The organism is Gimesia aquarii (genome assembly GCF_007748195.1).
Taxonomy (GTDB): domain Bacteria; phylum Planctomycetota; class Planctomycetia; order Planctomycetales; family Planctomycetaceae; genus Gimesia; species Gimesia aquarii.
In genome coordinates, this window is sequence record NZ_CP037920.1 from 1968187 (window position 1) to 2025857 (window position 57671).

The following is a 57671-nucleotide window of genomic DNA, read 5'->3' on the forward strand; positions in this document are numbered from 1 at the left end:
ATGAGCACTTTTTCAAAACCTGTCGTTGGAATCATTTGTAATTTTATTGCGAACTAATTGTTCATCGAATGTGTCTTGGGAGGGGTATTTCCTGCGGTTTGTGATATGCTGCAAACTTAAATTCCTGGCTTCGGTAAATCTTCTCTGCAATCCCTCCGATTGTATTCGGGCTTCTTTTAACCATTGATTGGATCAGTGTAATGGGAGACCCTTCCCTCAATACTCAAGATTCGCTCGTGCGGCCAGGAAGTCTGCGCGAACTGGCTAATGTTGCCGTTCCCCTGGTTTTGAGTTGCGGTTCACTTTCCATTATGCATGTGGTAGACCGGATTTTCTTAACATGGTGGTCTACTGACGCTGTGGCTGCAGCATTGCCTGCAGGGATGATTCAATGGACGGCTATGTCGATTGCGATGGGTAAAGCAACGTATGTAAATACGTTTGTTGCTCAGTATGAAGGAGCAGGTCAGAAGCAGCGCGTTTCGGAATCTGTCTGGCAGGGACTGTATATGGCTCTGATCTGGGGGGGAATTTTATTACTGGGAATCCCATTTGCTGGAACGTTCTTCCATTGGATTGGTCATGTCGGAGCCGTTCAGAAGTTGGAAGTTGATTATTTTTCCATCTTGTGTCTGGCTTCAGGTCCTGCATTAGTTTCAACAGTCCTTTCCTGTTTTTATACGGGGCGCAGCAAGACCATGGTTGTGATGTGGGTGAATCTTGCCAGTGTATCAGTCAACATCGTTCTGGATTACTGGTTGATTTTTGGTGCAGGTCCGATTCCCGAGATGGGAATCAAGGGGGCTGCCATTGCTACTGTTTTAGCAAATGTTTGCACGGTTATTTTTTACGCGGTAATCATCTTTGTAAATCATGAAGCAAAAGAATATGGGTTATTTAATAATTGTCGCTGGAATCAAGACTTATTTAAACGATTGATTCGCTATGGATTTCCGAATGGGATGCTTTACTTTGTCGATGTCGTTGGTTTCACATTATTCATCGTATTAGTTGGTCGAATTGGAAAGACCGAACTGGCAGCCACCACTATTGCCTTTAATCTCAACTCCTTAGCGTTTATCCCCATGATGGGGGTTGGGACAGCCGTAATGACGTTAGTGGGGACGAGAATTGGGGAACGCAGGCCTCAATTGGCGGTGACCACGACATGGAAAGCCTATGCGGTTTCCGCGGCATATATGTTGCTTTTCGCAGTCATCTATGTCGGGTTACCCGAGTTACTACTAAGACCTTACGAACCGAAAGTGATCACGGCTGAGTTTTTGGAAGTCAAGAAGATGGTGATTGTCTTGTTACGATTTGCCGCTTTGTTTTCATTTTTTGATGCAATGGCTGTGATTTTTGGTTCCGCAATTCGAGGAGCCGGAGATACCCGATTCTGCTTGTATTATTCACTTGTGACCGGCTGGGGAATCATGGTCATCCCTACATTTATCATCTGGATGTATTCAGACGAAAAATTATTTTACAGTTGGGCTGCTTGTACTTCTTATATAGGCGTATTGGGGCTGGGATATCTAATTCGATTTCAAGCAGGACACTGGAAGAAGATGCGGGTAATCGAAGATCACTTTGCGGACCCCATTTCTGAAGATAAAGAACGTCCGGCTCAAGAAGCATTAACTTGAATGTCTAATGGTCTGGTCATCAATAGGCTTAGATTAGCGGCGGAGATTCCATTTCTCCGTCGCATATTTTTCTACGACCAACTGATTGATCTTGTCTAACGGGAGTTCAGGTTCCGGTGCAGTGGCATTCCAGGTTTCAATGAAAGCCTCTTTCAGTTCTGACAGGCTGTGGGGATAGTTTATAACGAACTCAAGGTGATCGCGCCCAGATCGATACTCTGGTTCCCGTTCTGGGCTGATCAGGTAGCGGGGAATACGATCAAGATCAAAGTCATAGAGAATCGTACCATGATGTAAAAGCGTGGTAGTCAACCAGCGTTGAGAATTGCCAGAAAACTTTTGCCCTTGAACAGTTAAATCACTGATACCCTGAATTTCAATTTTGGATTCCGGTTTTCGCTTGTTTAACGAAACACAAATCTGTTCTAAGATTTCTCTAGTCGTCGCTTCAATGCCGATGAGATGCTGGTTAGCTGTGATTCGTAGAAACAAAGAATAGATAAAACACCCTGGACCGAGTAAAACAGTACCACCACCGGTACAGCGTCTGAGAATGGGAATTTGGTCCTGTCGACAGGCAGCCAGATTCACATTGGCAGCAACCTGGTTAGAACTACCCAATACAACCGTGTATTGATCAACCTCCCAGATTCTGAGACAGCCAGCGGAGTCCTGTTCGTTGATTTGATAGAGTAGACTTTCATCCAACGCCAGATTTTCTGCAGGAGTTGGTAAGATTGTCTCAGAATAGTGGCAGTTTAACGGAAGCATATCAGAAGTTTAAGGTGCGTCCATCAACGGCCAACGCAGCTTCTTTTACTGCCTCTGCTAATGTGGGGTGGGCATGGCAGCAGCGTGCGATGTCTTCACTACTGGCTCCAAACTCCATTGCCACTGCACATTCAGCGATCAAATCTCCAGCGCGAGGGCCGATGATGTGGACCCCGAGAACACGATCTGTTTGTTTGTCAGCCAGCATTTTGACTCGACCTTCTGTTTGTCCCATTGCTCGTGCGCGGCCGTTGGCGATAAACGGAAAAGAACCTTTTCGATATTCAACTCCCTCTTCCTTGAGTTGATCTTCTGTTTTTCCCACTGCAGCAATTTCTGGATTCGTATACGCGACGCTCGGGATCGTGTTGTAATTGACGTGCCCAAAGCCCGTCACCAGATGTTCGGCAAAGGCGACACCTTCATCTTCGGCTTTATGTGCCAGCATCGCGCCGCCAATCACATCACCAATGGCAAAGATCCCTTTTACAGAAGTTTCATAGTGTTCATAAACGGGAATGAATCCGCGTTTGTCTACTTCAACGCCGACATTTTCCAGACCCAGTTGATCTGTATTGGGACGTCTACCCACAGCGACCAGAACGCGATCACAGCGAACCGGTTTACTATCAGCAATTTCTACATCGCAGGTCTTTCGATTTGTTTTTACACCAGTCACACGGCAGCCTAGTTGGAATTCCAGTCCCTGTTTCTCAAAGATTTTTTGTGCTTCGTTAGCAATTTCGCTGTCGGTTGTTGGTAGAATTCGATCCAGATATTCCAGAATCGTGACTTTGGATCCCAATCGACTCCAGACTGCACCGAGTTCCAAACCGATCACTCCACCTCCGATGACGACGAGATGCTTGGGAACTTGCTCGTATTTCAGAGCTTCAGTGCTTGTTCCTACACGATCGCCGTCTAATGTGATACCAGGTAGTGTGGAGGGTTGGCTGCCTGTGGCGATCAGAATGTACTTTGAATCGAGTTCGTTCACTGTTTTGCCATCATCTACTTTCACTTTTCCAGGAGCGATGAGAGTAGCATGACCTGTATAACGCGTAATTTTGTTTTTCTTGAAGAGAGAGCCAATGCCTCCTGCCATTGTTTTAACAATGCGGTCTTTTTGTCCCAGCATTTTCGCGAGGTCGAGTTCTAACGAACCCACGTTGATACCACGGTCTTTGAAACTGTGTTCGGCTTCTTTGTAAAGTTCGCTGGATTCCAGAAGCGCTTTACTGGGAATACAGCCGACACGCAAGCAGGTACCTCCCAGCATACTTTCCTTTTCGATACAAGCAACATTCAAACCAAGCTGGGCAGCACGAATTGCAGCAATATAACCACCGGGACCAGTACCGATTACAACCAGATCGTGGTTCATGTTCAAATTTTCCTGGTGTCGCAGGAAACCTTTCAATGCCTTTGAAATGAGCGAGTGATTTTTAGACTTCCATCAACATTCGTGTTGGCTCTTCCAAAGCTTCCTTGATTCGCTTAAGAAAGACAACTGCTTCTCTGCCATCAACGACACGGTGATCGTAAGTCAGTGCGATATACATCATCGGGCGAATCACGACCTGGCCATCGATTGCAACCGGACGCTCCTGAATGCCATGCATTCCTAAAACACCACTCTGGGGTGGGTTGACTATGGGAGTTGAAAGCAAAGAACCATAGACGCCTCCATTGGTGATAGTGAATGTCCCACCCTGGAGTTCGTCGAGGCTGATTTTATTGTTGCGTGCACGTTGGCCGAAGTCACTGATCTTGAGTTCGATTTCAGCGAAGCTGAGTCGTTCCGCATTTCGCAGGATCGGGACTACCAGACCTTTACCACCACCGACGGCTATTCCGATGTCATAATAATTCCGGAAGACGAGATCCGTTCCCCGGATTTCTGCGTTGACTTGGGGAAATAAATTCAAAGCGTCGACAACGGCTTTAACAAAGAATGACATGAAGCCGAGCTTGACATCGTATTTTTTCAAAAACATTTCTTTGTACTGTGACCGCAATTCCATCACAGCTGACATATCCACTTCATTGAACGTGGTTAACAAAGCAGCATTCGATTGAGCTTCCACAAGCCGTTCCGCAATTTTTTTACGGATAGGACTCATGGGAACAAATTCTTCTTCGCGGAAGGTGCCATTCTCAGAAGCAGAAGAACCTTGGAAATTGAGTGCATCTTCCTTCAGGATGCGACCGCCGGGACCAGTACCTGTGAGGTCAGATGGTTTCAGCCCTTTTTCAGCCATGACCCTGGCCGCAGCTGGCATAACGCGTTCTTCGGAACTTGTGGTGGCTTCATTGCTTGTTGAGGGAGCAGAGACGGATTCTGACTTTGCGGGAGTTTTGGCAGGTTCGGGCTCGTCGACTCCTGCCGGGCGTTCGGCTTCTTCAAGATAACCGATGACTTCACCTACGGACGCAGTTTCTCCCGGTTTTTTCAGGATTTCGACTATGTTACCATCAAGGGGAGCTGGAACATCAAAGGTCGCCTTATCGGTCTCTAGCTCGACAATTTCACTATCCTGCGCGACCCATTTTCCCTCTTCGGCATGCCAGGCGCCTATCTGAACTTCGGTGATGGACTCACCTACGGAGGGAACTTTAATTTCAATAGACATCGGACACAATTCTCCAACCGAGTCATCGGGAAAACGTATTATTCTAGACTTTCGCCAGACGTTTTTCTACTTTTCGAGCAGCAAAAGGGATTATGACTTCTAGGTAATGTCAGCACAATTCCCGTGTGTATCGAAGATGATAAACAGAAAAAATATTTTGATTTTGAAACTGAAGACAGACAAAATTCGGCCTGGACAGCTCGCTAAATAAAAAGAACGCTGGCCTATTTATCGGCTTTTCAGCCAGACCAGCGCTCAGATAATTTTACCTGCGGTATTAACCGAAACAGACGTAACAAGTCTTATCAGTTGTATTGCTTGAATCAGGAAGATTTGCCTGGAAAACGATGCCCTTTGGCCTTCGTATCGATACGGTAAAGCGAAGTGCGTGCGGTAATGAACAGGCTTGAGTTATCTTTCCCTCCGAATGTGACATTTGCGGGTTTTTCAGGAACTTCAATGATTCCCAGCAGTTTTCCTTCTGGTGAGAAAACCTGCAGGCCCAGGCCTGAAGTAATATAGAGGTTTCCCTTCGTATCAATTGTAAGGCCATCTCCCCCTCTACCCGGTTCTTTGTATCCTTCCTGCTGCTGCAAAGTGCAGAAAACGCGCCCTTTGCCGATCTTTCCAGGTGCAGTGACGGGATAGGCCCACATTTCCTTCTGCATACTGGGAATGACATAGAGCGTTTTTTCGTCAGGAGACAGAATCACGCCGTTGGGAGCCTTGAGATTGTCAACGAGGCGTGTCACTTTTCCGTCAGCGGCTCGATAATAAACAGCGGTTTTTCCCTGAGGAAGAGGTTCCGGGGCCCGGTAGTGCGGATCAGTAAAATAAATCCCACCTGTACGGTCAACCACGAGGTCGTTTGGCGCGTTAAATCGATTGCCTTGGTATTCCGTAGCCAGAGGTGTCACCTTTTTGTTTTTCAGATTAATACTTACAAGACGCCCATCCATTTCACACGCCAGCAGATTATTGGCACCATCCAGCATCAGACCATTGCAATGATTTGAAGGTTCCAGAAAAACGGAGAGCTTTCCTTTTGAATTGACCTTATAGATTTTGTTATCGGGAATATCAGTGAAGTAGAGATTTCCTTTCAAATCAAATGCGGGTCCCTCTGTAAATTTAAAATCGGTAAAGAGTTTCACCGGTTTACCCACAGGGCCGATGCCTGGAATCTTTGAGTCTTGTTCTGCTAAGGCATGAATTGACATCAGTAACAGAGTTACTGAAACGATAGTCCAGTTAAATAAGTTTCGCATCAAAGGCTCCTTGGATAACGAGGCCAGTCTAAAGGGGGAACACAATTATCCTCTATTAGAGCCTGCTTACCCTATAAAATTCAACCATCTAAAGAATCGGAATGCGTTATCAGTAGAAATCAGGTCTCGCATGCAGGAAACTGGCTGATGAGAGATAAAGACACGAATTGCCTTTACAAATGAATAAATAAGTGACAGAAGAAAGTTAATCTAGATGGATGCCGTCCGGCTGCTCAAACAACTCATTTCCATCCCCAGCGTGAATCCCATGGGGCGCGCGGTAAAGGGTGATATCTATTTCGAAGGTAAACTGACTCAGTTTTTATGTGACTATTTTGCTGAATTGGGAGTGGAATATGAATCGATTGAAGTCGTTCCCGGTCGAAATAATGTCATTGCACGTACCAGTCTGAAGCCGGGGCGACCAACGATTCTAATGGACGTACATCAGGATACCGTTCCCGCAGAGGCGATGATTGTTCCCGCTTTTGAAGGTACCGAGAAAGAGGGACGCATCTATGGACGGGGCGCCTGTGACGTCAAAGGTGGTATGGCAGCGATGTTGATGGCATTTACGCGTCTGGTAAAAGAGAATCCACCTGATGCAGCTAATGTGATTCTAACCTGCACTTGTGATGAAGAGGCAACAGTGCAAGGAATCAATCATCTTGTAAAACTTTGGGAGAAACCTTCTGGTCTCAGTCAGATATTGACAGAGCCGCCTGATTTAGGATTAGTCGCTGAGCCGACAATGTTGGATATTGTCGTGGCTCATCGGGGTGCGACGCGCTGGAAAATCAAAACCACAGGGAAAGCCTGTCACAGTTCTCAGCCTAAGGATGGGATCAATGCCATCTACCGAATGGCTGATGTTTTGCAAGCACTACAGGAACATGCCGAAGAATTATTGCAAAGAGAAGCCCACCCTTTATGCGGTCCGCCGACATTGAGTGTCGGCGTGATTGAAGGCGGGGAGAGTGTCAACATTGTGCCTGACAGTTGCACGATAGAAATTGATCGCCGTGTGATTCCGGGTGAAGATGGTATTGATGTAATGAATCAGGTAGAAACATTTCTCAAACAGAAACTGCCGTTCGAATTTGAAATGCAGCCTCCCTGGATTACCGGTGTTTCTCTTTCTGATCATAATAATGGCGAATGGAGCAACCAGTTACTCTCTGTCATCGATTCGGTAGAATCTGGTCATAAGAAAGTAGGCGTTCCCTATGGCACACATGCCGCGCGCGTCAATCAGGGAGGGGTACCCGCGATGGTGTTCGGCCCCGGTTCCATTGCGCAGGCACACACAGTTGATGAGTGGGTTGAAATCGACCAGCTATTGAAGGCCGAAGAAGTTTATTTTCAATTCTGTGCGAACGCAGGCCGTATTGAATAATAAGATGAGCAAGTCGAGGCAGTCTTTTCTGCATATCAAGCCCGTGTAGGGTGCGAGCCCGCACCCTACTCTTCCCGCTTGTTGCGATTGGAACGAATTGCAGCAAGCTCACTCTTTTTTGTAATCTCAAAAAAATTATCTTGACAGTCAATACCTAGAGCGGCTATATATTAGATGTGTAGTTGTCCTATGTATTGGAGTAAATACGATGAATCCTCAATTATTTGCAGGCACCTTGGAGATGCTCATTCTGGAATTGGTTTCCGAAGGGCCCACGTATGGTTATGAAATTACGCAGCAGGTAACCAATCGATCGTCGAATGAATTTGAGTTGAAAGAGGGGAGTCTTTATCCCGCATTGCATAAAATGCAACGTAAAAAGCTCCTGAAATCCTTTTGGAAAGAGGTCGATGGTCGACGGCGTAAATATTATGAGTTGACCGTACAAGGGCAAAAAGTCCTTAATGAGAAACGCCAGGAATGGAAGCAGTTTTCTTCCGCCGTTGATCGAATTTTAGGAGCACAAAGTGGTTTGGCCTGAAGTCAGTATCGAAGATTTTCCTCCTAGACGCGACGATGAACCCGCGTCATTAAGGCAGGATATACTTGATGAGCTGACCGATCACTTTGTTTGTGCTTTCAATCGCGAGTTATTAAAGAATTCGGACGAGCGTTTAGCTCAAAAACGTGTAATCAAAAAGTTTGGTGACCCTGTTAAAATCGCTCGCCAACTCTGGTTTGATGCAATGAAGGAGAGAATTATGTCTCAACGAATTATGACCGGAATTTCAGCTGTAATGGCCGTTTGCAGTATCGCTGTGGTTGGTATTGCCTGGATATTAATGCGAGACAGTCAGTTGGTAAATCGTCAGATGCTGGACCAATTGGCGGTGATAGCCGACAGACCTCAGGCTGATTCCACAGTTGTCAAAAGTTTGCAGAGTACCAATGAAGCTATCGTACGCGAGTTAAAAGTCCTGGCGGATTCGCAACGACCATCACGACCAGTAAACGAATTGGGTATGTCAGGAATGATGGGAGCGATGGGTGTGGGCGAAGGTGAAATGATGGGAGGTGGTTTTGGTATGGAATCAAAGCCGGCTGAACCCTCCAATATTAACCAGCAAATTTTGAAACAATTGGAGCAACTGAACCAAAAACAAAATAATCAAGAGAGTTCTGCTTCTGAAGGAATGAATCAAATATCGTTTCAACTGGTTCAGGATAACAAAGACAAAAAACCAGCCGTTGGCTTTAAAGGTATTTTGACAAAAAATGGTAATCAAATGGAATCGTTTTCTTTAGAGTCAGTAAGTACTAAAACCGGTAAGCTTGATTTTGGTAAACTTCCGTGGGGACAGTATTATTTTTATCTAAATGCTCCTTGGGGTGAAGTATGCCATGTACCGAGCATTACAGTAATTCCAGGAAGGGACTATACCCAGACGATTGTTTGCCCTGTAGCATCACCTCTAGAAGTACCTGTCCAGTTTAAAGTCAATTGGTCAACAAAACAAAATTCGGAAGATTGGTATTTACTGTGTGACTTTCGTGAATTAGTACATGTTGGTTATGGTCATGTATTAAGAGAAACAGCAAACGGTTTTTCATTCAACAGTACGCGTAAACTCGGTGATGATCTTTGGACGACTATTCAGAACCAACAACAGCAACCAAAAGGCGTTTATCTAATTAGTAGTGATGATCAGGTGAGTCTATGCCCCTTAGATCGAAAGGGGTATTATGAAAATATTGGTCCAGATTCTCTAGCTGAGAAAACTTCGATCAACATATTACAGGGGCAATATACTTTACCTCTGATATATTTGATTCCGAAAAAATATTTGAATAAGCTTTCTTCTTTAAATAAGTCAGCATCATACGATGTATTCAATTCGGTAAGAAAAGAAATAGTTAGATACGATCCATACCATAGTGAATCTCGAGGGATGAAATCTGGAACCTTTGGAGTTCTTAATACAGCGATCTTGATTCCTTCTCTCAATATAACGGATCCTATGCTGAATGACTCGTTTGGTAATTCTAAGAATGTGGCTGGAATTCAACTGCCACGTCGATTGGAATTTACTGCATCGAAGGATCAAACCAATCTCTGGGAAATCGAGCTACCTGATTTGAGTTCTCTTACTTCGAAAATTGATTCATCCAAAAATGTTCGATAATTGGAGCACACTGTTCTTTTATGATGAATCAATATTAAGGAACGCAAAGTGGTTTGGCCTGAGATTAGTATCGAGAATTTTCCTCCCGAGCGCGACGATGAGCCCTCCTCGCTCAGGCAGGATATTCTCGATGAACTGACCGATCACTTTGCCTGCGCCTTGAACAGAGAATTATTAAAGAACTCGGACCAGCAATTAGCACGAGAGCGTGTAATAAAACAGTTTGGTGATCCAGTTAAAATTGCGCACCAACTTTGGTTGGATGCTATGAAGGAGAAAATCATGTCCCAACGAATTATGACTGGTGTCTCTGTCGTGATGGCGGTTTGTTGTCTTGCTGTTGTGAGTATTTCCTGGATGCTATTCCAGGAGAGTCAGAGAATGAATCAGGAGTTACTCTCTCAAGTGGCAGCGATGGTTGATCGACCTGTGCCAGCCGCGACGACGACGATGGATCCGCAATTTCTAAAGCAGATGGAAATACTGTTAGAGAAGCAAGCGACTCAGGCAAATTCTGGTTCGGAAGAGATGAATTCGATTTTGTTTCAACTGGTTGCGGAAAGCAAAGAGGGAACACCATCCGCTGGTTTTAAAGGGTTTCTGTCGAAATATGAAGGTCAACAAATAGAATTTGCTGTCGATGCAGTCAGTGATGCAACGGGAAAACTGGATTTTGGAAAGCTCCCTTGGGGCAAGTATTATATGTCATTGCATGCCCCTTGGGGAGAAATTGTTGATTTATTTCAGATAACAACAATCCCCGGGCGAAAGTTTGAACAAACCCTCGTCTGTCCTGCAAAGGCACCAGAGGATGTTGCGGTGCAATTTCAAGTCAACTGGCAGAACAAGCCAGCGGGGGAAGAATTTTATCTGTTGTGTGATTTTCGATCTCAATCGTTCAACCGATCCAAGAAAGTGAAAGAGTATAGCTTGAGTTCATTCCGAGAATTAGGAGATCGTTCTTGGGTCTATTTACACGATCTAAGCCTAGAGTCCAGGGAGAATGTGTATTTGATTGAAGTTAAAAATAACCGAGCGACTCCCTGTACTCTTAATGCAGACGGGAGTATTGAAAAGATCAATTTGGAAAAATTGGTCTGGTCACCGACCGTTGAAATTTTGGAAGGCCAGTATTTGGCACCAGCGATATATTTGATACAGAAGAACGAACTCAGTCAATTAGCCGAGATCAATTCTATGGAGTCGATAAAAGTTATACGGTTTAAACAGAACGGTTTTGAGATACCGGAAGCCAGGTATGGGTTACCATTTGCTGGATTGATTGTTTCGCCATTTAAGAGACTCGAAATAGAACCATCAATGGTGGTGGACAAGACCCCTACAGAACTGAAGCAGATACATGGACTTCTTAAATATCCTGTCACTAAGACCTATTCTGCAACAAAGAAGAATCAACCCAATGTCTGGAAAATTGATATTCCAGATCTGTATCCAATTACTCAGGAATCTGGTTCATCGAATAGTGCCCTGTAACTGGAAAGAGTTTTGTTCCCGACTTGCCGATTTGCTGGCAGCTAACTTCGTAGACGAATTTTTCTTTGAGTTCGTTGACTTTCAGGCGAACCGTTTTCTGATCATCGGAAACAGTCACCTTTTCCACTTTAACTTTATAGCGGCCACTGTCGGGGCTGGCGTAACTGCCGCTCCAGACGCGTGTGTAGCCGGCGATGGTGTAGGCTTCTTTATTGGCTGCTTTCTTCACATCGATGGGTTTGAAAAACTCGAGTTCAAAGCCATCGGGAGTGGCTCTTAATTCTTTGATACCGTTCGGGAATTTTCCGTTTGGTGTCAACTTGGTGATTGAGCCGGTATTCTGGCCACCGAGCCAACCGCTGTCGTGGATGCTGCCGACATAGATATCCCCAGTTGGGCTAACGGCAACTGACATGGGACCGGTGAAATTTTTCTCATCGGGAGGTACGTCGGCCCGCGTGAAGTAATATGTAGCTCCTTGAACGGTATCCCCCACTTTCTGTGTCGTGAAACGAATCAGTAAACGGTGATTGTATTCACAGCCCAGACCATGATCGAAAAGAGCCGGATTGGGGAACTGTTTCGGAATACACGTCAAGCCGTTAACGCTGCGCGTCCAGGGATGGGGCACTTGAATCGCGGCTCTTGTCTCTTTCAGATTCTGCTTAGTGCGTAAATCAGATTGACTGGGCACGCCATAGGCTTTACCAGACATCAGGAAATTAATTTCGTTAAAGGTATTTTGCACTCCCTGTTGATCGGAAACGAAAATTTCGTCTTTGGAGTTGATGCCGAGGCCGATGGGATAGCGGAAGGCGTGTCCCAATGGTTCAATCTTACCATTATAACTGATCTTAAGAATTTTACCTCGCCAACGAATCTGGTCATCGGGGCGTTGCATTTGTGAATAGTCGCTACCTAAGCCAATATAGAGGTTACCTTGACTGTCGCGTATGCACCCCGTGGCCCAATCGTGATAATTATCGTTTAGCCCCCAACCGGTGGCGATGACCGAACGTCTGTCAGCGCGACCATCTCCGTTGGTATCAGAAAGCCGTAACACCTCGGGTTTGTGCGAGACTATTAAATCGGTTCCATCGGTAACAATCCCGAAAGGGGCAGAGAGTCCTTCTTCAAACAGTATCATTTGATCTTCCACGCCATCCCCGTCGGTGTCTTTTGCGAGAAAGACGTCACCTTTCAGGGAGGTGAAAGCGAGTGTGCCATCATCGAGCCAGGCGAAAGCAGTCGGCATGATGGATCGGTCCAAGGGGAGACGAACGCCATCAAAGCCGGGGGCACTGGTGACTTTTTCGAGTGCAATTTTAGGCTTGGGTTTTGTTTTGACTTGCAGCGCATCTGCCTTGAGATTGCAAAGGTAGTCTAGTGTCAATGATTCGTGTCCCGCAGAGTCGCGATTCATTTTAACATATTCGTGTGAATTATTGTCGCTGATATGCATCCACTTGGCTTGTGGGTTTTTCACTACCGAAATTTGTGGATTGCCAATGCTTTTTGAAAATCGGATACGTCCCACATAGAGTTCGTATCCCTCAGGAAGATGACTGGCTTTGATGGTTCGTTGCCAACCCGATTGATTTTGTTGTTCAGGAAGTGTTTTATAAGTATCTGAAACTTCAACAGTTGTTTTTTGATCGTTTACTTTGAAGGTGAGCTCATAATTGAGAGTTATCTGGTTTCCATCAGAGTGATAGCTGCGTAATGCCCCTGCCAGGCCATTTTGCAGATGCGGGTAAATGACCGACATTGGTTCTTTGCCTGATTTCACTAAGGCAAAGTCGTTGCCTCGTTCATAGCCGGAGACAATGGGGGAACCCGCCATGTCCCAATACCAGCTTTTGCCTTCGGTGCGTTGACGCGCTAAATCTCCTAGTGTCCATTGAACCAGCGAAAAACGATCCAGATCGATCAGCAGGTTATGACCGTTATCAAAACCGATGGCAAACGCGCGGGCCACATACCCGCCGCCGGTTTCTTTGGGATTAGTAAAGACATCACGTACGATGCGCGCCGGTTCGCCTGCCGCTACAGTGAGGAACTGTTCGACAACGGAGGGGTTGGTAGGAACCTTGAATTGGGGATCATTTAGACCCAGCCAAATGGCGTCCAACTGACGGTTGATATCGCCCCCCAGTACTTTGGGAACGCTCTTTTTCAAGGCTGGCATCTCCATGCCGGGAACAATTCGCAGGGGATTATGTACCCAACGCAGGAAGTATTCTTTCCGCATCCGTTTTCCCAGCATCAGCAAGTCGGAACCACGCGTGCCTAACGCAACGTTGCGTGGTTTGTAATCGCCGAGTACATGACAGGAGATACAACTGAAACCTTTGGCGCCGGTAATGGTCTGGCCGGCGATGAGTAGTTGTGCCCGATTCTGGTCAGAAGAGTCGATCATAAAATCAGGTTGTCGTGGTCCGTCATCAGGGACACGGTCATGCGAAACGAGATAATCCAGAAGTGCTTCTTTGTCTGCTTTTGTGTGTTGAAAACGCGGCATGCGTACGTGCAGCCAGGGCATGCGGATCGTTTTTTGTTCGCCACTGACGGCCTCCGAAAGTGCCTCTCGTTTGAGTTTATCTCCTACCGCTGTCAGAGCAGGAGGGATCATTGCTTCACTCTGTCCGGCAAGTGCGGGATCGAATTTTGCCATTTGTCCCGCAATTTGGGTAATGCCTTCATGCTTGTCGCGTTCGTGACAGTAAATACAATTCCGTTGTTCCAGAACGTAACGACCGCGGTCGAATTCATTCTCCGAGGCCAGTTTTCCATAGCTCGATTTGAGGTAAGCCTCAACAGCGTCTCGGTCAATTGTACGATAGGCGGGGCGTCCTTTGGCCAGATCTGGAGTTTCAGCCAGACAGGAGTTCTCCCAATTCTGAACTGGTTTTGAGAGATCCACAACGGTCTGTGTAGGTTTATCGATGCCAGGGATCGTATGGCAGGCAGCACAGCGAGCTTGAGCGATCAGTTTTTTTCCATCGGCAATCAGTTTCTTTTTGGTAGTTTGCTTTTTGCCGACGGGAATTTTTGTCTGTTTCAGTTCAGAAAGCGCGTATGCCAATTGGCGTCGTTCTATTGAACTCAGCTTGATTACCGGCATGCGATGATCTTTGTTTAATTTCTGAGGATCCGACAGCCAGGTATAGAAAAATTTTGTGTTGCGCTTCTCACCAACGCTACTCAGGTCACCACCGCTAAAGGGTTGTTGGTTGCCTTTTCCATCAATCGTATGGCAGGCCAGACAACCGACCGAACGCATCAGAATTTCTCCGGAACGCCGTTCCTCATCGCGGGTCGGAACTTTTTTTGTCTTTTTGTCTTTTTTGGGACTGGGGATTTTTTGAAGCTTTGCCGTTTTTGAATGGGCGGAAAGATAGGCGGCAACTGTTTCTGCTTCCTGTTGGTTAAATCCAAAGAATGGCATTTTCGCATGTGCGGAAACAGAATCGTCATTCTGGATTTTTCGAATCAACCATTCCGGATTCAGTGCCGTTGCGACAGATGTCAGATCGGGTGCAGCGGGGCTGGTTAACTGGTGGTCCCGTTGATGGCAGCGATTACAGCGATGGGCATCGAAATGAGTGCGACCACGGGAAATTTGCGCGACCTCTGGATTTCCCTCTTCCCGATAGAGAAGATTTGCCTGGATCGGTTCCAGTCCAAACAGGTTCGAAGACCAGAATAATTGGACACGCGCCTGAGGAGAAATCTTTTGATAAGTGACTTGTAGCTCAAACTCACCAAAGTTCTGATCGTATTTAGGGCCGACGATCCAGTCGGGAGTGTCACGTTTGCCTTCCAGAACTGTTTCGCCGTCAATTTCAACTTTGATTTCGCCTTCAAGGTAAGCGGAAATCTGATACTTACCTGGCTGCTTTACCAGAATCAGACTGGTCCATTCTGCAGAAAACTTGTCTGCAGAAAGTTGAGGCAAAGGTGCTTGCTTGCCCCAGTTAAAGGCGATATCGGAGTCGATCCGTTGAATACGTTTCTCTCCCACCTGATAGGTTGCCAAAAGCCCCGGTGGATAATCGTCTTCTTCGGGATCGATTTCTTCAGCTGCCAGATTCTTCCCCGTAACCATGAGACAGAGACAAAGAAGCAGAAATCCGGTCAGCTGTAGAGGAACACTCAGCCTGGAGGCATGGTTGGGGTAGTCGATCATAGTGAGGCAGGATTCAGTGTTGAAAGGAGGTTTGTTAACAATCCGAAATTATTCCATTGCGAAAAAAAATCAGCCATTCGTTATTGTTCGAATGGCTTTTCGTCTTTGGCGTTGGCGCCAAAAGCAGCGCGGAGTTCGTTTGCTACTGATGCGACTGTTTTGTTTGGTCCTGTCAACTTGAGAAAGTAATATGCTTTCCCTTCGACAGCCAGAATCACACCGAGCATACGTGAGTCGGGAACTGGAGTTGTTTTTCTTAAAAATGGAGGTCCAATTGATTTGTTATAGGTGCCCGAAAGATCGGCGAATACATATTTACCGAGTTTTGATTCGCCCTGAGTCACTTTCACTTTGCGATCTTCGTTTGCAGCGAACTGTCCTACCCAGCGATTGACATTTGCAGCCATTCCGCCACCCGTACCACCAAAAGAGGAAACAACCAACTCGGCTGGTTCTTTATCACCTTTTACTGCTGGAATTGTAAATTGCGCCAAGCGAAGCTTATTGGAGGGGGGAGCACTTTTCCAGTTGGAGGGAATTTTGAGCGTGATGTCTTTGATTTTGACATCATTAGCTTTTTCAGACTTCTCTTCAGCACGCGCTGTGCAGGCATAAATTGCCAGGGAAAGCCCCAGGACGGAAAACAGCACTCTTCTGAATGTACTAGGCGAGATCATAAATATCCTCGGATTGAAATAAGGAGTTTGAGCGTTTGACTATAGGTAATTGTCCCGCATTTCACACGGTTTTTCAACTCGTTGGTTCAAGAAATGGAATTTGGTATCAAATATTGAAAAAGTTAATTATGTTGTACATGCATGTTGATAAAAGGCAACACAAAGAAGAATGATTTTGAAGGTATTTCGAGGCAGGATTTTGTGAGAGAAGAACTTTAATCGGCAGAAACACAACGGTTTTTAGCCCAATTGCGCAGTTCTGCAATGCGTTCTTTCATCAAAATGGCTAAAGGTTTCGTTTTCTGAATTTCGGTAGCGATATGTCGATCTTCGAGCTCCGCATTGTCAGAGAATGCAGCAAATAAACCAGACATGACTGCTTGTTCAAGTTCAGAGCCGGTAAATTCATTCGCCATCGCTGCCAGAGAGCGGATGTCGAATTGATCAGGATCCCGGTTTCGGCGTTTGAGATGGATACTCAGAATCTGTTCACGAGAGGCAGTGTTCGGGAGATCTACAAAAAAGACCTCATCGAAGCGTCCTTTGCGCATCAGTTCCGGAGGCAATGCCGAGATATCATTGGCCGTCGCGATAATAAATATCGGATGGCGATGATCCTGCATCCAGGCAAGCAGGGTGCCAAACATCCGCTTGGATAATCCGCCATCCGCTGAAGAGGATGCCGCCGAGGCAAACGCTTTTTCGATTTCGTCGATCCATAAAATGACGGGCGCCATCGATTCTGCCTGCGACAAGGCCTGACGCAACTGGCTTTCACTTTCGCCAATAAATTTTTGGTAGAGCATTCCGGGATCTAATCGAAGCAAGGGCATACTCCAGTCAGAGGCAACCATTTTTGCACACAGGCTTTTTCCGGAACCGGGAACACCCAGCATGAGCACTCCCCGAGGAGGTTCGATTCCATATTCTTGTGCTTTTCTGGAATATCCTCCCCGACGAAGTTTCAACCAGTCTTTTAATTTATTGAGGCCGCCGACCTGATCAGATTTCACATCGACGGCGATAGATTCCAGGCAGCCTGTCGAACCTAAAAGAGTTCGTTTTGCTTCAATGACATGTGGTAAGTCGTTGGCGTTTAAATCATTGTCCTGCAAAATCGCGGAACTGATGACTCGCTCGACTTCACTGCAACTGAGCCCTCGCATGGTTAGCACCAGTTGTTCCATGTCTCGCCGAGTGAGTGTGGCGGTGATTTCTGCTTGACTCTCTTTTCTGATTTTATTGTAGGTCTGTTTTATGACGGTAGATAATTCATCTGTGGTTGGCCATCCCAATTCATAGCGTACGGTAAACCGTTTGATTTCATCAGGCAGCGGGAATGCATCTACGAGGATCAATGTGGTTTTGCTATTCTGGCAGGTTTCCATAAGATCGCGCAGCATGCGATTCACAATATTGTCTCGACAATAGGCACCGAGATCTTTAAAAACGAAAATCTGATTCTCAGCATTCATTTGGATATAAGCGAGAGTCTGTTCCGGTTTGCCAGGAGGGACTGACGCAGATTTTAGAAGAGAATCTTCAACTTGGCACAGACCATTTGTTGCAGACCATTCATAAAGTGGCTTTTTTAAATCCGTTGCGACATTTTGAATCGCTTTCAACGCCCGCTGTTCATCGAGTGTTTCAATAGAAATAAATGGATTTCCCGAACGAATCATGAGTTCTAATGAATTTGACATCTATTTTACTTCCTATGAAGTAGGAATATTTGCAAACGATAACGGGAATCTGAAGCGTGAAGATTAAAGATTGCTTCTATTTTTTTAACAACTTTTGAAATTGTTTCCAAGTTTTGGTGTTGGCGACATCTTTTTTGGATAAACCTGCACGACGCGCCTGATACACGCCGTACTGCATCACATCCAGGCCTTTCACACTATGAGCATCTGTATTAATGACGATCGGAATACCCAGTTCTTTGGCTTTGGCGGCATGAATGTCATCAATATCCAGACGCATGGGATGTGCGTTGATCTCCAGCATCGTACCATGGTCGGCACACGCCTTGAGGATTTCACTATAATTGAGGTCAGCTCCGGGGCGTTTCCCGATTAATCGGCCTGATAAATGTCCGAGAATGGAGACGTGAGGATTTTGAATGGCATTCAGCAGCCGTTGATTGATTTGCTTCTGAGGCTGTTTCAGACCGTAGTGTAAAACGGCAATAACCCAGTCTGCTTTACTCAAAACGTCATCGGGTAAGTCCATACTGCCATCTTCCAGAATGTCACATTCAATGCCTTTAAGAACTTGTATTCCAGATATTTTTGATTGCACTTTCTCAATGGCTTTCCAGTGAGCGCGTAAGCGTTTTGCATCTAATCCATTCGCCATGGTAACACGTTTGGAGTGATCTGTAATGGCGATGTATTGATAGCCTTTTGCTTTGGCACCTTCAGCCATTTCGAGAATTGAAGCGGTTCCATCTGTGGCCGTTGTATGCATGTGTAAGTCGCCACGAATCTGTTTTAACTCTATCAACTCTGGTAGTTTGTTTTCCTCAATGGCTGTGAATTCCATTCGATTTTCGCGAATTTCGGGAGGAATCCAGGGGAGATCGAGTGTTTGGTAAACGTCTTCTTCGGTTTTACCGGAAACGAGCTTGTCCTTGCGAAAGAGACCGTATTCGTTGAGCTTGAGCCCTCGTTCCTGGGAGCGGCGTCTGAGCACGATATTATGTTCTTTGGAGCCGGTAAAATAGAGGAGTGCTGCCCCATACGATTCTTCGGGTACAACACGCAAATCCATCTCCAAACCGGAATTTAACCGGACACGTTGTTTGGTTTCTCCACGCGCCAGGACGGTGTTGACTAAAGGATGGTTTGCCAACGCATCCATCACAGTCTCCGGGGCGTTAGACGTGATTAGAATATCCAGATCACCGACTGTTTCCTTGCGCCTCCGACAACTTCCTGCTTCTGAGATTTGCTGGACGGAATCCAGGGTTTGCAGGTCGTGTATGATTTCATCTGACTGCGCTTTGGCATCTGCGAGTCGGACTCGATTTCCTGCCTGGTTCAGATGTTCGAGTCCTTCGAGGATAATTTGTGCCGTTTTTTTTCCGAATCCTTTTTGCTCAGCAATAACTCCCTGTTCTGCAGCCGCTTTGAGATCATCGAGCGAGTGAATTGAGAGTTCAGAAAAGAGAAAAGCGACTTTTTTAGGTCCGATGCCGGGAATATTTAACATACGAACTACATCTGCGGGAATTTCTTCCTTCAATGTTTCTAATTGAGGCAACGTTCCCGATTCTACAATTGTTTCAATTTTTTCTGCGAGGTCTTTGCCAATTCCCGGTAAGGACTGCAATTCCTTCGGAGTGTTTTTAGCGATGTCTTCGATGGATTCAGGGAGTCCTGAGATCGTGCGGGCCGCATTGCGATACGCGCGCAGGCGAAATGGATTCGCCCCTTGGATCTCCAGCAAATCCGCAAGTTCCTCAAATTGGCGTGCAATTTCTGAGTTTTGCATATTTTCTGTCCGCGTTATTAGCCTTAACAACTGAAATAAAATGATTTGTCTTCACTTATTAACAATAACGCGATCGGCGCATAAAAAAAGTGCAAGGCAGGGATGCACTTGCACTTTGTTGATTCTCTATTCCCTCAGTGGTTATTTACTAGCAACCTTTGTGGAATCTGTGATAGCAAACCAACCAGAATTTGTCGGAATACTCTGTTTGGTGATTTGAGGAGCAGAAAAATGAGCACGAATTGTCAATCGTTCCGCTCTGGGAGCCGATTTCCAAGTGATCTTCTGGTCTAGATTCAAAGGTCGTACTCTCAACTGAGGAAACTTGGTTTCCTGCTCTGCCTTGGGAGCTTTTTCAGCAGGTTCCTTTGTGGGAGCTGCTTTCTTTTTAGGAATGGTCGTCTTTGGAATCTTTCCATCCGGAGTGGGTTTGAATGCGTTTGTCTTATCAGACTCATTCCCGAAGAAATCATCCTGTTTTTTTTCTGTTCCGAATTCGGGCAATTTTGTGCCTCCGCCTGGCATCGGAGTCTCAGATCCCCCCCGCTTTAAAGGAACTTCAAATACATCCTTTGATTCGCTTTTGGGCATCGGAGTATCCATGGGGCTCCGTTCATAGCGTCGAGCCCCAAACCCGGAATCTTCTACATTCGATTTGGATTCGCCGGGAGGCATGGGTTCATCCGCAAACGTTTTGGGAGTCGTGCTTTCAATTTCACGCGGTTCCGGAACTTTTTTACCGGAAGCAGGATCTGGTGTGGGTGTGTTGGCTCTAGCAGGATTATAAGAGACGCCACATTGGCCAGTACTACAGTTGGATCCACAAGCTCCGGTTGCACAGCCTCCTATCCCACAGGGAGAGCAACAACCTGGGCCGTAAGCGGCGCCCGCAAATCCATAGGAATTACCCCCGCCAAAATTTCTGTAGCTGACACCGACAACTTGAGGATTGTTAATCAGATACCAGCGATAAGCGGCACGTGACTGGCGTCTGGCTTGTCCGCGAGTGCCATAATACGACACATAACCGGGAGTCCCGCAGCAGTTTCCAGGACTCATCATTCCGTAACCGCCGTAGTTGGCTGAATAGGTTCGAGGAGCATAACCGGCGCCATAGTACATGGGACCATTTCGACTTGGTCCAAAGAGGGCATTGTAAGTCCAGGGAATTACCCCCGCGTCAGATTCTGCCAGCGAGACCAAGCCAATCGTCAGAATACATCCGACTGTGAGGCAAACTTTCTTCAGATTCATGTTTTTTAGTAGACTCATCATTCATTCGACCTTATTAAAATCGAGCTATACAATTGCACGACCAGGGGCAGTAAGCCATGCCGAAAGAAGACGTAGTCCATCACGCCAATTTCACCATATTTCCAATCATGTCGAAACATAAAGCGACTAATCCATTAGTAATCATTTTGTACCCTGACAGTCCTACCAATGTCAATGATTGGGATTATTGGTTGGGTCGGATAAACTAAGTTTTTGAGGGACAATTCATAATCATTCTCGATTGTTTCTAATTTCTCTAAAGTCCGAAGTTTGTTGATGGCTCGTGATTTGAAGGACATACGCATTTTTCCTCCGATTCAGACAAATATCAGGTATCAATAAATTGATATAAGTTGATTTGATATCAAGACTTAATTTATCGAAACCCATTCGAGTTCAAATGGAAATTTTCGCTGACAGCCCCCAAATTGCTCCCCAGATCAGTTTGAAGGAGATCGGGTGAGTTCCTCTACCCTGAAATTCAATAAAATGCTAAGTTACGCGGTCTGAAGCCCGCAGAGTGTTCACTGAATTCGATCTTAACCGATTCAAAATTTCTCTGCGATTTTTATCTTCATGGAGGAAGATAACCACGTCCGATGAGAGATCGTCCTGAAAACATGCTCGCATGCAACATATTCAGCTCGACGAGTCTGATACGGACTTTTTGTGCGCTGGGGCTGATTTGTGGGATTTGTAGTGGGTGTGCAAGTTGGACTCAGAAAATGGCTGTCAGAGATTCTGAATCACAGGATCTCGTTGAACAGGTTCGTGAGGCAACGGAAAGCGGACAACAGGAACAGGCTGCTGAACTGCTCAAGCAGGCGGTGGCTTCAAACCCTAATCACGCAGGAGTACGCCGCCAACTTTCGGAATTCTTAATTACGAATGGCTTTTCGGAAGAAGCAATCCAACAGTTAGAAAAAACGACCATTCTCTCTCCCGACGATCCGAGACCTTATATTGATTTGGCTTATTTACTGCATCAAAAGAAACAATATACTGATGCGCTCAAAAACCTGGAATTCGGTTTGAACCTTGATCCCACGAATATTCGTGCCTTATTACTCAAAGGTGAGTTAGAAGAATTAGCGGGGCTGAATGCGGCTGCTGAAGAAACATATCATAGGATCTTGCAGGCAGAACCCTATAATATTGTTTCTCGATTAAAATTGGCAGCACTTGAGATCAAACAGGGGGAATCCAACCGCGCTACTCCGATATTGCGTCCCATTTGCCATAATACAGCAGCCACAATCCATCAGAGATCAGAGGCTCAATGGTTGCTGGGAGTGGCCTACGGTGCGGAACAGCGTTGGAATGATTCAGTAGCATCACTTGAACGAGCAATGAAAAATCGCCCCGATGCAACCGCAGATGACTGGTATCGCCTCGCTTATGCCAGTTTACAGGCGAACGATATGGAGAAAGTTTATCCTGCCGTGACAAAGGCACTATCTTTAAATCCGCTGCATACCGAAACAAATCGGCTTTCCAGTTATTTAACTCAACAATCAAACATGATGAATATTCAACAGGCTTCCATGTACACTCCCCTCCAAAGGCCAGGTTTCATCGGACAAGCACCCCAGCCGATCCCCGTCGAAACATTACAGCCTCCCCAAGGCTGGGAGAAGGTCGGAACGCTGTCGATTTCTTCCGCAAAAATCAATAGTCGATAGTGAATGCTGGCGGTTAATGATTCACTCAATGTAACGCATTTATTATGAATCATTGTATTTGCTGATATATGGCTCAAATGTCTTGCCCGATCTAACTCGAAAGCTCCAGGAACTCGCACTGATGGAATTTATTCGTAATTCCATATATAAATTGAGGTTATTACGATCAAATTATGGTGATTTTTGAATTTTGATACTTGAAAAAAGAATTTCGTCGACTAAATGATATAGTGGCGTTTTTTTGTTACAGTATGTTCTCGTATGTGAATTTGATAAAAAACGGGATAATCTTTTGTGAAATCTGAGTTTCACCTGGGCCAAACCGACGAAAGAATGATTGAATGTTTGAATTCGTTTCCGATGTACTAAATCTCAAACAAATGGAATCTGCGGAGCAGAATAACAATCAGAGACCATCTTCCGTAGCAGGGATTAGTTCACCATCGATAAACCTACCTGATGTGGCAAATGAAACCGTTCCACTCATTGGGGGGACTCTTGAGCGTGTCGGGATGTCAGGGGTAGAATTGGTACTCAGGCTTCGTGATGCTTCAGGTGAGATATTTCGTACTCCAGCTCGTGCTGATGCAGCTGTGAGCCTCGATGATGAGAAGACCAAAGGGATCCATATGTCTCGACTATTTCTCAGTTTGAATAGTCGGCTAGCTGACCAGGAACTTTCTTTGCCTCTGGTCAATGAGATTCTGAAAGATTTTGTACAGACACATGAGGGAATGAGTTCCAACAGTTTTTTGACTCTGACCTACGAACATTCGCTGAAACGACCTGCGTTACTTTCTGATCATGCCGGCTGGCGCGCCTATCCAATTACGATACACAGTTCGTTCAAACAGAATACGTTTCAACACCAATTGCATGTTCAACTGACTTATTCCAGTGCCTGTCCCTGTTCAGCCGCCTTATCAAGGCAGTTGATTCAGCAGGCTTTTGAAGATGCGTTCGGTGACCGAAGTGAACTCTCTCATGATGAAATCTATCAATGGTTGGGAACACAGGAAGCAATTCTGGCAGTCCCACACAGCCAGAGAAGCCACGCTGATGTCACGGTGGACTTAGACAGTGGATTGGAAGATTTTCCGATTGAATCACTGATAGATTATCTCGAACGTGCCATCGCGACCCCTGTGCAAACAGCAGTCAAGCGCGAAGATGAGCAAGAATTCGCGCGGTTGAACGGAGCCAACCTGATGTTCTGTGAAGACGCAGCCCGAAAATTGAAGGCCGCTCTAGAGGAGTACAAAGGCATTAACAATTTTCGAGTCGAAATCAATCATCTCGAAAGCTTGCATCCCCATGATGCCGCTGCGGTGGCTACCAGCGATCAGACATAAACGGCTGTTTTTTAAGCCTTTATCAGGAATCGCTCAAATCCTGCAGAGATCAAAGTCCTTCTCTTTATCACCTCTTTAGGTTTTGGAAGCGACGAATTGTGTTTGCATGCGTGTTGTTTTCATTTTTATCAGAATTGAAACGATGAGGTTCTCTTTCTAACTCATCCGAGTTAGGCTAAACACATTACCGATTACATTCTGTTTTGTATTCGTCAAATGAGAGATGCGAAACGAAAACGAATTTTTAAGGGCATCGCTCCGTGCTCTTAGGATTCATGCTTTCTCACAGCAGAAATTCTTTATTTTTTAGAATTTTGTGATTTTTCCTGCCTAAACGGAGCTGCTTCTTTCTCTTAGTAAGCGCGGAGATTTACAAGCACTCTCTTAAAGTAGACAAATGTCTTTAGGTTTTATAAAAGATCGTTCTGAGGAGACACGTCTGGTAATGCAACATCGGACTGCGCTCTACAGCTATATTTTTTCCTGTGTGAGAGATCATACGGATGCTGAAGATATTCTGCATGATGTTTGTGTCATCGCGATTGAATCGTTCGAGCAACTTAAAGAGAAGGATTCTTTTTTTCCCTGGGTGCGCGAGATTGCCTTCCATCAAGTACTGTCTCACCTGAAAAAGAAGAAAAAAGAGACACCTTTCAATCCACACGTAGTTGCGGCGCTCGCAGATGCGGTCAATCAGGTGGAGCAAAAGCAGTCTCGTTTGAATTTCCGTGATGCCATGATGAAGTGTCTCGACAAGCTTCCCGCACATAGTCGAGAGTTAATCGTGATGCGGTACGACGATTCTGAAATGGGAATAGCTGGCATCGCTTCAGAATCCGGGAAAAGTGTGCACTCAATCTACTCCCGACTGAAAAGAATTAAAACGATGCTTCGTGATTGTGTTTCCAGACAACTTGCTTCGGAGGCAACACAATGATTCAGCCCAAAGATAGAGACCTGCTCGAAGCCTATCTCGCTAATGAACTTGACTGTGATGAAATAAAGTCACTCGAACTCCGACTTTGTACTGAAGAAGACCTTGCTCGTTTAATGATCGAGGTCTCCAGTGAAGAGACCGTGATTCGTGAATGGACTGAATTACAACGATCTCAGCTATGGTACAGCAAATTGGTTACTGAGACGACTGTCTCTCATTCATCTTTTTATCTCTCCAGATCTTTTTTGGTGGCGATGTTAATTCTAGCAATTACACTGACATCCTGGTTTGGCGTGCATCAGTGGGCTGATCCTCTTATCGTCTCTGACTCTAGTCAACCAGAAAACGTTGCAATTGTCGATGCACTCTCTGATGGCGAGCTAAGGACTCAAAATATTCTGTGCGTGGTGAACGATCATTTACAAACGGGACGACAATATCATCTTGATCAAGGTGTGCTTCAGCTTCAGATGGATTCGGGCGTGAATGTTGTGATAGCGGGCCCCACTACGTTCCAGTTTCTGAATTCAAATGCTCTACGCCTGTTACAGGGGACTATGACGGCTCACGTTTCTCAGAAAGCAATCGGCTTTGAAGTACAAACTCCCACGCTTGAGATTATTGATTTAGGAACCCGGTTCGGCGTGCATGTGAATAAAGAAGGAGTTTCTGAAACACACGTTTTTCAAGGGGTAGTCAACGGCTTCAGTTTGAAGCAAGGAAGCCCTCAAGGTCTGCCTCAACGATTATCTGCAGGACAATCTATCAAACGATCACCGGGTAAAGAAATTGTTTTAAGCGACACAGACAGCGATCTTCTTTTTGCAAAATGCCTCATGCAAGAGTCTCGTATTCATCAGCTTTCAGGAGACTTAAAGCTTCTGTCAAATTTACCCGTCAGTCTGAAATCTGGTGAGTTTACCAGCAATGAACACATACATGTTTTCCAGGAACGGCAAAATATCAGCTTACCGGAAGAGATCCGCTGTTTTGTTCCCATCCAAAATAATAAGGGACAATTCCAGGAAGATGTGATTCAAAAGGGAACCAAAGTAGATGTGTACTATCTCCATCATGATGCCCACCACCCAGGACATCCTGAGTTTTCTGATCAAAAAACAACATTGACCATGAAGGGGGAAGTTCACTTCAAGGGGCAAGTTCTGGGCATCCTGCAAACAGATCCCCTGCTTCTACAAACAGATCAATCTTTAGGCAATCCCGATGTACGGTATGAAAAATCTCATGTCCGTGTTGCTGAAGACGAGACCAAACTCTTGCCCGGTCGTTCCTCACTTTATCTAAATTGGATTCTGTCAAGGGCAGAGGGACTCAAGAGTATGAATGCCATGCGCGTGATTGTTGCCGCTGAAGAAAAATAACCAATCGATTGAACTGGGGTCGCTAAGTTAAGCAGTGTTCATATTCTGTCAATGAAGTATGTTTCTGAAACAAATATGATTTGAATTGATTAAAGAGAAAGATGAATGATGAGAAGTCTTATACAAAATCGAAAAGGGTTCACACTAATAGAATTACTGGTTGTGATTGCCATCATTGCCATTCTCATTGCACTCCTATTGCCCGCAGTACAACAAGCTCGTGAAGCAGCGCGACGTAGCTCTTGCAAAAATAACATGAAACAAATCGGCCTGGCATTACATAATTACCACGATACACACCGTACCTTCCCACCGTCTTATGTTGATAATCATCCTGCTGGTACTCCATTTATGAACAACGATCTTGGATGGGGCACCTTCATTCTGCCTTTCATGGATCAAGCACCACTTTATAATAACATCAGTGGCTCTGGTGCGATGGACGTTGATTGGACTACTATTCCTGCTATGACAACAGGCGCGACTGCCTATGCAAGGGTGATTCTGCCTGCCTTCATGTGCCCTTCTGATCCTATGGGCGGAGTGAACACTAAAATTGATTCCTATGGGAAATCAAACTATAAAGCCGTACGATCCGTTCTTACTTACCCTACCAGTGCACGCAGAATGCGAGACTTCACGGACGGAACAAGTAACACCTTTATTGTCGGAGAATCAGATACTAAAGACCATAATGGATCAATTTGGGTCGGAAAATCTACTAATTCAAGAAATGTCCTTTCCAATGCAAATGCCACATTTCCGATTAATGGCACCGATGTAGATGATCTCTTTAGTAGCGTTCACGTTGGTGGATGCCACTTTGTGTTTGCGGATGGACGTGTTCGGTTTCTCTCCGAGAATATGAATCAAGATACATATACGGCTCTCGGAACCTATAATGGTGGTGAGGTTCTTGGCGAGTTTTAAAGCGTCTTTTTATCATTCGCTGAATCATAGTATAATCGAGACCATCTTTTGATGAACCCCCTGGGAGTAGTAAAATGCGATTGGCTTTGTGCCTTGGTTATGTTGTCAGTTGTTTTTTCATTACCCTGCTGCCCGATAAGACAAAAGCCGAAACTGCTAAAGAGCCGCAATCGAAGATTCTTAAACTTCTTCTTAAGAAAACTCCGAAACCAAACTATGGAGCCCCGGTTCCCAAACTGATCACAGGACGTGTCAGATTACAGTCAGATCAAACAGCTATGGGAGTGAAGGGGGTTTCCATCTCGGACGGATATTCCGTCGTCAAAACGGATGTGAACGGTGCTTACGAACTCACCCCAAACCAGAGTGCCGTGTTTATCAATATCACTCGTCCTTCGGGGTATGAAATTCAAGGGGATTGGTACAAGCCTCTCGCTCCTCAAGTCGACTTCGAACTCAAACAGACAACCGACGACGAGAATGATTATATCTTCGTGCATGTAACCGACACACACGTCTCCACGAGTCCCAGATCAGTGGAAGGTTTGAGCGAATTCGTACAAGAAGTGAACGCTTTGTCTCCGAAACCACGTTTCGTCGTGAACAGTGGCGACCTCCTGAACCTCCACAAAGCGCTCGTGAGTTCCCCTGCCTCCGGGCATGCCAGTTTTCGGAATTATGTCGGCATCATGAACCATTTGACCATGCCTTATTACAATGTGGCAGGAGACCATACAGATTCATCTTATCGACTCAAAGAGTTTCCACGCGGGGACCACCGCTGTGCCAAGCCGATGTATTGGGAGTATCTCGGACCGCATTTCTTTTCGTTTGAATATGGCAAAATCCATTTTATGTCAGTGGATTATGGTTATCACCTCGGCCAGATACAGAATCTGGTAAACGGTCGAAAATTGGAATATCCTACTCTTGAAGTACAGCCAGTCCATGCAGAATGGATGAAACAAGACATGTTTCATCGGTCTCCAGGGACGTTTGTTGTCACTACATCCGAAGCCGATTTGGCTAAGCACTGTCCCGGTTTTCTTGAGATGGCACAGCAGAATGATGTCCGACTTCAGCTTGTTGGCGATGATCATGTTGTTGCTAACAAAAGGCGACCCGTTCCCTATCGAACGGGAGGCGCTTTAGCTGGCTGCTGGTGGAACCCGAAAGCGAAACAACTTTGCCCTGATCTTTCCCCACAAGGATACCTTATCTATCGCGTCAAGGGGGAGCAGATGGATTACTTCTATAAAGGACTGGGGCAACGGATCGCAATTGTCTCGCATCGTGTGGGTGCCCCTTGGACAGGACGCGTGGAACTCCAGGCGCATCTGGTTCAGCCTCAACCTAATGAAACACTGGAATATTCTGTTAATGGTACCGACTGGAAACCGATGCATAAAATCGGTCAACCGTTCTATCGTGCACTGTTTGTTGCGAATATCAACTCAACTTCACTTCCTGAAGGTCATCTCCAGTTCGATGTCAGAAGCACTGCCACCAGAGAAGTCCGTTCTAGAAAGTTCGTCGTTGCCAACAATTCAGGTCCATTGGAATCTCAAAATGACGCTTTGCTTGAGTTTTCTGTTGGTAAGGCTAATTCCAATGCAAAAAACCGCAAAGTCAACTCTGGCAAAGTGGAAGTATTATTCAACAATAAAATAGTTGGTGAGCTCACACCCAATTTGGTCAAAGATTATGTATTTCCCATTAAGGCATCGAACCTCGGAGTTGCCAACACACTATCGTTTCGTTTTTTAGAAACAGGAGACGCAATGAGTCTTGGAAGCCCTGTCCTTAAATTCCAGGGAAAAGTATTTCGAGATCCGCGAGACGAAGCGATCAGACGAGTGAGAACCGGACATTGGGGGGCCTCGTCAGCCGACTGGGGCGGGTTTCTTGCAGGGAATCCCGATTCACTCGACGAAACCCCATTTCAGCGCCAACAAAATCGCTTTTGTTTTGTTCTGAATGATACTGAATAAAGCTTGTCTCAGTGAAATCTACCTGAGAAAACGATCATTCGCCTATTTTGACAAGAGTCGTAAGTTTTTTTGTCTTCGTTCTTGCGGAGAGTCGTTCCATTCAATAACTTAATTTTATTAATGAATTTAACTTTCGTTTTAGTTCAGGAACGCTCAAATGCATCTTAAGAATTCACTCACAATTACTTGTCTCTGTCTGGTCGGGGTTTGTACTTCACTGGCAGAAGCGGGAGACAAAGTCGTCACTCCCAAAGATGGGGTCATTAAACTATTTAATGGTAAAAATCTGGATGGACTGTATGTCTGGAATCGCGGGACTGCCTATGAAGATCCTCGTAAGATCTTTACTGTGAAAGATGGCATGCTGCACATCTCAGGTGATGGCTATGGCGGACTGATCACCAAAAAAGACTATCGTGATTACCACATGGTCATTGAATTCAAATGGGGAGAGAAGACGTGGGGAAATCGGAAGGACCGCGCTCGTGACTCAGGAGTTCTCTTTCACTGTCATGGTCCTGATGGCGGATATGGCAATACCTGGATGGCTTCCATTGAAGCCCAGATCATCGAAGGGGGTGTAGGCGATATTCTGGTCTTAACGGGAAAAGATCCCAAGACAGGCGCCCCGATTCCGACTTCGTTAACTTCCACGATTACCAAAGACCGGGATGGTGAGAAAGTCTGGAAAAAAGACGGTGAAGAAATCACAATCAGTGCAGGCCGTATCAACTGGTGGGGCCGTGATCCTGACTGGGCAGACAAAAAAGGATTTCGTGGGAAGGATGATGTCGAAAGTCCCTTTGGCAAGTGGACACGTATGGATGTGATTTGTAAGGGGGGCGATATTGAATACCTGGTTAACGGTGTGGTTGTGAATGCCGGCTCGAATGCCAAACCGGATCATGGTAAATTATTGGTCCAGACCGAGATGGCAGAAATGTGGGTCAGGAAATGGGATCTGTATCCCCTGGGGAAAGCACCCAAGTACCAAAAGTAAACTTCGATTGAAGTAATCAATCCTCTGTTGTGGATTTAGCCATAACAGAGGATTTTTTAATGCGCATCGCAGCGATCTACCAGATACTACCGAATTTTCATCTCTGCCCCGAAGCAAGCGATCGGGTAGAATAGAACTCTAGGGGTGCTCTCCTGAATGTATGTGGTTTTGGTTGATCTGTCGAACTGTGTTTGATCTTCAAAGGCCGCTCAACAACTATGAGTATCATCATAAAGTGCGGGTGTGAGTCAAGCGGTCAATTCAGTTTGATACCACTTGGTACCGTGACGATACTTTCTGGCATGCTTTGAAATCGGCGCGATAACGTTTGATAAAGACAAAAAAGAGGCGATCACGAGGAACAGATGCAAAAGGTTCATACTCAAAACAGAAAAAAGCACTTGGTTTTCATAGTGATAAAGTCAGCAGGAAGATGTCTATTCAGCATATTAAAAAAATTCCCGCGCGCGACGCAGAATGCGCAGTTTCGTTACTGGCGCGTTGGTGTCAAATTCTGAATATTCACCTGATAATAAGAATAAAACCGTTGTTTTCAGAGTTCTGGTTTTCTCATGGGGATGTGAATTTTAAGGAATCTACCCTGCTATGGTGAATCGCGGTAACTAGTGAACCTTGAGCAGAGGAGGGTCATTCTTTGAGAGCGACGTGTGGATCATAGGACATTGCGAGTTCGGGGATTTCTTCCTGCATGACTGTGAACATTTCAGAGACTTCGGGCTTGAAAACATCACCGATCAGAATATCGACCAGATTCATTTTGAATTGGGGATATTGGCGAAGAAATGTTCCGAAGCTGAAGCCGGGAGCATAGAACGCATAAACCAGTTTACGGAAATTTTCGACACCGTTTCGATAGTCAGGATACCATTCACTCAGACGTTTTACTGAGAAGTCTTGAGAGTCAAAAGCATCGTTGATGGTATCAGCGACTAGTTCTCCCGACTTCAAAGCCAGAAAAACGCCGCTGGAATAAACGGGGTCGATAAACCCTAATGCATCGCCGGCGAGCATCCAACCAGGACCTGCTGGCTGAGTTGAATGATAAGAGAAATCTTTCGTCGTCATGAATTCCGTAACAGGATGCGCATCTGCCAAACGTTTTTTAATACCGACACAACGTTCTACTTCCTGATTAAAGATTTCTTCGCTAGTGCCTCGTTCTTTGGAAAACATGTATGCCATGTCGCCTGTACAACCAATACTGACAGTGTTATCAGGAAGTGGAATATACCAGAACCAGGAACGTTTTCCTTCAGTTTGTAGAATGAGAGTGGCTCCTTCATCGATGCCTTCATCGCGATGTGCATTTTTGAAATGAGCCCAGACTGTTCCCTTTTTCAAAACTGGATCTGCTACTTTCAGCTTCAAACGATTGGCAATGAATCCAGTCTGTCCACTGGAGTCAACGACCAGTTTGCAGCGAATGTCGCGTGTTTCTTCAGAGTTCAATTTCAGTTTGACACCTACGACTTGTTCTCCCTCACATATGAGGTCTAGAACTTGTGCCCCTGTATGAACGATGGCTCCTTGATTTCGCGCGTTGTCAACCAGCATTTGATCGAACTCAGCACGTACGACTTGCCAGGTTTGCGAACTTTCATGGTCTTTGTATTTGTTGAAGTAGAAGGGCATCGTTTCTGTGCCTTCTTCCGTCACAAATTGCACACTGAATTTTTTTGGGAAAGCCGATTGTTTCAGTTGATCGATCAATCCCAGCCGTTTTAGTTGCCAATAGGTTTCCGGAATCAGAGATTCACCAACATGGAATCGGGGGAAAACGGCTCGGTCAACGACTAAAGTTTTTCGTCCCTGCTCTGCTAAAAGTGCACCGACAGCGGAGCCGGCAGGACCGGCGCCAATGACGATGACATCATATTCTGCATCAAGGTCAGGCTGATCTTTACGTTTTTGATCAATCATTGAGAGCCTTCGGTATTACAAGTCAAAATCGATTAAATCGCTACTTTCTAATGGCATTTATAGCAGCGGAGCGGAAACTTCCAAGAGGTCAATTGCCGGTTGCTGGTTACAAAATATTGTGGCCAGCCGTCCATAGGTGATTCCACCCGGCTCTATTTTCATCACCTTGGCCAATCCAGGGCCAGCCGTAATCCGCAATACAGCTCCTAAATCCACATGTCGTAATACATTATGGTTGATGAGTACGCGTCCCAATGGGATCTTCCCTGCCAGTATTTCTTCTTTAACTGCTTTTGTCACATAATCAAAATTAAACCGCACAATCCCAAATTGGACGACTTCCTCGGTTCCCGTTTTTAATAATAAGATTGCTCTGCTGTAAACATTTTCATCAAGCCGTTGGTCCAGCACCCTCACATCTACGGCAGACTTGTGGTATTCCTCCATCGTGACTGTCATATGGTGGTTGTGAGCCAGTAGCGATTTATACGGATCAGGCAGTGAAGCAGAAGAAACGTGTTCAGCCTGCTCGAATAGTGGTTGTTCATTCGGAAATAATCTAACAAGTGCATCGAGTTCGTCTTGAGGGTTCACTTGAAAATGGTCTCTTTTTCAGGGGAGGAGTGGGAGAGTTTTTAATCTTTAAATAACTACGCTAAATCAATCATGTGTATCTTACCATGCGATGTTCTGGTTCGAAATATTCGGTCAGCAAGCTATCTACCTGGAGTAGCCCTTTACGAGTGAGTTGTACCTGAGTGTCATCAAAAGTGAGATAACCTGCTTTTTGCTGATTTTCTAACGCCTCGGAAAACTCTTCTGTTAGTTTGACACCAAACTTATCATTAAATGGCTGAGTCAAAACATGGCCTTCTTTGAGTTGCAGTACAAATTCACGGATCAAACGCTGATGCTCAGTAGGTTCTAAGGCACGATTGATCGGTAGCTCGCCATTCTCGACAGTTTCCAGATAGTCTTCCAGACGATCCAGGTTTTGATAATGCACGCCTTGCAGATGACCAAATGAAGAAACTCCTGTGGCAATAATATCGTTACCTCGAAATAAATTATCACGGTACACAAAGCGATCTGTTTCCGGGTTTTTCACGAGTTCATTTCCACTCGCCAGGTGATAGCCTTTCGACTTTAAGGTCTCGATGGCTTCATTCATCCAGCGACGTTTGGTAGCCCAGTCTGCAATGGGCGAAGTGATGCCCATCTCTTTGATTTCTTTGGAAATGATTGTGTTATGTGGCAGTTCCATCTGGTAGATGGTGATATTGTCTGCATCCATTTCTGATGCTTTTTCGACGGCTTGAGTCCAGTTTTCGTCTGTCTCACCCATCATTCCTGCAATCAGGTCAATATTTACCTGCGGGAAACCAACCTCTTGAATCCAATCGTACGCTTTGAAAACTTCCGGAGACAAATGAGCGCGGCCATTGGCTTCCAGTAAGGTGTCATTAAAACTTTCTACGCCAAGTGAAATACGAGTGATACCAATCTCTTTCAGCGTTTTTACTTTTTCAAGATTGAGTGTTCCCGGCTCACATTCAAAGGTGACTTCCTGTGCTGTTTCCCAGGAGAGCAGGCTGGAAAGGCGGTCCCGCAACGAAAGCAGTTGTTTTGAGCTTAAATAGGAAGGGGTACCGCCACCAAAGTAGGTGAAATCAAGCGTGCGATCCTGGACGACTTCGATTTGACTGAGCATTTCGAACTCACGTTGTAGTGCCTGTACGTAACGCTCGATTGTTTTTGCATTTTGTTTTTCGTAGACGCGGAAATAACAGAATTTACAGCGTTTGCGGCAAAAAGGAATGTGAATATAAAGCCCCATCGGAATGCTGGCATCGGGACTCTGGTGCATGACTTCATGAATTCTGGTGGTGTATTCCTGCTTCCAAAGAGAAAAAGGCGGGTAGTTCGAAACAAAGTAACTACCAATTTCTGTGGTGCCTGTCGTTTCCAGATCCATAATGCTCTCAACGTCTTATAGTTTGTTAGCCATCAATTCAGCAACGTACTGTTCCACAGTACTGATCGCTACTTTTTATTGTCACTTCTTTCCGAAACAATACAAGGCACCATTTCGGGATTCTGTTCCGATGACGAGATGTCCTGAGCCGATTGCCGGTGATGCGGTGATATCTTTACCTAAGTTTTTTTTCCAGTTTGACTTTCCTGTTTTCAGATTCAACTCATAAAGATTGCCATCAGACGATCCAATAAACACCCGGTTCCCTAAAATGACAGGTGAGCTGTCGACGCGACCTCGCGTTCCGAATTTCCAGACTGATTTTCCTGTTTTGCGTTCGACACAATGGACCTGTTTGTCCCGACCTCCGGCAACGACATACGCGTCAGTCACTGCGGCGGAAGAGTGGTAAGGGAACTCCTTCGTTTTATCCTGATAGCGCCATTCGACTTTTAACTCTTTCCAGTTGACTGAGATGATTTCGCTGGCATAAGTTCCCACATATAAGCTCTCCCCAACCAGAGCAGGTGAAGCGATTAAGTATGTTTCGAGTGGCATCTGGCTATGCTGTTTTCCCGTTTTGATATCGATCACTCGTAACTGCTCGTCACACCCGGTGACAAAAGTGAAATTGTCTACGATGGCGGGAGAGCAATTGACGTAACCATCGGTTTCAAATTTCCAGGCGAGAGATCCATCTGCCCCATTTAAACAGTAAAGAAAATTGTCGTAGCCACCGAACAGAATTTTTCCGTCTTTTGTTATATTAGCGCTACTGATAATTTCCGCATCTGTTTTGAATTGCCAGAGCCTTTTTCCCGTTAGGCGATCAATGGCGTGGAAGATGCCATCCTCATCACCCAGATAAACACCTTTTTCGGTGACAAGTGGGGATGCTTTAAATCCGGGAGCAAATTCATCGGGGTTCGGGTCATCGATCGAGCGGTACTTCCAGATTCGTTTTCCGGTTTTTAATTCGAGGCATTCCACATAGCCATTCAACCCTGCCATATAAACACGATCGTCCACAATCGCTGCTGTGGAGGCGATTCCATCTGATGAAGGGTGTTGCCAGAGAAGTTCCAATTCTGCAGGCAGGGGTGTCCTGGCAACTCCCTGTTGTAAATTACCGTTTCGGAAGGAAGGCCAGTTTCCTTTTGTGTTCTCAGATTCTGATTCAGTTAAGACGCTACTCGTTTTATTGACTGGTTTCTCTGCAGCATTAGTCTGAATTGAAGTTAAGATATTGGCAATCAATCCAGTCATGATCCCGAAGCATAAAGTGACATTTCTTGAATTGGTTAATATGCGCATTCGTACAATTCCCTTAAAGAGGACTGATCAACAGGTCGCGGGTTAAAATTACCGGTCCACTGTCTGGATGCTTCTTCAGCAAGCTGGTCAAACAAATTATGATCGACTTCGCATTCTGAGAGTGAAGTCGGTGCTCCCGCTTTCGCGATTAATGCTTGAATATGCTCGGCCAATAACCCTGCGCCGGTAGGATCCTGCGGTTCACAAAGGCCAATGTCTGCTGCGAGCAGCGAGTACTGTTCCCCCATCAATTCTGCGTTAAAACGAATCACATGTGGTAACATGATGCCTATTGCAACACCATGAATTAAATCAAAATGTGCCGATAGCGGATTAGCCAGTGCATGCGTGGCACCAAGCATGGAGTTCTCAATGGCAGCGCCGGCGAAGTGTGCTCCCAATTGCATATTCCCCCGTGCCGTCAGATCATCAGGAGTATCGAGAACTTGAGGAAAACTATTTGCCAAAAGTGACCAGGCGCGGCGGCTGAATAGTTGGGATATTTCATTACGTGGTTTCGTGACGAATGTTTCTAACGCATGACTCAATGCGTCGATTCCTGTAGCACACGTGACAGAACGGGGCATGGTCAGGGTGAGTTCAGGGTCGAGAATTGCGATTCTGCAGGCCGCTTTCTTGTCTCCACACGCCATCTTCATATGCGTTTCTGGGTGGGCGATGACAGCAAACGATTGTGCTTCGCTGCCCGTACCGGCAGTTGTTGGGACGGCGATCAGTGGAAGCATTGGTTTGGTGGCTTTTCCAACTCCCCAGTAATCTTCCATTTTCCCACCGTTGGTCAGCAGGAAATTAATTCCTTTGGCACAATCCATACTGCTACCACCACCCAGGCCAACAATCAGGTCGATCTGGTGGTTGCGGGCTACCTTTAATCCTCGTTCCACATCTTCTGTAGTCGGATTGGCATGCACATCATCGAAGATTGTAATTTGCAGATTCGCGTTCTCCAGAGAGGCAACAGCACGCGCTTCATGCCCCGCTTCAGCAAGCCCTTTATCAGTGACGAGTAGAACTCGTTGAGCCCCCAATTCAGATGAGAGTTCTCCTAATTGGTTTAACGATCCACCACCAAAGAGAATCCGTGTTCGGGGGGCATAATCAAAGGCAGAAAGTTGATTCCCCTCTGCCTGTTGTGTGTGTATTTTGGTAGGAGATTTCGAATCCATGACAACAGTGTTTTCCTTACGATTATGCTTATCAGTCCGAATGTGAATCAGCGCTGATTGAAATTCTCAATGTCTTAACTCGTTTCCCTGCTTGTTAATGAGGATCAAAGTTATTTCTTTTGTCTGGTGAGGCTTTTAAGGCAGGCTATAGCCGGTGTCCGCAACAATATTACGCTGGCAGTCCATTCCTTTACTATTTTCACTTAACACCGCAGAAGTCCTTAAGGCACTGCTAAAAAACAAGTGACCAACTTCTATTGTACAATTCTGATCGAAATGAACAGGAATTTCCAGTAGTCAGCATAGATTTATAAGAGGTTAGACTGTCTTAAGAGAAGGATAAATCTGAATTTAGGGAAATCTTAGTCTAAATACAGCCTGTTATTGTGGATATAAACTTCCACCGCACGGGGGGTCATATATCGGACACTTTTGTTTTGCTGAATGCGATTCCTGATGTCAGTCGAGGAAATTTCGAATCCCGGCATTGTCGCCCAGAGTATTTTTGACTGCACAATGTCGCCAAATTTTTGAGTGAGTTCAGACAAATCTGGTAGACTAACGTTGGGGCGATTGACCCCAATCAGAGTTGCTAATTCCAGAATCGACTCAGGTTCACGCCATGTATGTAGATCTCGAACAGAGTCAGCGCCTACGATCAAAAAGAATTCCTCATCCGGGTGAGTGGTTTTCAGTTGGCGTAGCGTTTCAATGGTGTAACTGGGGCCTTCTCGATGAAGCTCCAGGTCTTTGACAACGAAATTCGCATGTCCTGCGATCGCGAAATCGAGCATTTCCCGTCTTTGTTTTCCGGTGGATATTCCTGTGCTCTCTTTGTGAGGCGGGCTTCCCGCTGGAACAAACCAGATTTCATCCAGGTCACATTGTTCTCTGCATTGTTCGGCAAGCAAGAGGTGGGCAATGTGTACAGGATCGAAAGTACCACCAAAAATTCCTATTCGCATGTGACAATCGCTTCTATCAGTTATCTCTACCGTTTTTGATAAGATCCAAAAAAGTCAGTGGTGAAAGAATCTTTTTATTTTTATCGAATTCTCGATAGTCGAGTTTGATTGTTGAGTTAACCACTCCAAAGAGTTACAAATCGAGATAATCATTTTCCTTAGTATATCCTGCTGGCTCTATGAGTAAACCAAAGCAACAAAGTCTATTCGAAGAAGACGAACTTCCGGAAAATCCCATGCCCTGGGAACGGGAATCTGCGCAGGATCTCTATCTCGCACAAATTGTATTGAACCGGCCTGTGGACCGTGTTTTTCATTATCTTGTTCCTGAAAGTATGCGATCAGTTCTACGTGCGGGGTATCGAGTACGAGTTCCCTTTGGTCGAGGGAACCAGTTCGTGGCCGCTTATTGTGTTGGTGTGGGGCCTGCAGATGAAAATCAACCCAGTATCCGCTTGAAGGCGGTTGAAGCCATTTTGGACAACCGTCCGTTGTTTAATGCCAAAATGCTGAAGCTTACGCGCTGGATTGCAGATCGCTATCTATGCAGTTGGGGGCAGGTTTTAGAGTGCGTCGTTCCTGCTGGAGTCAAGAATCAGGCAGGAACCCGTTTGGTGACTGTTTTTGAGTTGGTCACGGCTGTACCACGCGCAGAAAATGAGGTTGCCGAAGTAATCAGCAAACTTCCTGCCAAACAACATGCTGTTTTTAATGTTCTGAAATCGGCTAATAAACCTTTGACTCTGGACGAGTTGACTCAGGCGGCAAACTGTGGTTCGGGGCCCGTTCAATCACTCAAAAAGAAGTCACTCATCAGAAGCCTTCAAAAACGTGTCTCTCAATTCAGTAATGGTGATGAAGCGGCATATGCCGGCATTAAAAAAGAAGATGATTTACAACTCAACGTTGACCAACGGCGAGCTCTGGATCAACTTCTCTCAGCAATCAGAGGGAAAGAAGGTAGCACTTTCGTATTGCATGGTGTGACAGGAAGCGGCAAGACGGAAGTGTATATTCAGGCGATTCGTGAGGTGGTCAGCTATGGTCAGCAGGCAATTGTGCTTGTTCCTGAAATTAGTCTTACACCTCAGGCGATTCAACGTTTTCGTTCCCGCTTTGATTCGGTTGCCGTTCTGCACAGTCATTTGAGTGACAGCGATCGACATTATCACTGGCAGAATATTGCTGCCGGCAAGGTGCAGGTTATTGTGGGAGCACGTAGTGCAGTATTCGCACCGGCTCCTCATCTGGGGCTGATCATCATCGATGAAGAACACGAAACCTCATTCAAGCAGGAAACGGCTCCCCGCTACCATGCTCGAGAAGTGGCCCGGAAACGTTCTCAACTAGAGGGAGTTCCACTGATTCTGGGTTCTGCCACACCGACTCTGAATTCGTGGCTACGTGTCATCGAGAAAAAAGATACTTTGATTTCGATGCCAAATCGAGTCAATAACCTGGCAATGCCGGGAGTAAATATCATTGATGTGCGAAATGATGCACGAATCAGAAGAAATGAGTCGATTGGGCGTGTTCTTACTACCGGGATGCAACATGCACTGGAAGCGGGTGGGCAGGTCATTCTGTTTTTGAATCTCAGAGGCTATTCACCAGCACTGTGGTGTAAGGGCTGTGGGAACTCGGTCAATTGTCCTCATTGTGAGATCTCTTTAACCTGGCATCGCGACAAAAATTTAGCGGTTTGTCATAGCTGTGAATTTTCCAGCCAACCTCCTAAACAATGTCCCCGTTGTGGAGCGCCGGGCCTGCGTTTCGTGGGAGCGGGAACACAAAGGCTGGAAGAAGAGGTCAGAGCAAAGTTCCCCGGTTATTCTTGCAAAAGAATGGACAGTGACACGATGCGCGGCGCAGGGAGCCATGCTAAAGTCCTGAATGCATTTGCTGCTGGAGACGTTGATATCCTACTGGGAACGCAAATGATCGCAAAAGGGCTCGACTTTCCGAATGTAACTCTTGTGGGTGTGGTCGATGCAGATACGATGCTGCATCAGCCCGATTTATTTGCCTCGGAAAGAACATTTCAATTGATTGCACAGGTCGCAGGTCGTACTGGCCGAGGCATGCAGGGAGGACGTGTTTTTGTACAAACGGCTTCACCTGCTGAACCAGCAATTGTAAAAGCGGCAGAACATGATTTTCTCGGTTTTTCTCAACTGGAGTTGGGACACCGCAAAGAGATGAACGCGCCACCGTATTCTCATTTTGCACGTGTTATTTTACGTGGACCACAAGAAGAACGTGTGCAGGATTTTGCACGTCAGCTGGCACAAATCTTAAGTGATGCCGCCTCTGAAAAACAATTGGATGTGCAAATTCTAGGACCGGCTCCGGCTCCGATTATTCGACTCAAGAAGTATTTTCGCTATCATTTTCAGTTGGCCGCAGCGAATGTGGAAGCAATTCTTCAGCTCTGGAACGAAATCACGGATAAACTACCACGAGAAAAAGCGATTGAATATATTATCGATGTTGATCCGGTTAACATGCGATAACCAGTGCTTTTAAAGAGAGAGCATTTTCCGGCGTTTGGATTGGCTTTTCTAGATTGCAATCGGTTCGTGTAGTGGTTTGAATAGTATTATTGAATGACAGATGTCGTCAGATCTGCCATCATAGATTTCCGAAAGAGAATGCCAGTTATCACGAGAAGGAAACACTTAAATGATCGACTTTTGTAAAGAGATTTGTTTCCGATCATGGTTTGCTCTTTCTGTGGTCTATTTGGGCTTGGTGACTCATCCTGGTCAACTACTGGCTGAAGAATCAAATGATGCTTCTTATGGCATCACAAAGCGCGTTCCCTGGAATAGTTCGCGTATCAAGGGGACTCCCGAACCTTCCCTTCCCTATGAAACGGAGCGTGCTTTTCCCAATCTGAAATTTAATCAACCCCTTGCCGTTGCCACCGCTCCTGGTGAGAAACGTTTCTTTGTGGCGGAGAGAAAGGGAAAAATATTTTCGTTTGATTATGAAGATCAAGCTAACTCGCAGATCGATTTATTCTTTGATCTGAAAGAATACGAGCCAAAACTCAATGAAATTTATGGCATTACTTTTCATCCTCAGTTTGAGAAGAATCGTTATGTTTATATTTGTTATGTATTAAAGCCCGGTTTACCGGAAGGAACACGTGTTTCCCGGTTCAAGGTTCCGGATACGAAACCACTGCGTTGTGATCCGAATTCCGAAACGATTTTGATCGAGTGGTTGTCCGGCGGACACAATGGTGGTTGTCTGCGATTCGGTCCGGATGGGTTTCTTTACATTTCTACCGGTGATGGCGGTCCCGCTTCCCCTCCTGATATTCATAATGCCGGGCAGGATGTCAGCAACCTTTTGTCTTGTATCTTACGCATTGATGTCGACCGAACGTCAGGAGAGCAGCCTTATTCAATTCCCTCTGATAATCCTTTTGTCAAGCAACGTGCCGTCCGTCCCGAAATTTGGGCCTTTGGTTTTCGTAATCCCTGGAAGATGTGTTTCCATCCCGAAAATGGCGATTTGTGGGTTGGAGATGTTGGCTGGGAATTGTGGGAACTTTTATATCGGGTCGAAAAGGCAGGGAATTATGGTTGGAGTATTCGCGAAGGACGTCAACCGGTTAAACCGAGTCAGAAAGTAGGTCCCACTCCGATATTGCCTCCTACAATCGTGCATTCACATCGTGAAGCGCGTTCGATTACTGGGGGATATTTTTACCAAAGTCCTCGATTAAAAGACTTAAAGAACACCTATGTCTACGGAGACTATACGACGGGAAAACTTTGGGGACTTCGTTATGAGAACAAGCGAGTTAACTGGCATCAAGAACTGGCCAACTCCCCATTGAAAGTAACGGCATTTGCCATCGATCACACCGGCGAAGTTTATATTGTTGACATTCAAGGCGGTGCTTTTCATCGTCTTGTTCCGATTAAGAAGTCAGACCACAATCCGGATTTCCCGACCCAATTAAGTCAGACAGGATTATTTCAATCCACTGCCGATCATCAACTTGCACCAGGAGTGATTCCCTATTCGATTAATGCGCCGGCCTGGGCAGATTATACGACCGCGGAACGCTTTGTTGCATTACCCGCTGAGACCAGTGTTGAGTTAATCCAAAAGCGATGGTGGAATTTTCCTAAAGACAGTGTTTTGATGAAGACGATTTCATTAGAACTTGAGCGTGGAAATCCTGAATCGTCGCATCGGCTGGAAACGCAAATACTTCACTTTAACGGAGACCGTTGGGTGGGGTATTCATATCGATGGAATGCAGAACAGACCGATGCCTATCTGATTGTCACAGAGGGAGAGACTCTCAAGCTGGATATCAGTACTGAGGCTGATCCAAAACAGAAAAGCAATTACGAATGGCATATTCCCAGTCGTGCTGAATGTTCCGTTTGCCATACGCCTTATCAAAATTACCTTTCCGTTTTGTCATTTTCAGAAGCACAGCTGAATCGCGATCAAAAGTACGGCGATGTTGTCGACAATCAGTTACGAACATTGTCGCATATCAAAATATTGCCAGAGGCTGTCTGGACCGACTCGAAAGGAGCCAAGGCTCGTTATCTGGTTGATCCTCACAAAACATCTGCTGCTTTGAATTTACGTGCTCGATCTTATCTGCATACGAATTGCCAGCATTGTCATCGAAATAATGGTGGGGGAGGTTCAACGATTCTTCTGGACGCTTCTCTTGATCTTTCGAAAATGAAAGCGGTCGGTGTGACTCCGACACAGGGAACATTCGGGATTCAGGGTGTAGAGATCATTTCACCCAAAGATCCTTTCCGCTCTGTGTTGTTGTATCGAATGAGTAAGTTGGGGAAAGGGCGGATGCCGTATTCTGGTTCTTCACACGTCGATCAGAGGGGGACGCAGTTAATTCGTGAATGGATTGAGAGTTTACCTTCAAGCAGCGACCGTAGTAATGGATATGTCATAACATTACGAAATCGCCAGAGAAATTTGTTGAGTGATGCGGTTCAGATCGAAGATCAGGATTTTGTCAGTGAGAAACTTCAAGAAATTCTGGGAACGACAAGTGGTGCGCTCCTGTTATTAGATGCCCTGGATCGCATGGCGATGCCTGATAGTATGAAAAAACAAATTATTCTATTGGCGACTCAAGGAAATAATCCTCTAATACGTGACTTATTCGAACGGTTCCTCCCGGAAGATCAAAGAACCAAACGATTGGGAGTAAAGATTGATTCAGCGGCGTTGTTATCAATCCAGGGGGATTCACGTGAAGGGAAAAAACTATTTTTTGGCATGTCGGGACTTCAGTGTCGGAATTGCCACCGCGTTCATCAGCATGGAAAAGAAGTCGGCCCTGATCTGACTCAGATTGGGAAAAAACTTTCACGTCAGGAATTGTTGGAAAACATTATACAACCTTCAAAAAAGATTGATGAGAAGTATTTCACTTATGTTGTGGGCACGCGATCGGGAAAGGTACACAGCGGTTTGCTGATGAAAAAAGATGCCTCTGGTTTGACTTTGAAAGATCCGAAAAATAAACAATTACAGATCGCACAACAGGAAATCGAAAGCGTTGTGAAGCAGAAAAAATCAATCATGCCGGATCAGTTATTGCGAGATTTAACTGCAGAGCAGGCTGCTCATCTTCTGGCTTATCTTGAGTCTCTGAAATGAATTTCACTTGGAGAATGAAACAGATAAAATGGTCTGGTTTTCAATTCTCAAATCTCTATAATTGAGTATAGTTCGATTTGAATTCCCTCCAAAATTAGCAGCGTTCCCGTTACATGGCACACACGAACTTTCGCTGTGAAATCTTATACAATAAAAAATCCTATTACTATTTGAGTTGAAAAATGGCAATACAATTTGATTGTCCCTATTGTACGTCCACATTGAAAGTACCAGATGAAACCGCTGGTAAACAAGGAGATTGCCCGCGCTGTGGCACAAAACTAGTCATTCCCAATCCCTTTACGGCTGAAGCTCAGCCTCCCACTCAGAAAGAACCTACTCAGTCAGCGCCTCAACAGCAACCTGTTGAGCAGACCAGCAACACAGAACAAACCGTTGATCAGACCAATGATTCCCCACCCGCGTCTATTCAACCAGCACCAATGACAAGTGCTACTTCACGCTATTTACGTAGACGCAAGAAATCGAATTGGGGGGGCATTGTATTGTTCCTCTTTTTCTTCAGTATGATGTTGGGGGTTGCCTTTTATTTCTATTGGATTTACGGACCGCGACTTGAAGGGAGTTTAGTCGCAGCCCGGTTGAACTCTCAGAGTGCTAAACTGGAGCAACGGTTAAAACCTGCTGGTTTAGGACTGTCTGATGATGTGATTCAATCAGTCAATCAGCACCTGAACGAAACTCCCAGACGTGTAAAAAGCGACTTAATGGATCTGTTGTTTTATGGATCTGAAAAGGGAGGACTTTATGTACGGTTGAAGCCGGGAGATAAAACGGAACTGGTTCGCGTTGAACTAACCGGTGACTCTGCATTAATGGATTATATTAGTAAGAATGGTGTGCAGTTAGACCAACCGCGGCTTGCTGAGTATCAAAGCGAACTCAAGCAATTTTATACTGATTGGCAACACTCACTCGAAACGGGAGAAGACGTACACAATCTGATCAATTATCGAAATACTGTTGGACTCAATTCGCTGATGGGGGGGCTGGGATATCACATGGAAGCCCGCGTGAATAATAAAATTTATCCTTGCGTGCATGATGATTTTCAGGGAGGGCTTTATTTCCTTGTTCCCAAAGGGACATTGCAGTTTGAAATGACCGGGCGTGAGTTGAAAAGCGGGCGAACACCATTTCCGGGGAAATACCAGGTTCAAGTGACACAGGAATATCCCAGTGCGCCTTAGAGGCTTTTGATTCACATCGAATTATAGAAAGTCAATCACTACAGAATCAGCAAGTAAGCAGCCTGCTGGTGTTAGTCGAACATGTGTATTGGTTTCCTCCAGAAAACCTGCTTCAACATGTTTTTTGATTGCTGATTGCGATAAATCGTAGAGATCATATCCGTAGCGTTCGGCAAATTTTTCTACATTAATTCCTATACGTCGTCTTAACCCGAAAATGATCGCTTCCCGTGCCCGGTCTTCAGGAGATAGTTCTTCCTGATCTGAGATGGGAGATTCTCCTGCCGTGATACGTCTCAACCAGGTAATCACACTACGGTGATTCTGTTCGCGTTTTCCATTCAAATAACTGGCTGCACCAGGGCCAAATCCGAAATAGGGATAGCCAGTCCAGTAGACTTCATTATGCACACACTCATATCCGGGACGGGCAAAGTTAGAGATCTCATAATGTTTCAAGCCTGCTGAATTTAGAAACTCTAACGAAAATTCATACATTTCTCCCGCTAATTCCTCTTCTGGTAAATCAAAAATTCCTGCTTTTTGGCGGCTCCAGAATGACGTTCCTTTTTCAATCGTCAATCCGTAGGTTGAGATATGCGGGACATTGAGCTGAACCGCATGATTGAGTGTGGTCTTCCAATTCTCCAGGTTCTGACCGGGGACGGCAAAGATGAGATCAAGGCTGGTATTTTCAATACGGGATTGCAGCCTTTGTACAATTTCAAATATTTGTTGTGGTTGATGGTCGCGTTCCAGAAAAGTAAGAATGTCTGAATCAAAGGATTGAACACCCAGGCTGACGCGGTTTACGCCCGCTTGCTTCATGAAGTCGATTTTTTCCTCAGTTAAATTCAGTGGATTGGCTTCAATACTGAATTCATAATCTGTTGCCAATTGGAAGTGGGAGAAAATCGCATCAAACAGTCTTTGCAATTGATCGATGCTCAGATGAGTTGGCGTACCCCCTCCCAAAAACAAGGTTTTTAATTCAACATCCTCTCCAACGCCCGATAGTTGCTGTTCCATCGCTGCGAGATAGTCATCGATGAGGTGGTCTTTTTGCGCTACAAGAGTAAAGTCACAATATCCGCAACGATGTTGGCAGAAAGGAACGTGAATATAAGCAGAACTGGGTAATTCCTGGTTTAACACAAGCGTGAATCCGCTGGCTGTGTTAGTCTCATTGAAGTTTATTGCGAGAGGGCTTCACTAAAGGGGGCATCACTGAAACTCAATGCAGCCAGAACATGAGCCAGAGTCAAAATCGCATCGCAGGTGGGAACCGTTTCCCGGAACCAATGGTACCCGGTATGGCTGCCGGCGTAAACGGCCTGTTTGTTCTGCATTTGCATATAGCTGTCCGCGAGCGTTCCATCGTGCTGGGAAACGTCCCATCCAGGGGGGATTTCTGGCAACAACTCTTGAGACTCTTTATCCAGGAGGAATATCTGATTCGTATGCTCAGCGGCCAGTGCTTTCATTAAGAACCATGAAATCAAATGCTGAGGCAGAAGAGCACCGGTTTCATCAAAGAAGGCACAACGGCGACTATCATCATCGATGATGATTCCCAAGTCAAAATCCCCAGTCTGTAGACTTTGATTCATTTTAAGAACATCAATATCCAGGGGATTGAGCAAATCCCGTTTCTGGTTTGGAATCTCTATCCAGGAGAGTTGGCAGGGGAGTTTTTCAAAGAGCGTATTGAGCGTTTCTCGTACCAGTCTCAACGAGCAGGCAATCGAAATTTTCAGAGGACGTAGTGCGTGAAAATGCTTGCCGAACTGTGCACGGTAGGATTCAAGCGGATGAAATGTCCTTTGTGAGCCAGGCTGTCGGGATGCTCTTCCAAATCCGGTCCTGGCTCTCTCTTCAATCTGTTCGAGCCCATGGTTGGCAGAAACGGGAAGTGAATGTTCCTGAAGAAACTCAAGTCCTGTATAAGAGGGACCGAATTGAGAGCCTGTTACCATAATGGCTCCCTGTGCTTGCAAATGAGTCATTGCGTACGACATTACGGCGGGCACAGTGAGTCCCAGGTCGATTACCCGGCAGCCATTTCTACGAAGAGCGCTCGCCACACCGGTAACGATATCGGGAGATGAAGAGCGTTCATCAAAGCCTATGACAACATTGGGACCTCGACTTTTTTCAGAATAGGAATTGTGATCAGGCTGACTTTTTGTTTTGACCAGGTGGTCAGCAGACTTTTGTGGAGCTAAACCCTTCAATGGTAGCGACTCCCAAAGTATGTTTGAAAATGCGCCTGCGATATGTGCTGCCTGAGTACGGTTGATTTCATTCAGGTAAACGCCTCGCACACCTTCTTCCATAAATAGACTTTGCTGACTCACTCTTTGTTTTTGAATCTGTCCTAACCGTTTGATGGTTTGTTGCGACAGATTTCCTGTTTCCTCACGGTGAGGACACTCACGGCACTTAGGATAAAAGGCCGCCAATCGGGACAGGTGAACGGCTTTCGAAACCGGGTAATCTTCTCCCGGACATTGAAAGTAAATTTCTGCTGTCTGCTTTAAGATTGGCAGTAGAGGAGCGGGTTGATGAGGACCAACTATCTTTATCTCTTGAGCGTTTTCGGAGTGTGATTCTGATATTGGTGTGATAGTATTCTACTCCATGCGAATTTGTTTCTTCAATTTGATGGAACAGTTGGTAGAGTTACTCGAAATCAACTGCGAAATGGAGTGTAATATCAGAGGAAGATTCCTAAGAGTCATTTTCGTTGAATGGGTCTATTTTAAGCGTTAATTTATGTCATCCCGCTGTTTGGGGTCAATAAGAGTTATTTATGAGCCTTCACGTTACCGAATTTCTGTTAAATCCCACTCAGCACGAGTTTGGGCCAGTTATCATCCTGTTTGGTGATGATCGGTATATGAAACAGGAGGCGATTAAAGCCATTGAACCAATCGTGCTGGGGGATGAAGAAGACACGAGCCTCACGCGTTTTGAAGGGAAACGACTCCAAAATGAGTTGCCGCCTTCTGCTTTGTTTGATGAATTGAAAACCGTTTCCATGTGGGGAGACAAGCGGCTGGTGATTATTGACGAAGCCGAAAAATATGTATCTGCATTCCGTAGCAAGCTGGAAAAATATCTTGAATCACCCTCTAAAAGCTCAATCCTGGTTCTGGATGTGAAATCCTGGAGTAAGTCAACACGGCTGGCAAAACTTGTTGCCAAAATTGGTTTAGATCTCGAATGCAAAGAGCTAAAAGGGGGGCCATTAGCAAAATGGATTTCCGATACTGCGGGCAAGATACACCAAAAACAGATTTCACGTGATGCTGCTTTGTTGTTGATTGAAATGGTGGGAACTCATTGTGGACAAATTCATCAAGAATTAGAAAAATTAGCTACTTTTGTAGGAGACCAGCCGCGGATTGGCCCTGATGATATTCGAGCGGTCGTTGGAGGATGGAAAGCTGAAACAACCTGGGCCATGACGGGAGCGCTGCGTGATGGAAATATCAGCGATGCACTCCGGTATCTAGATCATTTATTGATCGCAGGCGAAGCACCACAGAAAATACTGGGAGGACTGACGTTCGTCTGGAGAAAGTACTTTAAAGCGGCTCAGCTGGCGGTACAGGGAACCCCTTTAAAACAGGCATTAAAAGAGGCAGGCGTCTTTCCGCGAGACATTGATTCTTCTGACAGATACCTGCGGCGATTGAGTCGACAGCGAGCGGAAAAAATCAGCCAATGGTTACTTAATACCGATCTCAATCTCAAAGGAAATAGCCGCCTAGCACCGAGACTCGAATTGGAGCAACTGCTCTTTTTGTTAAGTGGTAAGCTCTGATTGAGACGTAAACAAAGTGCCACAAGAAGTTTGTAATTGTCTTGGTACTTTGAAAACTTCCTTTCAGAATTCCTGGAATCTGCCCAGAATGAATCTTGTCATGAATCGGCTACGGGGGTATAAAGCATCGTTCATAAGGTTTTTGCGAAACTCACTGATACTGTCAGAACCTTGCAGTGATTGATAACGTTTCGTACTTCTATTGGGATCTCAGACGCACATTGAGGTGAAGCATGTCGTCCGAATTCAAGGATCCAGATGATGCATCTAGCATCTACGAGGAAGCTCCTCTGGAAGCTGATCGTCATAAATGGATCGAAAGCCAAAAGACGGGCTTTGATCTGGGCAAGTTTGCTATTTCTGACTGGTATGCAAATCATTGGTACTACTTTTGCATGGTCAAGAAAATAGAGCATTTGTTAGGAAATCGATGCTGGCAGGAGTTCAGCGATACCCGTTTTGGGTTTCTAAAGTCGCTTAATCTGGAAGATGACCTGTTAGCAGACTTAATCCTGGACAGAATCTTCTGGCTACGAATGGAAAACCTGGACATCATAATCTGGGCCAGAGAGTGGAATTTACCACTTGAGCGTGTCATGGAGATACTCGAGCTAATCGATATCAATTCTGCACGCCTTGAAGAACCAGCGTTGTCCTGAATCAATTTGTAAATAATGGATGATTCGAAACCACCTTCGCTCTCTGAAGAAGAACAATCTCAGGTGGTTGACGATGACCATTCGCGCGGATTATTCACCGGCCTCCGGACTGTCAGTCTATTGACATTATTGAGCCGAGTCTTGGGAATGATCCGTGATATCGGTATGGCAACTTTGTTCGGCAACGGGCCGATCATGGATTCTTTTTCTGTTGCTTTTAAATTGCCAAATCTCGCCCGACGTCTGTTAGGAGAAGGGGCGCTTTCAACGGCTTTTTTGCCGACCTACATTCGTGAGTTGGAGCAGAATGGTCGCGATGCTTCGTGGAAGCTGGTGACGGCTGTTCTATTCTGGTTGATGATCTTCTGCTTTTTGGTGGTAGCTTTCAGCGAAGGATTTCTGGTTTTGATGAGCGGCGTGGCAGCTCCAAATTCCGAATCTCAGCTTCTGTTCTGGTTGGCTGGTTTACTATTACCGTATTTAATTTTGATTTGTTTGGCAGCTCAGATCAATGCCACACTGCATGCGTTAAACCATTTTTCGATACCGGCCTTACTTCCCACAGTTTTGAATTTGTTCTGGATGGTTGGTATTTGGCTAATCGCACCGTTTTTTTCAGATGCGCAAACCAAAATCACTGTGATCTGTCTTTCAATATTGATGGGAGGTTTCGTTCAATTATTATTGCCATTTTTGAAGTTGTTACAGTTGGGGTATCGCCCTCGCATGCAATGGCAGAGCGGTTTCGAGCAAGTTCAAACCATCGCAGTTATCATGGCTCCGATTGTTGTTGGGCTTTCAATTACCCAACTCAATACTTTAATTGATAGCCTTTTGGCCTGGGGTATGGCTAAGCCGGAAGGAATATCTGCGGCCAGTTCAGATACGTCCTTTCCATTTTGGCAAATTTTTGAATCGGGTACGGCTTCAGCTTTATATTTCGGTCAAAGAATGTACCAGTTTCCGCTAGGAGTTTTCGGTGTTGCTTTGGGGACAGTCCTTTATCCCCGACTTTCTCGTCATGCAGAACGAAAAAACGAAGACTTATTACGTCAGGATTTGACATTGGGACTGCAATTAGTTCTGGGAGTCGGACTACCTGCCAGTCTGGGACTTTATTTAATGGCGGAACCCTTGTCTTTGCTTTTGTTTCAATATGGTGATTTCGATGTGCATGACGCTTTTCAAACGGCTGAAATGATTCGTTATTATGGTGTGGGAGTCTTTGCATTTATGGCGGTTTTGATTTTGAATCGTGGATTCTATGCCATTGGTGATACGCGGACTCCGGTTCGCATTGGTGTTTTGATTGTTGTAGTTAATCTGCTTTTAAATTTGTTATTCATTTGGTGGCTGAAAGGAAAAGGGCTTGCGCTGGCGACTTCTCTCGCGGCTATGATTCAATCAGGGCTCAGCATCTGGCTGATCAGGGAAAAAATAGGTTCCCTCGATTTTTCGAAAATTATGCGAACCTGTCTAAGAGCTGGCCTGGCAACCATTATCATGGCGATTGTGATCATTGCTGAGTTGCAGATCATCTCACCGGCAACTCAGTTCTTTTATCGCTTGTTACGGGTATTCATTCCCGTCAGTTCAGCTGTGGTAGTTTACCTCCTGTTGGTTCGTCTGTTGGGAATACAGGAACTTCTGACCCTTCTGGGGGCTGGCAAAAACTCTGTTGAACATCATCAAAAATCTTGACTGATAGCGAAAAAAGAAAAGCCCACTCGCGTTACCAAGAGGGCTTAATTTATTTTAATTTGATCAAATTTTAATATTAAAATTCACCGATGACTTCCCCACCACTGCGGGTACTCAGTGCGCGGTATGTATTCAGATCGATATTTTCGCTGAGTGATCGAACTGAACCATCCATTAGCATGGCATGCACAATTCCAATGTGGTAGCTACGAGCCGTTACAGCGGCATAGGTGGGGCTGGTGCAACTCTTTGCTTCCCGGCAAGCGGTAAAGTCGCCCGCATCAAGAGCACCGGTGGCTCCCGTAACGGCCACTTTGGTATTTGGAGGAAGTGTACTGGTAAATCCAGTTTGATGTACCCGGCCATCGACCCACTCAGTATGACCACTGTTACCTTTATTGTCACCGCTCATTAATGCTTCAACACCACTGGCAGTATCTGGAATTGTAGATGAACCTGCGTTACCATCTCGATTGTATGCAGTAAATGCTTTCACTTCAGCAAAGCCAATCGTATTCGTCATCCCATCTGTGAAGTCACGTGGTTTGGTTTTACTATTGGGATAGAACGCTCCATCACCACCACTGAGACTGGAATTCGTAAAGACACGCCAGGTCCCTCCGTTGTATCCATAACTGATCGGATAGTGTATCGGGGCACCAGTCGTCGAGTCAGTGCGAGATTTATCATTGATCTCGCTGGGACAGAGGAAGAAAGGGGTGCGTGTAATTGCAATATTGGCGTTAACGGGCGCTTCATAGCCGACTGTGAAATCAATGTTGTTGTAAAGGTTTGCTCCGTCAGCATACGGAAGAATGCGAGCATGAATTGACCATTGCCCGCCATCCGTGTATCCACCAGCGCCATCTGGGCCAACACAGAAGGCAGGGGGGAATGCTGTGAAAGCACTCAGATAGTTATGCAAAGCCAAACCGATTTGCTTCAAATTGTTTTTACACTGGCTACGACGAGCGGCTTCACGTGCCTGTTGAACAGCGGGTAAGAGAAGTGCAATCAGAATCGCAATTATGGCGATGACCACCAGGAGCTCAATCAATGTGAAGCCATGTTTGTTTGCACGAATAGCCCGATATTTTTGGGTACGTTGTCCCATTTCTTTTCTTCCTCTTAAAAAAATGATGACAACGTGCTCACAATATAGTGGTATCGATACGGGTAGTATCAATCTGGGTAGCCGTCTTGTCGTTGATTCAAATGATTCATTGAGACTTGATAACCAATCTTTGTTGACATTGAGTCTCAAGTTCATTATGTTAGCTGCCTGTGATCATGTCTGCAAGTAGTATCAAAGTTTATTTTTCACATTTTTTGATGTGTAAATGAGCTAAACAGACGTGTTTGGAAGATACTGCAATGAGTGGCATTCTGATTTGTTCAAGAGGAATGCTTGGGGCGCATTGGAGTGCAAGAAAAGACTCTTTTTCGGTATTTTTAAGACTAATGAGTGAACAAAACAATCTTAACCACGACGCCCCCGCTCCTAATGAAGATTTTCATTCAGATGCAGACGTAATCAGTTCAGAAACGATTCTCAAAGGTAATCAGGAAGTATTAATCCAACATGGAGAAATCGTTTACCGCTTAAGAATTACACAGAATGGGAAACTGATCCTTTGCAAATAAGATGTCCTGATTTCACAAACAACAGGAGTTTTGGCAGGGATTAGATTTCAATTTCGAAATGGTTGGTCTCTAATTCGAAAAGGCAGCCTGTAGACTTTCGAGCATGTCTTGTTCCAGAGCAGGATCGCGTCCCCGGGGAATCCAGCCAGACGGTTGTGCTTGCTCTTGTACGAGGTTCAAGTCGCGTCTGAGGCTGAGATCTTGCTCAAACGTCGCTCCACCTGGGGCACTTGACGTTTGGGTATGGACATCTTCGATCTCTTTGAAGGCTTCAACTCCAAGCAAATAACCCCCTTCTATGGGGGTGACACTCACGAAAACTCTACGCCTGATCGACTGTAGACTGCTCTCCAACTTGTTATCGAAACCAACTGAATCAGCATGCCAGGGTTCAAGAAAATTCGAGCCGACTTTGTATTCAGTCTGAATCATGCCATCCAGTTTATTTTCACGTGCGATCTGAAACTTATAGTTATGAATAATGTCGACGACCCGTTCCCAAACTACATCTTGATTTGTCCCCGAAACTTGAATTGGATTTGAAACAGGAAGGGGCGCAGCCTGATTCCAGCCTGATGCACAGCCGGTGCACAGAACACCTAAAATGATTATTTTCAGTAAGTTACATAGCATTTCCAGATGCCGATAGTCAGACTGCTTTATGAAATGCGGAGTCCGTAACAGACTCAAATCAGATCAGAGACGCTGTGGTTACTTTCGATGGGGCAAGTGAATGGGGATGGTTTCAATTTCTTTTAAATGCTTGAGAAGTTTCCCACATTGATAATTTTGAGGCAAGATCACTTTAAAAATCCCTTTGTTATGTTTGTTCAATAACTTCCCGAGCCTACTCTCAGAATCATCTTCTGTTTAGAATATTGTTTGAAGTGACTGTCATAAAACGTCTTAAACACATTACAGGTAAGCATCATGGAATACTTTGCAGATATCCCCCCCATTCAGTATGAAGGCCCACATAGCAAAAATTCACTTGCATTCAAGCACTACAATCCAGAAGAGATCATCGAAGGCCAATCAATGCGAGATCTTTTTCGGTTTAGCATCTGTTACTGGCATACATTTCGAGGTACCGGGAGTGACCCATTTGGAGCGGGGACGCTGCAGCGTCCCTGGGACGATGGTTCAGATTCTATTGAAAATGCGTTGAAGCGTGTCGATGTCGCATTCGAATTCTTTGAAAAACTGCAAGCCCCTTATTACTGTTTTCATGACAAAGATGTTTCTCCGGATGGTGAAACTTTAAAAGAGGCAAACGAGAACTTTGATCGGATCGCAGATAAGCTCTTGGAAGCCCAGGAACGTACTGGTATCAAGCTCTTATGGGGAACCGCGAATATGTTTTCTCATCCCCGTTTTATGCATGGTGCTGCTACCAGTCCGAATGCGGATGTTTTCGCTTACGCAGCAGCTCAAGTGAAAAAAGCGATGGAAGTCACTCATCGCCTGGGGGGTGAAAACTATGTGTTTTGGGGTGGCCGTGAAGGCTATATGAATCTGTTTAATACCGATATGAAACGTGAACTGGACCATTTAGCGCGGTTCATGCATTTAGCTGTCGAACATGCTCAGAAGATCGGGTTCAAGGGACAATTCCTCTTTGAACCCAAACCAAAAGAACCCACAAAGCATCAATATGATTTTGATGCTGCCGCCTGTTTGAATTTCTTGCGAGCCAATGATCTGTTAGATCATGTGAAATTGAATATCGAAACGAACCATGCAACACTGGCAGGTCATACTATGATGCACGAGTTGGTTTACTCTTCAATTCAGGGTGCTCTTGGAAGTATTGATGCCAATACGGGTGACCTGTTACTTGGTTGGGACACCGATCAATTTCCGACCGACATATATCTGACAACACAGTGTATGCTCGCGATTCTTGATCAGGGGGGACTGGCTCCCGGTGGTGTCAATTTTGATGCGAAAGTAAGACGAGAAAGCTTCGAGCCGATCGATTTATTTTATGCTCACATCGGTGGTATGGATGCTTTTGCCCGTGGTGCGAAAATTGCGGCACAGATTCGGAAAGATGGTATCCTTTCTGATTTTGTTGCCAAACGTTACGCGAGCTATGATGAAGGCATCGGGCAACAAATTGAATCGGGCAGTGTCTCTTTTACTGATCTGGAAGCTTACATGCTGGAGAAAGGAGACTCTGCTCCCAATCTAAGTGGTCGTCAGGAATGGATCGAGAACGTGATCAACGAATACCTTTAACAGAAGCTTAACGTAGAGCTTAAATTCAACCCTCTGTGTTTGAAGACTACAGAGGGTTATTTTTTTAACCAGACGGAAGACTAATTTTTTGGCGCTTACCTCAATTTCAGGAAGTATGCTTTAATCAGGACTTAAACGAATGCTGTAGAGCAGATGTGATTCTATCGATATTGCCGATTTTCAGGTTTGTTCTGATTCGGTTTAAAAGTATGAATCCGAGCCGTCGTCGTCGGATTCCCTGTTCGCATCACATAGTTGAGGATGAGTGATGATTGAGACAATTTTGGATACGTGCCGAGAATATTCCAACTTTTATATCAATTATTTGAATAAGAGGTGGGATAATATTTCACCGATGGAATATGGGACCGTTTTGATCGTAATCGCTTTCATTGGTTGGTTGCTGATGCGAAATGGTGCCCGCAAAACCTGATCAAATGTTCAAGTGGCCTTCTTCTATTATACATCGATCAGAAATCCGATTTGGCCCTTGGATAACTCGATGATTCCCCTCCCTGGATTCCTCTTGCTTGCTTCACGAAAATGAATAAGATTCTGCTCCTACCCTTAGGCTGTTATCCAATGATCTCAAATGGAACTGACTCTTTTTGATTTTTTTTGGAAAACGATGCAATCAGTCAGAGTTCTGAATGCCGATGAATTTTAAATCTTCAGGAAAGAGAAGTTACTATTGTTAATGATCTTTGATTCGTTGTGAATTTTTTAATATTGCTTTGAATCACCCGTCGACGATCATAATAACGATGCATACAATGAAATCAGTATTCTGTCATTTCAAATTCCGTCGGAGGATCCTAAACCTTAGCATGGACCGGAATCAATAGTGGTGAGTGCTTTGCACTACCCGATTCACCGTCCTTCTTGCAGCGACCCCACCGTCGCAATGTTATGACAGTGATACTATGAAAGTCGTGATCTCATCGAGGCACGGCTTTTTTTATTCACTAGTAACAGATTTGCATTAGATGCACCGTTTGTGATTGAAGTCGTTCGCAAAGAAAATTCTATTCGGTTCTTGAACCCTGTGTTTGAAACTGAGACAATCAATGGTATAGCGCTCAACATTGATTTCTCTGTTATCGATCATCTTCATGAATGCATCTAAGTCTTCTCTTGGCAGATCTTTTTCCCAATCGTTTCTAAATTCCTTTTCCCGTTCAAAACTGTTTTTGAAGGGGAACATGTGGATTTGGCCAATTGCAGGGACCCTCTTGTTATTAGTACTTGCTTTCATCGTGAGATCAGTTGTTGAGCAATCAAGTAAGCAAACGGTTGCCGACAACTTGCGGGCGATTCTTAACGCGGACGTTGCGGCACTCAACATCTGGATGGAGCGTGAAGAGTCGTTAGCGATAGTACTGGCTAATGAGCCACGCATTCGGGAACTGGCGAAAGACCTGAATCAGGTTGATCAAGATAATCCAGATAATCGTGATGCGCTTTTGCAATCAAAGTCATTGGAAGCACTCCGAACTGAATTCAAGTCTGAAATAGAACATCTGGGATACCTGGATGTTGGCCTGCTAAGCGTGGATGGTAAAGTATTAGCCTCCACTCGTGATGAACCGATTGGGAGAGCAGATCTACCGCTTCAGAAATCAGCTCTGGAAAAGATCCAGCAGGGAAAAGCGACGGTCACACGACCTTTTGAAAGCCTGTTTACTCGCAAAACTGATTCAGGGGAGTTGAAAGCGGGGTTGCCAACCATGCTTGCAATGGCCCCAGTGAAGGATGAGTCAGGGGCAGTGCTTGCAGCATTAGTTCTCATGATTCGACCTGATATTAATTTCACTCGCATTTTATCTATTGCCCGAGCAGGCAAGTCTGGGGAAACATACGCTTTTGATAAAGACGGGCTGCTGTTATCTCAAAGCCGATTTGATGATGATTTGAAAATGATTGGTCTCATTCCGGACCGAGACGATGCTCGCTCAATTTTGAATATTCAGATTCGTGATCCGCAGGTGAATATGGCTGAGGGTAACCGCCCTACGTTAAGACTGGCTGAGCGGCCACTCACTCACATGGCAGCAATGGCAGTTCAGAATAAGAGTGGTGTAGATGTCAATGGATATCGTGACTATAGGGGAGTCCCAGTGGTAGGCGCGTGGACGTGGTTGCCAGAGTATGAAATGGGAGTGGCGACAGAGATGGATGTCGCTGAGGCCTATCGCCCCCTTTATTTGTTGCGTTACAGCTTCTGGGGCTTATTTGCCTTGCTCGTTGTTGGCTCTATTGTGATCTTTATATTTACAGTGATTGTTGCGAAGAAGGATCAGGAAACGCGACGCGCAGTCATTCAAGCAAAGCAACTGGGACAATATGCGCTAGATGAAAAGCTGGGTGAGGGAGGGATGGGAGTTGTCTATCGCGGGCATCATTCCATGCTCAGGCGACCTACGGCAATTAAGCTACTAGATATTGAGAAAACCACTGACGAAGCCGTTGCTCGATTTGAAAGAGAAGTGCAGTTAACCAGTCAGTTGAATCATCCGAATACGATTGCTATCTATGATTATGGACGCACACCGGAGGGTGTGTTTTATTATGCGATGGAGCTGTTAGAGGGCATCGATTTAGATGAACTGGTGAAGCAGAACGGTGCTTTGCCAGAGCATCGGGTGATTTATCTCTTGAAACAGATTGCCGGTTCGTTGTCCGAAGCACATGCCCTGGGGGTCGTTCACCGCGATGTCAAACCAGCCAATATTTTTTTGACACACCGGGGAGGCGTCTATGACTTTATCAAGCTGCTTGATTTTGGCTTGGTAAAAGCCATCGACGGGAGAGAACAGGCTTCACTGACTTCGGCCAATTCCATGGCGGGAACTCCCATGTATCTTTCACCGGAAGGCATCAAGAATCCAGACCAAGTCGATGCGCGAAGCGACCTCTATGCACTCGGAGCTGTTGCCTATTACCTGTTAACAGGTACGACCGTCTTTGATGGTGAGTCTATTATCGAAATCTGCATGAAACACACACAGCAAGCACCAGAACCCCCTTCAA

At 45.4% G+C, this 57671-nt stretch carries 41 protein-coding genes (1 of these 41 running past the window's edge); 22 read left to right on the forward strand and 19 right to left on the reverse strand.

Translation table 11 applies throughout. The features are described from left to right. Positions 1 to 200: 200 nt before the first annotated feature. Positions 201 to 1649 carry an MATE family efflux transporter gene (locus V144x_RS07895; RefSeq protein WP_144983868.1) on the forward strand — a complete coding sequence of 483 codons (1449 nt, stop codon included), beginning with the start codon at positions 201 to 203 and terminating at the stop codon, positions 1647 to 1649. Positions 1650 to 1682: 33 nt separating this feature from the next. Here V144x_RS07895 and V144x_RS07900 read toward each other — a convergent pair whose 3' ends face one another. From V144x_RS07900 to V144x_RS07915, 4 genes are all read right to left on the reverse strand, one after another. After that, a complete protein-coding gene (locus V144x_RS07900; protein WP_144983871.1) occupies positions 1683 to 2420 on the reverse strand; it encodes a lipoate--protein ligase family protein in 738 nt (245 codons plus the stop codon). 1 nt (position 2421) lies between these two features. Next, positions 2422 to 3804 carry a dihydrolipoyl dehydrogenase gene (gene lpdA / locus V144x_RS07905; protein WP_144983874.1) on the reverse strand — a complete coding sequence of 461 codons (1383 nt, stop codon included), beginning with the start codon at positions 3802 to 3804 and terminating at the stop codon, positions 2422 to 2424. Positions 3805 to 3865: 61 nt separating this feature from the next. Then, complete coding sequence (gene odhB / locus V144x_RS07910) at positions 3866 to 5053, reverse strand: 2-oxoglutarate dehydrogenase complex dihydrolipoyllysine-residue succinyltransferase (protein WP_144983877.1); 1188 nt, start codon at positions 5051 to 5053, stop codon at positions 3866 to 3868. A gap of 323 nt (positions 5054 to 5376) precedes the next feature. Then, the gene (locus V144x_RS07915) at positions 5377 to 6321 is read right to left on the reverse strand and encodes an SMP-30/gluconolactonase/LRE family protein (RefSeq protein WP_144983880.1); all 945 of its coding nucleotides are present in this window, start codon (positions 6319 to 6321) and stop codon (positions 5377 to 5379) included. 214 nt (positions 6322 to 6535) lie between these two features. Here V144x_RS07915 and V144x_RS07920 point away from each other — a divergent pair, with 214 nt between their 5' ends. The 4 genes from V144x_RS07920 (at position 6536) to V144x_RS07935 (ending at position 11394) form a co-directional block, all read left to right on the forward strand. Continuing rightward, a complete protein-coding gene (locus tag V144x_RS07920) occupies positions 6536 to 7717 on the forward strand; it encodes a M20 family metallopeptidase (RefSeq protein ID WP_144983883.1) in 1182 nt (393 codons plus the stop codon). A gap of 208 nt (positions 7718 to 7925) precedes the next feature. Next, positions 7926 to 8258, forward strand: a complete 333-nt coding sequence (locus tag V144x_RS07925) for a PadR family transcriptional regulator (protein ID WP_144983885.1) — start codon at positions 7926 to 7928, stop codon at positions 8256 to 8258. Next, positions 8245 to 9900, forward strand: a complete 1656-nt coding sequence (locus tag V144x_RS07930; protein ID WP_144983888.1) for a DUF1700 domain-containing protein — start codon at positions 8245 to 8247, stop codon at positions 9898 to 9900. Before V144x_RS07925 ends, V144x_RS07930 begins: the two co-directional genes overlap by 14 nt. 48 nt (positions 9901 to 9948) lie before the next feature. Beyond that, a complete protein-coding gene (locus V144x_RS07935; RefSeq protein WP_144983892.1) occupies positions 9949 to 11394 on the forward strand; it encodes a hypothetical protein in 1446 nt (481 codons plus the stop codon). Here the strand turns inward: V144x_RS07935 and V144x_RS07940 are convergent. The 5 genes from V144x_RS07940 to V144x_RS07960 all read right to left on the reverse strand — a co-directional run bounded on the left by V144x_RS07940 (position 11357) and on the right by V144x_RS07960 (position 21009). Then, entirely contained in the window at positions 11357 to 15583 is a 4227-nt protein-coding gene (locus V144x_RS07940) for a DUF7133 domain-containing protein (RefSeq protein ID WP_144983895.1), read from the reverse strand. The genes V144x_RS07935 and V144x_RS07940 overlap by 38 nt on opposite strands. Positions 15584 to 15663: 80 nt before the next feature. Then, positions 15664 to 16260 (reverse strand): hypothetical protein, encoded by a 597-nt coding sequence (locus tag V144x_RS07945; protein ID WP_144983898.1) that lies wholly within the window; start codon positions 16258 to 16260, stop codon positions 15664 to 15666. A 215-nt stretch (positions 16261 to 16475) separates the two neighbouring features. Continuing rightward, on the reverse strand, positions 16476 to 17963 hold the full coding sequence (locus V144x_RS07950) for an AAA family ATPase (RefSeq protein WP_144983901.1): 1488 nt from the start codon (positions 17961 to 17963) through the stop codon (positions 16476 to 16478). Between the two features lie 76 nt (positions 17964 to 18039). Further along, a complete protein-coding gene (gene polX / locus V144x_RS07955) occupies positions 18040 to 19755 on the reverse strand; it encodes a DNA polymerase/3'-5' exonuclease PolX (protein WP_144983904.1) in 1716 nt (571 codons plus the stop codon). Between the two features lie 141 nt (positions 19756 to 19896). Further along, positions 19897 to 21009, reverse strand: coding sequence for a hypothetical protein (locus V144x_RS07960; protein WP_144983907.1), 1113 nt, complete (start codon positions 21007 to 21009; stop codon positions 19897 to 19899). 746 nt (positions 21010 to 21755) lie between these two features. Between V144x_RS07960 and V144x_RS07965 the strand changes: the two genes are divergently transcribed. The 7 genes from V144x_RS07965 to V144x_RS07995 all read left to right on the forward strand — a co-directional run bounded on the left by V144x_RS07965 (position 21756) and on the right by V144x_RS07995 (position 30304). Continuing rightward, entirely contained in the window at positions 21756 to 22712 is a 957-nt protein-coding gene (locus V144x_RS07965; protein WP_197998818.1) for a tetratricopeptide repeat protein, read from the forward strand. A gap of 341 nt (positions 22713 to 23053) precedes the next feature. Then, on the forward strand, positions 23054 to 24064 hold the full coding sequence (folE2, locus tag V144x_RS07970; protein WP_144983912.1) for a GTP cyclohydrolase FolE2: 1011 nt from the start codon (positions 23054 to 23056) through the stop codon (positions 24062 to 24064). Positions 24065 to 24461: 397 nt separating this feature from the next. Next, on the forward strand, positions 24462 to 25001 hold the full coding sequence (locus V144x_RS07975; RefSeq protein WP_144983915.1) for a sigma-70 family RNA polymerase sigma factor: 540 nt from the start codon (positions 24462 to 24464) through the stop codon (positions 24999 to 25001). Further along, positions 24998 to 26383 carry a FecR domain-containing protein gene (locus V144x_RS07980; protein WP_144983918.1) on the forward strand — a complete coding sequence of 462 codons (1386 nt, stop codon included), beginning with the start codon at positions 24998 to 25000 and terminating at the stop codon, positions 26381 to 26383. The genes V144x_RS07975 and V144x_RS07980 overlap by 4 nt, the downstream gene beginning before the upstream one ends. 105 nt (positions 26384 to 26488) lie before the next feature. Then, complete coding sequence (locus V144x_RS07985) at positions 26489 to 27313, forward strand: DUF1559 domain-containing protein (RefSeq protein ID WP_315851533.1); 825 nt, start codon at positions 26489 to 26491, stop codon at positions 27311 to 27313. Positions 27314 to 27387: 74 nt separating this feature from the next. Then, the gene (locus tag V144x_RS07990; RefSeq protein WP_144983921.1) at positions 27388 to 29304 is read left to right on the forward strand and encodes a metallophosphoesterase N-terminal domain-containing protein; all 1917 of its coding nucleotides are present in this window, start codon (positions 27388 to 27390) and stop codon (positions 29302 to 29304) included. A gap of 157 nt (positions 29305 to 29461) precedes the next feature. After that, on the forward strand, positions 29462 to 30304 hold the full coding sequence (locus tag V144x_RS07995) for a 3-keto-disaccharide hydrolase (protein WP_144983924.1): 843 nt from the start codon (positions 29462 to 29464) through the stop codon (positions 30302 to 30304). A 648-nt stretch (positions 30305 to 30952) separates the two neighbouring features. On the opposite strand, the gene V144x_RS08000 is transcribed toward V144x_RS07995, so the two are convergent. The 6 genes from V144x_RS08000 to nadD all read right to left on the reverse strand — a co-directional run bounded on the left by V144x_RS08000 (position 30953) and on the right by nadD (position 37686). After that, complete coding sequence (locus V144x_RS08000; protein WP_144983927.1) at positions 30953 to 32245, reverse strand: NAD(P)/FAD-dependent oxidoreductase; 1293 nt, start codon at positions 32243 to 32245, stop codon at positions 30953 to 30955. 57 nt (positions 32246 to 32302) lie between these two features. Next, positions 32303 to 32839: a hypothetical protein gene (locus V144x_RS08005; RefSeq protein ID WP_144983930.1), complete on the reverse strand. Its 537-nt coding sequence runs from the start codon at positions 32837 to 32839 to the stop codon at positions 32303 to 32305. A gap of 70 nt (positions 32840 to 32909) precedes the next feature. Then, entirely contained in the window at positions 32910 to 34220 is a 1311-nt protein-coding gene (locus V144x_RS08010) for a coproporphyrinogen-III oxidase family protein (RefSeq protein ID WP_144983932.1), read from the reverse strand. Between the two features lie 81 nt (positions 34221 to 34301). After that, positions 34302 to 35534 carry a beta-alanine-activating enzyme beta-propeller domain-containing protein gene (locus tag V144x_RS08015; protein ID WP_144983935.1) on the reverse strand — a complete coding sequence of 411 codons (1233 nt, stop codon included), beginning with the start codon at positions 35532 to 35534 and terminating at the stop codon, positions 34302 to 34304. After that, positions 35522 to 36721: an iron-containing alcohol dehydrogenase gene (locus V144x_RS08020; RefSeq protein ID WP_144983938.1), complete on the reverse strand. Its 1200-nt coding sequence runs from the start codon at positions 36719 to 36721 to the stop codon at positions 35522 to 35524. Before V144x_RS08020 ends, V144x_RS08015 begins: the two co-directional genes overlap by 13 nt. Before the next feature lie 362 nt (positions 36722 to 37083). Then, positions 37084 to 37686 (reverse strand): nicotinate-nucleotide adenylyltransferase, encoded by a 603-nt coding sequence (gene nadD, locus V144x_RS08025; RefSeq protein ID WP_144983941.1) that lies wholly within the window; start codon positions 37684 to 37686, stop codon positions 37084 to 37086. A gap of 179 nt (positions 37687 to 37865) precedes the next feature. Here nadD and priA point away from each other — a divergent pair, with 179 nt between their 5' ends. The 3 genes from priA (at position 37866) to V144x_RS08040 (ending at position 44567) form a co-directional block, all read left to right on the forward strand. After that, positions 37866 to 40199, forward strand: coding sequence for a replication restart helicase PriA (priA, locus tag V144x_RS08030; protein WP_144983944.1), 2334 nt, complete (start codon positions 37866 to 37868; stop codon positions 40197 to 40199). Positions 40200 to 40368: 169 nt separating this feature from the next. Beyond that, positions 40369 to 43356 carry a PQQ-dependent sugar dehydrogenase gene (locus V144x_RS08035; RefSeq protein ID WP_144983947.1) on the forward strand — a complete coding sequence of 996 codons (2988 nt, stop codon included), beginning with the start codon at positions 40369 to 40371 and terminating at the stop codon, positions 43354 to 43356. 182 nt (positions 43357 to 43538) lie between these two features. Then, a complete protein-coding gene (locus tag V144x_RS08040) occupies positions 43539 to 44567 on the forward strand; it encodes a hypothetical protein (protein ID WP_144983950.1) in 1029 nt (342 codons plus the stop codon). A gap of 21 nt (positions 44568 to 44588) precedes the next feature. Here the strand turns inward: V144x_RS08040 and hemW are convergent, their stop codons facing one another. Continuing rightward, complete coding sequence (gene hemW / locus V144x_RS08045) at positions 44589 to 45722, reverse strand: radical SAM family heme chaperone HemW (RefSeq protein ID WP_232102755.1); 1134 nt, start codon at positions 45720 to 45722, stop codon at positions 44589 to 44591. Between the two features lie 38 nt (positions 45723 to 45760). Then, positions 45761 to 46924, reverse strand: a complete 1164-nt coding sequence (locus tag V144x_RS08050) for a phosphohexomutase domain-containing protein (protein ID WP_144983956.1) — start codon at positions 46922 to 46924, stop codon at positions 45761 to 45763. A 455-nt stretch (positions 46925 to 47379) separates the two neighbouring features. On the opposite strand from V144x_RS08050, the gene holA reads away from it, so the two are divergent. The 3 genes from holA (at position 47380) to murJ (ending at position 50756) form a co-directional block, all read left to right on the forward strand. Continuing rightward, positions 47380 to 48396: a DNA polymerase III subunit delta gene (holA, locus tag V144x_RS08055; RefSeq protein WP_144983959.1), complete on the forward strand. Its 1017-nt coding sequence runs from the start codon at positions 47380 to 47382 to the stop codon at positions 48394 to 48396. Between the two features lie 233 nt (positions 48397 to 48629). Then, on the forward strand, positions 48630 to 49055 hold the full coding sequence (locus V144x_RS08060; RefSeq protein ID WP_144983962.1) for a hypothetical protein: 426 nt from the start codon (positions 48630 to 48632) through the stop codon (positions 49053 to 49055). 15 nt (positions 49056 to 49070) lie between these two features. After that, positions 49071 to 50756, forward strand: a complete 1686-nt coding sequence (gene murJ, locus V144x_RS08065; protein ID WP_144983965.1) for a murein biosynthesis integral membrane protein MurJ — start codon at positions 49071 to 49073, stop codon at positions 50754 to 50756. Positions 50757 to 50832: 76 nt separating this feature from the next. On the opposite strand, the gene V144x_RS08070 is transcribed toward murJ, so the two are convergent. Continuing rightward, on the reverse strand, positions 50833 to 51870 hold the full coding sequence (locus V144x_RS08070) for a DUF1559 domain-containing protein (protein WP_144983969.1): 1038 nt from the start codon (positions 51868 to 51870) through the stop codon (positions 50833 to 50835). A 290-nt stretch (positions 51871 to 52160) separates the two neighbouring features. On the opposite strand from V144x_RS08070, the gene hemP reads away from it, so the two are divergent. Then, the gene (gene hemP / locus V144x_RS28655) at positions 52161 to 52400 is read left to right on the forward strand and encodes a hemin uptake protein HemP (protein ID WP_144990778.1); all 240 of its coding nucleotides are present in this window, start codon (positions 52161 to 52163) and stop codon (positions 52398 to 52400) included. A 69-nt stretch (positions 52401 to 52469) separates the two neighbouring features. Here hemP and V144x_RS08080 read toward each other — a convergent pair whose 3' ends face one another. Next, a complete protein-coding gene (locus V144x_RS08080; protein WP_232102757.1) occupies positions 52470 to 53090 on the reverse strand; it encodes a hypothetical protein in 621 nt (206 codons plus the stop codon). A gap of 240 nt (positions 53091 to 53330) precedes the next feature. Between V144x_RS08080 and xylA the strand changes: the two genes are divergently transcribed. From xylA to V144x_RS08090, 3 genes are all read left to right on the forward strand, one after another. Further along, positions 53331 to 54641: a xylose isomerase gene (gene xylA, locus V144x_RS08085; protein ID WP_144983972.1), complete on the forward strand. Its 1311-nt coding sequence runs from the start codon at positions 53331 to 53333 to the stop codon at positions 54639 to 54641. Between the two features lie 268 nt (positions 54642 to 54909). Beyond that, complete coding sequence (locus tag V144x_RS28345) at positions 54910 to 55074, forward strand: hypothetical protein (RefSeq protein ID WP_197993257.1); 165 nt, start codon at positions 54910 to 54912, stop codon at positions 55072 to 55074. Positions 55075 to 55843: 769 nt separating this feature from the next. Further along, positions 55844 to 57671 carry the 5' portion of a serine/threonine protein kinase gene (locus tag V144x_RS08090; protein ID WP_232102758.1) on the forward strand. It continues 278 nt past the right edge of the window, so 1828 of the gene's 2106 nt are visible here — the first part of the coding sequence; the start codon lies at positions 55844 to 55846; its stop codon lies beyond the right edge, outside the window.

Bases quoted from the DNA above. Each gene is read 5' to 3' on its own strand.
- xylA (WP_144983972.1), top strand. From the start codon at position 53,331: ATGGAATACTTTGCAGATATCCCCCCCATTCAGTATGAAGGCCCACAT.
- V144x_RS07990 (WP_144983921.1), top strand. From the start codon at position 27,388: ATGCGATTGGCTTTGTGCCTTGGTTATGTTGTCAGTTGTTTTTTCATT.
- V144x_RS07940 (WP_144983895.1), bottom strand. From the start codon at position 15,583: ATGATCGACTACCCCAACCATGCCTCCAGGCTGAGTGTTCCTCTACAG.
- V144x_RS07975 (WP_144983915.1), top strand. From the start codon at position 24,462: ATGTCTTTAGGTTTTATAAAAGATCGTTCTGAGGAGACACGTCTGGTA.
- V144x_RS28345 (WP_197993257.1), top strand. From the start codon at position 54,910: ATGATTGAGACAATTTTGGATACGTGCCGAGAATATTCCAACTTTTAT.
- V144x_RS08040 (WP_144983950.1), top strand. From the start codon at position 43,539: ATGGCAATACAATTTGATTGTCCCTATTGTACGTCCACATTGAAAGTA.
- V144x_RS07915 (WP_144983880.1), bottom strand. From the start codon at position 6,321: ATGCGAAACTTATTTAACTGGACTATCGTTTCAGTAACTCTGTTACTG.
- V144x_RS08015 (WP_144983935.1), bottom strand. From the start codon at position 35,534: ATGCGCATATTAACCAATTCAAGAAATGTCACTTTATGCTTCGGGATC.
- V144x_RS08000 (WP_144983927.1), bottom strand. From the start codon at position 32,245: ATGATTGATCAAAAACGTAAAGATCAGCCTGACCTTGATGCAGAATAT.
- V144x_RS08035 (WP_144983947.1), top strand. From the start codon at position 40,369: ATGATCGACTTTTGTAAAGAGATTTGTTTCCGATCATGGTTTGCTCTT.
- V144x_RS07900 (WP_144983871.1), bottom strand. From the start codon at position 2,420: ATGCTTCCGTTAAACTGCCACTATTCTGAGACAATCTTACCAACTCCT.
- murJ (WP_144983965.1), top strand. From the start codon at position 49,071: ATGGATGATTCGAAACCACCTTCGCTCTCTGAAGAAGAACAATCTCAG.
- lpdA (WP_144983874.1), bottom strand. From the start codon at position 3,804: ATGAACCACGATCTGGTTGTAATCGGTACTGGTCCCGGTGGTTATATT.
- V144x_RS07925 (WP_144983885.1), top strand. From the start codon at position 7,926: ATGAATCCTCAATTATTTGCAGGCACCTTGGAGATGCTCATTCTGGAA.
- V144x_RS08070 (WP_144983969.1), bottom strand. From the start codon at position 51,870: ATGGGACAACGTACCCAAAAATATCGGGCTATTCGTGCAAACAAACAT.
- nadD (WP_144983941.1), bottom strand. From the start codon at position 37,686: ATGCGAATAGGAATTTTTGGTGGTACTTTCGATCCTGTACACATTGCC.
- V144x_RS07920 (WP_144983883.1), top strand. From the start codon at position 6,536: ATGGATGCCGTCCGGCTGCTCAAACAACTCATTTCCATCCCCAGCGTG.
- priA (WP_144983944.1), top strand. From the start codon at position 37,866: ATGAGTAAACCAAAGCAACAAAGTCTATTCGAAGAAGACGAACTTCCG.
- V144x_RS07960 (WP_144983907.1), bottom strand. From the start codon at position 21,009: ATGAATCTGAAGAAAGTTTGCCTCACAGTCGGATGTATTCTGACGATT.
- hemP (WP_144990778.1), top strand. From the start codon at position 52,161: ATGCTTGGGGCGCATTGGAGTGCAAGAAAAGACTCTTTTTCGGTATTT.
- V144x_RS07950 (WP_144983901.1), bottom strand. From the start codon at position 17,963: ATGTCAAATTCATTAGAACTCATGATTCGTTCGGGAAATCCATTTATT.
- V144x_RS07985 (WP_315851533.1), top strand. From the start codon at position 26,489: ATGATGAGAAGTCTTATACAAAATCGAAAAGGGTTCACACTAATAGAA.
- V144x_RS07895 (WP_144983868.1), top strand. From the start codon at position 201: ATGGGAGACCCTTCCCTCAATACTCAAGATTCGCTCGTGCGGCCAGGA.
- folE2 (WP_144983912.1), top strand. From the start codon at position 23,054: ATGTTTGAATTCGTTTCCGATGTACTAAATCTCAAACAAATGGAATCT.
- polX (WP_144983904.1), bottom strand. From the start codon at position 19,755: ATGCAAAACTCAGAAATTGCACGCCAATTTGAGGAACTTGCGGATTTG.
- V144x_RS07965 (WP_197998818.1), top strand. From the start codon at position 21,756: ATGGCTGTCAGAGATTCTGAATCACAGGATCTCGTTGAACAGGTTCGT.
- odhB (WP_144983877.1), bottom strand. From the start codon at position 5,053: ATGTCTATTGAAATTAAAGTTCCCTCCGTAGGTGAGTCCATCACCGAA.
- V144x_RS08060 (WP_144983962.1), top strand. From the start codon at position 48,630: ATGTCGTCCGAATTCAAGGATCCAGATGATGCATCTAGCATCTACGAG.
- V144x_RS07980 (WP_144983918.1), top strand. From the start codon at position 24,998: ATGATTCAGCCCAAAGATAGAGACCTGCTCGAAGCCTATCTCGCTAAT.
- holA (WP_144983959.1), top strand. From the start codon at position 47,380: ATGAGCCTTCACGTTACCGAATTTCTGTTAAATCCCACTCAGCACGAG.
- V144x_RS07945 (WP_144983898.1), bottom strand. From the start codon at position 16,260: ATGATCTCGCCTAGTACATTCAGAAGAGTGCTGTTTTCCGTCCTGGGG.
- V144x_RS07995 (WP_144983924.1), top strand. From the start codon at position 29,462: ATGCATCTTAAGAATTCACTCACAATTACTTGTCTCTGTCTGGTCGGG.
- V144x_RS08020 (WP_144983938.1), bottom strand. From the start codon at position 36,721: ATGGATTCGAAATCTCCTACCAAAATACACACACAACAGGCAGAGGGG.
- V144x_RS08010 (WP_144983932.1), bottom strand. From the start codon at position 34,220: ATGGATCTGGAAACGACAGGCACCACAGAAATTGGTAGTTACTTTGTT.